Origin of the sequence: Streptosporangium sp. NPDC020072, from assembly GCF_040631445.1 — a bacterium.
Lineage (GTDB): Bacteria > Actinomycetota > Actinomycetes > Streptosporangiales > Streptosporangiaceae > Streptosporangium.
Map to the genome: position 1 here is coordinate 282,698 of NZ_JBEYAB010000006.1, position 56,473 is coordinate 339,170.

51 protein-coding genes and 1 pseudogene (1 of these 52 only partly in view) are annotated in these 56,473 nt (G+C 71.3%); 25 read left to right on the plus strand and 27 right to left on the minus strand.

The features are described from left to right. The 5 genes from ABZ470_RS16375 to ABZ470_RS16395 all read left to right on the plus strand — a co-directional run. Positions 1-2,349, plus strand: the 3' portion of a protein-coding gene (locus tag ABZ470_RS16375; RefSeq protein WP_362911871.1) for an efflux RND transporter permease subunit. 915 nt of this gene lie to the left of the window's left edge; only the last 2,349 of its 3,264 coding nucleotides appear in the window; its start codon lies off the left edge, out of view; the stop codon is at positions 2,347-2,349. 112 nt (positions 2,350-2,461) lie between these two features. Continuing rightward, on the plus strand, positions 2,462-3,892 hold the full coding sequence (gene purB / locus ABZ470_RS16380) for an adenylosuccinate lyase (RefSeq protein ID WP_362911872.1): 1,431 nt from the start codon (positions 2,462-2,464) through the stop codon (positions 3,890-3,892). A 43-nt stretch (positions 3,893-3,935) separates the two neighbouring features. After that, the gene (locus ABZ470_RS16385) at positions 3,936-4,676 is read left to right on the plus strand and encodes a GNAT family N-acetyltransferase (protein ID WP_352013307.1); all 741 of its coding nucleotides are present in this window, start codon (positions 3,936-3,938) and stop codon (positions 4,674-4,676) included. A gap of 66 nt (positions 4,677-4,742) precedes the next feature. Next, a complete protein-coding gene (locus tag ABZ470_RS16390) occupies positions 4,743-5,402 on the plus strand; it encodes a LysE family translocator (RefSeq protein WP_352013308.1) in 660 nt (219 codons plus the stop codon). Positions 5,403-5,444: 42 nt separating this feature from the next. Then, on the plus strand, positions 5,445-6,074 hold the full coding sequence (locus ABZ470_RS16395) for a LysE family translocator (RefSeq protein ID WP_362911873.1): 630 nt from the start codon (positions 5,445-5,447) through the stop codon (positions 6,072-6,074). A 21-nt stretch (positions 6,075-6,095) separates the two neighbouring features. Here the strand turns inward: ABZ470_RS16395 and ABZ470_RS16400 are convergent, their stop codons facing one another. Further along, positions 6,096-6,563 (minus strand): MarR family transcriptional regulator, encoded by a 468-nt coding sequence (locus ABZ470_RS16400; RefSeq protein ID WP_362911874.1) that lies wholly within the window; start codon positions 6,561-6,563, stop codon positions 6,096-6,098. 202 nt (positions 6,564-6,765) lie between these two features. Between ABZ470_RS16400 and ABZ470_RS16405 the strand changes: the two genes are divergently transcribed. Further along, entirely contained in the window at positions 6,766-7,038 is a 273-nt protein-coding gene (locus ABZ470_RS16405; RefSeq protein WP_352013311.1) for a GlsB/YeaQ/YmgE family stress response membrane protein, read from the plus strand. A 94-nt stretch (positions 7,039-7,132) separates the two neighbouring features. On the opposite strand, the gene ABZ470_RS16410 is transcribed toward ABZ470_RS16405, so the two are convergent. The 5 genes from ABZ470_RS16410 to ABZ470_RS16430 form a co-directional block, all read right to left on the minus strand. Continuing rightward, complete coding sequence (locus ABZ470_RS16410) at positions 7,133-7,972, minus strand: LLM class F420-dependent oxidoreductase (RefSeq protein ID WP_362911875.1); 840 nt, start codon at positions 7,970-7,972, stop codon at positions 7,133-7,135. A 71-nt stretch (positions 7,973-8,043) separates the two neighbouring features. Further along, positions 8,044-10,308 (minus strand): heavy metal translocating P-type ATPase, encoded by a 2,265-nt coding sequence (locus ABZ470_RS16415; protein WP_352013313.1) that lies wholly within the window; start codon positions 10,306-10,308, stop codon positions 8,044-8,046. A gap of 36 nt (positions 10,309-10,344) precedes the next feature. Continuing rightward, complete coding sequence (locus ABZ470_RS16420) at positions 10,345-11,277, minus strand: hypothetical protein (RefSeq protein ID WP_362911876.1); 933 nt, start codon at positions 11,275-11,277, stop codon at positions 10,345-10,347. Then, positions 11,274-11,486: a heavy-metal-associated domain-containing protein gene (locus ABZ470_RS16425; protein ID WP_352013315.1), complete on the minus strand. Its 213-nt coding sequence runs from the start codon at positions 11,484-11,486 to the stop codon at positions 11,274-11,276. The genes ABZ470_RS16420 and ABZ470_RS16425 overlap by 4 nt, the downstream gene beginning before the upstream one ends. Positions 11,487-11,521: 35 nt before the next feature. Next, on the minus strand, positions 11,522-11,803 hold the full coding sequence (locus tag ABZ470_RS16430) for a metal-sensitive transcriptional regulator (protein ID WP_352013316.1): 282 nt from the start codon (positions 11,801-11,803) through the stop codon (positions 11,522-11,524). A 592-nt stretch (positions 11,804-12,395) separates the two neighbouring features. On the opposite strand from ABZ470_RS16430, the gene ABZ470_RS16435 reads away from it, so the two are divergent. The 3 genes from ABZ470_RS16435 to ABZ470_RS16445 all read left to right on the plus strand — a co-directional run bounded on the left by ABZ470_RS16435 (position 12,396) and on the right by ABZ470_RS16445 (position 14,977). Further along, on the plus strand, positions 12,396-12,740 hold the full coding sequence (locus tag ABZ470_RS16435) for a hypothetical protein (protein WP_362911877.1): 345 nt from the start codon (positions 12,396-12,398) through the stop codon (positions 12,738-12,740). A 143-nt stretch (positions 12,741-12,883) separates the two neighbouring features. After that, positions 12,884-14,032 (plus strand): NAD(P)/FAD-dependent oxidoreductase, encoded by a 1,149-nt coding sequence (locus ABZ470_RS16440; RefSeq protein WP_362911878.1) that lies wholly within the window; start codon positions 12,884-12,886, stop codon positions 14,030-14,032. A gap of 87 nt (positions 14,033-14,119) precedes the next feature. Beyond that, positions 14,120-14,977 carry a polysaccharide deacetylase family protein gene (locus ABZ470_RS16445; RefSeq protein ID WP_362911879.1) on the plus strand — a complete coding sequence of 286 codons (858 nt, stop codon included), beginning with the start codon at positions 14,120-14,122 and terminating at the stop codon, positions 14,975-14,977. A gap of 110 nt (positions 14,978-15,087) precedes the next feature. Here the strand turns inward: ABZ470_RS16445 and ABZ470_RS16450 are convergent, their stop codons facing one another. The 3 genes from ABZ470_RS16450 to ABZ470_RS16460 all read right to left on the minus strand — a co-directional run bounded on the left by ABZ470_RS16450 (position 15,088) and on the right by ABZ470_RS16460 (position 18,980). Then, positions 15,088-16,278 (minus strand): MFS transporter, encoded by a 1,191-nt coding sequence (locus ABZ470_RS16450; RefSeq protein WP_362778770.1) that lies wholly within the window; start codon positions 16,276-16,278, stop codon positions 15,088-15,090. 55 nt (positions 16,279-16,333) lie between these two features. After that, entirely contained in the window at positions 16,334-16,927 is a 594-nt protein-coding gene (locus ABZ470_RS16455; RefSeq protein WP_362911880.1) for a helix-turn-helix domain-containing protein, read from the minus strand. Between the two features lie 103 nt (positions 16,928-17,030). Beyond that, positions 17,031-18,980 (minus strand): Xaa-Pro dipeptidyl-peptidase, encoded by a 1,950-nt coding sequence (locus tag ABZ470_RS16460; RefSeq protein WP_362911881.1) that lies wholly within the window; start codon positions 18,978-18,980, stop codon positions 17,031-17,033. 282 nt (positions 18,981-19,262) lie between these two features. Here ABZ470_RS16460 and ABZ470_RS16465 point away from each other — a divergent pair, with 282 nt between their 5' ends. After that, positions 19,263-20,357, plus strand: coding sequence for a hypothetical protein (locus ABZ470_RS16465; RefSeq protein ID WP_362911882.1), 1,095 nt, complete (start codon positions 19,263-19,265; stop codon positions 20,355-20,357). A 140-nt stretch (positions 20,358-20,497) separates the two neighbouring features. Here the strand turns inward: ABZ470_RS16465 and ABZ470_RS16470 are convergent, their stop codons facing one another. Continuing rightward, the gene (locus ABZ470_RS16470; protein ID WP_362911883.1) at positions 20,498-20,929 is read right to left on the minus strand and encodes a helix-turn-helix domain-containing protein; all 432 of its coding nucleotides are present in this window, start codon (positions 20,927-20,929) and stop codon (positions 20,498-20,500) included. A 112-nt stretch (positions 20,930-21,041) separates the two neighbouring features. On the opposite strand from ABZ470_RS16470, the gene ABZ470_RS16475 reads away from it, so the two are divergent. Then, positions 21,042-21,857, plus strand: coding sequence for an alpha/beta hydrolase (locus ABZ470_RS16475; protein WP_352013325.1), 816 nt, complete (start codon positions 21,042-21,044; stop codon positions 21,855-21,857). Between the two features lie 128 nt (positions 21,858-21,985). Here ABZ470_RS16475 and ABZ470_RS16480 read toward each other — a convergent pair whose 3' ends face one another. The 4 genes from ABZ470_RS16480 to ABZ470_RS16495 all read right to left on the minus strand — a co-directional run bounded on the left by ABZ470_RS16480 (position 21,986) and on the right by ABZ470_RS16495 (position 24,729). After that, entirely contained in the window at positions 21,986-22,573 is a 588-nt protein-coding gene (locus ABZ470_RS16480) for a MarR family transcriptional regulator (RefSeq protein WP_352013329.1), read from the minus strand. A 34-nt stretch (positions 22,574-22,607) separates the two neighbouring features. Continuing rightward, positions 22,608-22,754 carry a hypothetical protein gene (locus ABZ470_RS16485; RefSeq protein WP_352013330.1) on the minus strand — a complete coding sequence of 49 codons (147 nt, stop codon included), beginning with the start codon at positions 22,752-22,754 and terminating at the stop codon, positions 22,608-22,610. Continuing rightward, complete coding sequence (locus tag ABZ470_RS16490; protein WP_362911884.1) at positions 22,751-23,101, minus strand: metalloregulator ArsR/SmtB family transcription factor; 351 nt, start codon at positions 23,099-23,101, stop codon at positions 22,751-22,753. Before ABZ470_RS16490 ends, ABZ470_RS16485 begins: the two co-directional genes overlap by 4 nt. 116 nt (positions 23,102-23,217) lie before the next feature. Next, on the minus strand, positions 23,218-24,729 hold the full coding sequence (locus ABZ470_RS16495; protein WP_362911885.1) for an FAD-dependent oxidoreductase: 1,512 nt from the start codon (positions 24,727-24,729) through the stop codon (positions 23,218-23,220). 158 nt (positions 24,730-24,887) lie between these two features. Here ABZ470_RS16495 and ABZ470_RS16500 point away from each other — a divergent pair, with 158 nt between their 5' ends. Next, positions 24,888-25,619 (plus strand): TetR/AcrR family transcriptional regulator, encoded by a 732-nt coding sequence (locus ABZ470_RS16500; protein ID WP_362911886.1) that lies wholly within the window; start codon positions 24,888-24,890, stop codon positions 25,617-25,619. A gap of 125 nt (positions 25,620-25,744) precedes the next feature. Here ABZ470_RS16500 and ABZ470_RS16505 read toward each other — a convergent pair whose 3' ends face one another. The 3 genes from ABZ470_RS16505 to ABZ470_RS16515 form a co-directional block, all read right to left on the minus strand. Further along, on the minus strand, positions 25,745-27,631 hold the full coding sequence (locus tag ABZ470_RS16505; protein ID WP_362911887.1) for a serine/threonine-protein kinase: 1,887 nt from the start codon (positions 27,629-27,631) through the stop codon (positions 25,745-25,747). Positions 27,632-27,771: 140 nt separating this feature from the next. Continuing rightward, a complete protein-coding gene (locus tag ABZ470_RS16510; protein ID WP_362778804.1) occupies positions 27,772-30,402 on the minus strand; it encodes a BTAD domain-containing putative transcriptional regulator in 2,631 nt (876 codons plus the stop codon). Positions 30,403-30,698: 296 nt separating this feature from the next. After that, on the minus strand, positions 30,699-31,427 hold the full coding sequence (locus ABZ470_RS16515; protein ID WP_362911888.1) for a TetR/AcrR family transcriptional regulator: 729 nt from the start codon (positions 31,425-31,427) through the stop codon (positions 30,699-30,701). Positions 31,428-31,513: 86 nt separating this feature from the next. Here ABZ470_RS16515 and ABZ470_RS16520 point away from each other — a divergent pair, with 86 nt between their 5' ends. Next, complete coding sequence (locus ABZ470_RS16520) at positions 31,514-32,347, plus strand: alpha/beta hydrolase (protein WP_362911889.1); 834 nt, start codon at positions 31,514-31,516, stop codon at positions 32,345-32,347. Positions 32,348-32,378: 31 nt separating this feature from the next. Here the strand turns inward: ABZ470_RS16520 and ABZ470_RS16525 are convergent, their stop codons facing one another. Both ABZ470_RS16525 and ABZ470_RS16530 read right to left on the minus strand, forming a co-directional pair. Next, positions 32,379-33,494 (minus strand): HAMP domain-containing sensor histidine kinase, encoded by a 1,116-nt coding sequence (locus tag ABZ470_RS16525; protein ID WP_362911890.1) that lies wholly within the window; start codon positions 33,492-33,494, stop codon positions 32,379-32,381. Then, a complete protein-coding gene (locus ABZ470_RS16530; RefSeq protein ID WP_362911891.1) occupies positions 33,491-34,153 on the minus strand; it encodes a response regulator transcription factor in 663 nt (220 codons plus the stop codon). The genes ABZ470_RS16525 and ABZ470_RS16530 overlap by 4 nt, the downstream gene beginning before the upstream one ends. Before the next feature lie 148 nt (positions 34,154-34,301). Between ABZ470_RS16530 and ABZ470_RS16535 the strand changes: the two genes are divergently transcribed. Next, positions 34,302-35,822, plus strand: a complete 1,521-nt coding sequence (locus ABZ470_RS16535) for a hypothetical protein (protein ID WP_362911892.1) — start codon at positions 34,302-34,304, stop codon at positions 35,820-35,822. 57 nt (positions 35,823-35,879) lie between these two features. Here the strand turns inward: ABZ470_RS16535 and ABZ470_RS16540 are convergent, their stop codons facing one another. The 3 genes from ABZ470_RS16540 to ABZ470_RS16550 form a co-directional block, all read right to left on the minus strand. Further along, positions 35,880-37,595, minus strand: a complete 1,716-nt coding sequence (locus ABZ470_RS16540; RefSeq protein WP_362911893.1) for an ABC transporter ATP-binding protein — start codon at positions 37,593-37,595, stop codon at positions 35,880-35,882. Then, a complete protein-coding gene (locus ABZ470_RS16545) occupies positions 37,592-39,379 on the minus strand; it encodes an ABC transporter ATP-binding protein (RefSeq protein ID WP_362911894.1) in 1,788 nt (595 codons plus the stop codon). The genes ABZ470_RS16540 and ABZ470_RS16545 overlap by 4 nt, the downstream gene beginning before the upstream one ends. Before the next feature lie 204 nt (positions 39,380-39,583). Beyond that, the gene (locus tag ABZ470_RS16550; RefSeq protein WP_362911895.1) at positions 39,584-40,702 is read right to left on the minus strand and encodes a serine hydrolase domain-containing protein; all 1,119 of its coding nucleotides are present in this window, start codon (positions 40,700-40,702) and stop codon (positions 39,584-39,586) included. A gap of 502 nt (positions 40,703-41,204) precedes the next feature. Between ABZ470_RS16550 and ABZ470_RS16555 the strand changes: the two genes are divergently transcribed. The 3 genes from ABZ470_RS16555 to ABZ470_RS16565 are packed head-to-tail and all read left to right on the plus strand — an operon-like array spanning position 41,205 to position 43,056. After that, complete coding sequence (locus tag ABZ470_RS16555) at positions 41,205-41,783, plus strand: PadR family transcriptional regulator (RefSeq protein WP_352013344.1); 579 nt, start codon at positions 41,205-41,207, stop codon at positions 41,781-41,783. Further along, a complete protein-coding gene (locus ABZ470_RS16560; RefSeq protein ID WP_362911896.1) occupies positions 41,780-42,580 on the plus strand; it encodes an NAD(P)H-binding protein in 801 nt (266 codons plus the stop codon). Before ABZ470_RS16555 ends, ABZ470_RS16560 begins: the two co-directional genes overlap by 4 nt. Before the next feature lie 8 nt (positions 42,581-42,588). Beyond that, positions 42,589-43,056, plus strand: a complete 468-nt coding sequence (locus tag ABZ470_RS16565; RefSeq protein ID WP_352013346.1) for a hemerythrin domain-containing protein — start codon at positions 42,589-42,591, stop codon at positions 43,054-43,056. Between the two features lie 307 nt (positions 43,057-43,363). Here ABZ470_RS16565 and ABZ470_RS16570 read toward each other — a convergent pair whose 3' ends face one another. Further along, positions 43,364-43,684: a hypothetical protein gene (locus tag ABZ470_RS16570; protein ID WP_352013347.1), complete on the minus strand. Its 321-nt coding sequence runs from the start codon at positions 43,682-43,684 to the stop codon at positions 43,364-43,366. A 440-nt stretch (positions 43,685-44,124) separates the two neighbouring features. On the opposite strand from ABZ470_RS16570, the pseudogene ABZ470_RS16575 reads away from it, so the two are divergent. The 4 genes and pseudogenes from ABZ470_RS16575 to ABZ470_RS16590 all read left to right on the plus strand — a co-directional run. After that, a pseudogene (locus ABZ470_RS16575) lies at positions 44,125-46,372 on the plus strand (DUF4158 domain-containing protein); the annotation flags it as partial. 686 nt (positions 46,373-47,058) lie between these two features. After that, the gene (locus ABZ470_RS16580; RefSeq protein ID WP_362911897.1) at positions 47,059-47,442 is read left to right on the plus strand and encodes a hypothetical protein; all 384 of its coding nucleotides are present in this window, start codon (positions 47,059-47,061) and stop codon (positions 47,440-47,442) included. Between the two features lie 135 nt (positions 47,443-47,577). Next, complete coding sequence (locus tag ABZ470_RS16585) at positions 47,578-47,772, plus strand: hypothetical protein (RefSeq protein ID WP_362911898.1); 195 nt, start codon at positions 47,578-47,580, stop codon at positions 47,770-47,772. 182 nt (positions 47,773-47,954) lie between these two features. Next, the gene (locus ABZ470_RS16590; RefSeq protein ID WP_362911900.1) at positions 47,955-48,854 is read left to right on the plus strand and encodes an aminoglycoside phosphotransferase family protein; all 900 of its coding nucleotides are present in this window, start codon (positions 47,955-47,957) and stop codon (positions 48,852-48,854) included. A 60-nt stretch (positions 48,855-48,914) separates the two neighbouring features. Here ABZ470_RS16590 and ABZ470_RS16595 read toward each other — a convergent pair whose 3' ends face one another. Continuing rightward, complete coding sequence (locus ABZ470_RS16595) at positions 48,915-49,175, minus strand: hypothetical protein (protein ID WP_362911901.1); 261 nt, start codon at positions 49,173-49,175, stop codon at positions 48,915-48,917. Positions 49,176-49,418: 243 nt separating this feature from the next. On the opposite strand from ABZ470_RS16595, the gene ABZ470_RS16600 reads away from it, so the two are divergent. After that, entirely contained in the window at positions 49,419-49,961 is a 543-nt protein-coding gene (locus tag ABZ470_RS16600; protein WP_362911903.1) for a hypothetical protein, read from the plus strand. A 232-nt stretch (positions 49,962-50,193) separates the two neighbouring features. Here ABZ470_RS16600 and ABZ470_RS16605 read toward each other — a convergent pair whose 3' ends face one another. Genes ABZ470_RS16605 through ABZ470_RS16615 form a run of 3 tightly spaced genes read right to left on the minus strand, consistent with a single transcriptional unit; the run spans position 50,194 to position 53,092 of the window. Then, entirely contained in the window at positions 50,194-50,982 is a 789-nt protein-coding gene (locus ABZ470_RS16605; protein WP_362911904.1) for a TetR/AcrR family transcriptional regulator, read from the minus strand. A gap of 50 nt (positions 50,983-51,032) precedes the next feature. Continuing rightward, a complete protein-coding gene (locus ABZ470_RS16610; protein WP_352013352.1) occupies positions 51,033-51,617 on the minus strand; it encodes a TetR family transcriptional regulator in 585 nt (194 codons plus the stop codon). Next, positions 51,614-53,092, minus strand: a complete 1,479-nt coding sequence (locus tag ABZ470_RS16615; protein ID WP_362911905.1) for an MFS transporter — start codon at positions 53,090-53,092, stop codon at positions 51,614-51,616. The genes ABZ470_RS16610 and ABZ470_RS16615 overlap by 4 nt, the downstream gene beginning before the upstream one ends. Before the next feature lie 1,646 nt (positions 53,093-54,738). On the opposite strand from ABZ470_RS16615, the gene ABZ470_RS16620 reads away from it, so the two are divergent. From ABZ470_RS16620 to ABZ470_RS16630, 3 genes are all read left to right on the plus strand, one after another. Beyond that, positions 54,739-54,993, plus strand: coding sequence for a MerR family transcriptional regulator (locus ABZ470_RS16620; protein ID WP_362912143.1), 255 nt, complete (start codon positions 54,739-54,741; stop codon positions 54,991-54,993). Positions 54,994-55,517: 524 nt separating this feature from the next. Further along, the gene (locus tag ABZ470_RS16625; protein ID WP_362911906.1) at positions 55,518-56,072 is read left to right on the plus strand and encodes a DUF4158 domain-containing protein; all 555 of its coding nucleotides are present in this window, start codon (positions 55,518-55,520) and stop codon (positions 56,070-56,072) included. A 78-nt stretch (positions 56,073-56,150) separates the two neighbouring features. Further along, the gene (locus tag ABZ470_RS16630) at positions 56,151-56,342 is read left to right on the plus strand and encodes a hypothetical protein (RefSeq protein ID WP_362911907.1); all 192 of its coding nucleotides are present in this window, start codon (positions 56,151-56,153) and stop codon (positions 56,340-56,342) included. The last annotated feature ends 131 nt before the right edge of the window (positions 56,343-56,473 follow it).

Here is a 56,473-nt window from a genome sequence, read left to right on the forward strand (position 1 = left end):
CAGGCCGACAGCACCTCGCTGACCCGCACCGACGGCGAGCCGAGCCTGGGCGTCTCGGTCACCATGAAGCCGGACGGCAACGCGGTGGCCATCTCCCACGCGGTGAGTGAGAAGCTGCCGGAGCTGAAGAAGGAGATCGGCGACTCCGCCAAGGTGAGCGTGATCTTCGACCAGGCGCCGTACGTGGAGCGTTCGATCGAGGACCTCACCACCGAGGGCCTGCTCGGTCTGGCCTTCGCGGTGCTGGTCATCCTGATCTTCCTGCTGTCGGTGCGCTCGACGCTGGTGACGGCGATGTCCATCCCGCTGTCGGTCGTCATCGCCCTGATCGCGCTGTGGCTCGGCGACTACTCGCTGAACATGCTGACCCTGGGCGCCCTGACCATCGCCGTCGGCCGCGTGGTCGACGACTCGATCGTGGTCCTGGAGAACATCAAGCGTCACCTGGGGTACGGCGAGGCCAAGCGGGACGCCGTGCTGGCGGGTGTGCGCGAGGTGAGCGGCGCGGTCACGGCCTCGACCCTGACGACCGTCGCGGTCTTCCTGCCGATCGCGGTGGTCGGCGGCATGGTCGGGCAGCTGTTCGCCCCGTTCGCCGTCACCGTGACGGTCGCGCTGCTGGCCTCGCTGCTGGTGTCGCTGACGGTCATCCCGGTCCTGGCGTACTGGTTCCTCAAGGCCCCCGTGCTCAGCCCCGAGCAGGCGCGCGCGATGCGCGAGGAGGCCGAGGCCAAGGAACTGCGCAGCCCGCTGCAGCGGATCTACCTGCCGGTTCTGCGCTTCGCCACCAAGCGCAGGCTGATCACCGTCCTGGTCGGCGTCGTGATCTTCGTGGGCACGATGGGCCTGGCGGGGCAGCTGCAGACCAACTTCCTGGACTCCTCCGGCCAGAACACCGTCTCCCTGACCCAGAAGATGCCTCCCGGCACCGACCTGGCCACCACCGACGCGGCGGCCAAGAAGGTCGAGCAGGTGCTCTCCTCCGTCAAGGAGGTGGAGACCTACCAGGTCAACGTGGGCGGCGGTGGCGGCTTCATGGGCGCCGCCTCCGGTGGCGGCGGCGGGGACCGCGCCTCCTACTCGATCACGGTGGCCGACGGCACCGACACCGCGGCGCTGGAGAACACGCTGCGCGACCGGTTCAAGGGGCTCACGGACGCCGGTGAGATCACCGTCGGCGGCTCCCAGGGCGGTCCGGGCGGCGGCTCGACCAACCAGCTCCAGGTGCTCGTGCAGGCGCCGGACATCGACACGCTGCGCGGCGCGGCCGAGACGGTGCGCGGCGCGATGGCGGACATGGGCGGCCTGCGGGACGTCTCCTCCAACCTGGAGGCCAGCGCCAAGCGCATCGAGGTCCGGGTCGACCGGAGGAAGGCCGCGGAGAAGGGCCTGACCGAAGGCCAGATCGGGCAGCTCGTCGCACAGTCCTTCCGGGGCGCGACGCTGGGCCAGGTCACCCTGGACGGCCGGGCGAGCGATCTGATCCTGCGCAGCGGCGACGCCCCCGAGGACATGGCCGAGATCGGCAGGCTGAAGCTGCCGACCGCGACCGGCACGGTCAAGCTGTCCGAGGTCGCCAGGGTGTCCAGGGTCGACGGCCCCACCCAGGTGACCCGGGTCGACGGGGAGCGCAGCGCGACGGTCTCGGGCACCTCGACCGCCAGCGACCTGGGCGCCCTGACCACGACGCTGACCGCCAAGCTGAAGGACCTGAAGCTGCCCGACGGCGCGCGCTACACCATCGGCGGCGTGAGCGCCGACCAGAGCGAGGCGTTCGGACAGCTCGGCCTGGCGATGCTGGCCGCCATCGCGATCGTCTTCATGATCATGGTGGCGACGTTCCGCAGCCTCGCCCAGCCGCTGGTGCTGCTGGTCTCCGTGCCGTTCGCCGCCACCGGCGCCATCGGCCTGCTGCTGGCCACCGGCACCCCGCTCGGCGTGCCGGCCCTGATCGGCATGCTGATGCTGATCGGCATCGTCGTGACCAACGCCATCGTGCTCATCGACCTGATCAACCAGTACCGTGAGAGCGGCCTGGGCGTGGTCGAGGCGGTGATCGAGGGCGGCCGCAGGAGGCTGCGGCCGATCCTGATGACCGCGGTCGCCACGATCTTCGCGCTGATCCCGATGGCGCTCGGCCTGACCGGCTCCGGCGGGTTCATCTCCCAGCCGCTGGCCATCGTGGTCATCGGCGGCCTGGTGTCCTCGACGCTGCTGACGCTGGTGCTGGTGCCGACGCTGTACGTGATCCTCGAACGGACCAAGGAGCGGCTGAGCCGCGGGTCCAGGGCGGGCAGGCACGAGGCCGACGCCAAGGTCGACGACGACAGGCTGACCCCGGTCGGCTGACCTCCGCCTCACCACCCGCCGCCCGCCGTACCCCGAAGGAGGGGGACGGCGGGCGGCGGCGCGCCTACCCCCTGGCGGGTCCGGAACGCGGGCGGCAATAGACTGAGGCAACGTGACTGCCAAGCCTCGCATCCCCAACGTTCTGGCCGCCCGCTACGCCTCGGCGGAGCTGGCCCGCCTGTGGTCCCCCGAGTACAAGGTGGTGGCCGAGCGCCGCCTGTGGCTGGCGGTGCTCGCCGCGCAGGCCCGGCTGGGGATCGCGGTGCCCGAGGAGGCCGTCGCCGACTACGACAAGGTCGTCGAGCAGGTCGACCTGGCCTCCATCGCGGAGCGCGAACGGGTCACCCGCCACGACGTCAAGGCCCGCATCGAGGAGTTCAACGCGCTGGCCGGGCACGAGCACGTGCACAAGGGCATGACCTCGCGCGACCTCACCGAGAACGTCGAACAGCTGCAGATCCGCGACAGCCTCCTGCTGGTGCGCGACCGGTGCGTGGCGCTGCTGGCCCGTCTGGGCACGCTGGCCGCCGAGCACTCCGGCACCGTGATGGCCGGGCGCTCGCACAACGTGGCCGCGCAGTCCACCACCCTGGGCAAGCGGTTCGCCTCGGCCGCCGACGAGCTGCTGGTCGCCCTGGCCCGGCTTGAGGAGCTCATCGCCCGTTACCCGCTGCGCGGCGTCAAGGGGCCGGTCGGCACCGCGCAGGACATGCTCGACCTGCTCGGCGGCGACCGGGCGAAGCTGACCGCCCTTGAGGACCACGTCGCCGGGCACCTGGGCTTCGCGAACCGGCTGACCAGCGTCGGGCAGGTCTACCCCCGGTCGCTGGACTACGAGGTCGTCACGGCGCTGGTGCAGCTGGCCGCCGCCCCCTCCTCCCTGGCCAAGACCATCCGGCTGATGGCCGGTCACGAGCTCGTCACCGAGGGCTTCGCCGAGGGGCAGGTCGGCTCCTCGGCCATGCCGCACAAGATGAACACCCGCTCCTGCGAGCGGGTCAACGGGCTGACCGTGGTGCTGCGGGGCTACGCCTCCATGACGGGCGAGCTGGCCGGCGACCAGTGGAACGAGGGCGACGTCTCCTGCTCGGTGGTACGGCGGGTCGCCCTGCCCGACGCCTTCTTCGCCTTCGACGGGCTGGTCGAGACGATGCTGACCGTGCTCGGGGAGTTCGGGGCCTTCCCCGCGGTCATCGCCGCCGAGCTGGACCGCTACCTGCCGTTCCTGGCCACGACCAAGATGCTGATGGCCGCGGTGCGCGCAGGGATGGGCAGGGAGAGCGCCCACGAGGTGATCAAGGAGCACGCGGTCGCCTCCGCGCTGGCGATGCGCGAGCGCGGCGTGGGCAACGAGCTGCTTGAGCGCCTGGCCGCCGACGAGCGCTTCCCCCTCGGCCAGGCCGAGCTGCGGGAGCTGCTCCAGGAGCGGCTGTCCTTCACCGGCGCCGCCGCCGACCAGGTCGCGACGGTCGTGGCCAGGATCGAGGAGGTCGTCGCCCGCCACCCGGCCGCGGCCGCCTACACCCCGGGCGCGATCCTGTAGCTCTACCCTTTCCGGATTTTTCTGGACCCTTCTGGAGCCCCCCATGGAGTTGACCTCCGCCGAGGACGTGGCCGCCGCCTGCCAGGACGACACCATCGTCATGTGGGCGGCGCAGGGAATGCGCCCCGGGATCCGGGCGTGGGCGCACGGGGAGGCGGTCGCGGTCGCCAGCCCCGACCTCAACCGCCGCGACCGGCTCACCGTCCGGGGCCCCGCCGGTCAGGTCGCCGTTCTCGTACGGCGGGTGCTGCCGGAACTGGCCCCCTCCTACCGGGTCATGGCGGAACGGGACCTGGCCGGGGAGCTGGTGGGCCTGCTGCCCGGCTCGGGCCCGGTCCGGCCGTTCGAGTGGATGGAGACCGCGACCCCGCCCTCACCGCAGGACTCCGGGGAGGAGGAGACCGGATGGCTTGAGGAGAGGGACGCGGAGGTCGCCGCCCTGCTGGCCGAGGCGGCCCCCGCGGCGTGGGCCGTACCGGGGCTGCCGGGGATCCGCCGCTGGGCGGGGGTGCGCGCGGCGGACGGGAGCCTGGTCGCCACGGCCGCCGACGCCTGGTCCTGCCCGGAGGTGGGGTTCGTCGCCGGGGTGGCGACCGTCTCCGCGCTGCGCGGCAGGGGATACGGGCGGCGGGTGTGCGCCTTCGTCTTCCGGTCGCTGATCGCCGCGCACGGCAGGGTCGCGCTGGTCGTGGACACCGACAACCGCGCCGCGATCGGCGTCTACGAGCGGCTCGGCATGCGCCTGCGCCCGGTCGCGGCCCTGGCGCCGTTCTCGGCCGGCTGAGGCGACCGGGCCACTTCGTGGAATTGGCCGTTCTCCGCGGGGAGGGGCGCAGGACAGGATGCGGTCATGACATTGACGGTATCGCTCAGCTCCCTCGCCGCCGTCGCGGTGATCGCCCTCGGAATGGTCCTCACCCCCGGCCCCAACATGCTCTACCTGATCTCACGGTCGGTGACGCAGGGCCGGGGGGCGGGCATGATCTCCCTGGCGGGTGTCGCCGCCGGTTTCCTGGTCTACCTGGCCGCCACCGCGGCGGGGATCGCGGTGCTCTTCGCGGTCGTGCCCGCCGTCTACACCGCGATCAAGCTCGCGGGTGCGGCCTATCTGCTGTGGCTGGCCTGGAAGGCGGTGCGCCCCGGGGGCGGCTCCGTCTTCACCCCCGGCGAGACGCGTTTCGACCCGCCGGGCAGGCTGTTCTCGATGGGGCTGGTCACCAGCCTGCTCAACCCCAAGATCGCGGTGATGTACGTGTCGCTGCTTCCGCAGTTCCTCGATCCCGCGCACGGCGACGTCGCGGCCCAGGGCCTGACCCTCGGTCTCGTGCAGGTCGTCGTCTCCCTGTCGGTCAACGCCCTGATCGTCCTGGGCGCCGGGTCCGTCGCCTCCTTCCTGACGGGCAGGCCGCTGTGGTCGCGGGTGCAGCGCTATCTGATGGCCACCGCCCTGGTGGGGATCGCCCTGCGGGTCGCGACCGACCGCTCGCGTGTCCTGGTCGCCGTACCGTAGCGACGATCTTGGGCGAAGCGGGGAATATGGGACACTGCTGTCGTGCTCACCGCCGTGCTCGCCTTCATCGCCGTCGCACTGGTTCTCACCGTCTCCCCGGGCCCGGACACCGTGATCGTGCTGCGCACGACGATCGCCTCGGGCCGCGGGGCCGGGTCGCTCGCGGGGGCGGGGGTGATCCTCGGCTGCTACGTGTGGGGGATCGCGACCGCGCTCGGCCTGACGGCGCTGCTGGCCGCCTCGGACCTCGCCTACACCGCCGTCAGGATCGCGGGCGCCGTCTACCTGACCTGGCTCGGCGCGCGGGCGCTGTGGAAGAGCCGTTCCGGCTCCGCGACGCGCCGGGAACAACCCGAGGGGGAACCCGTGACCGGCGCGTGGAAGGTCATGCGGACCGGGTTCGTGACCAACCTCCTCAACCCCAAGGTCGGGGTCATCTACATGACGCTGCTGCCGCAGTTCGTCCCCCACGACGCGGCCGTGCTTCCGACGACCCTGCTGCTGGTCACGGTGCACGGCCTGCTGGGCGCGGCGTGGTTCGTGCTCGTGGTCTGGGCCGCGCACGCCCTGCGCGGCGGGCTCTCCCGGCCGTCGGTGCGCCGCCTCACCGAGCGGCTGACCGGCCTGGTGTTCATCGGCTTCGGCATCCGCCTGGCCGCGGAGGCGCGCTGAGGACCGGCCGCGGGGACGGGGTCAGTCGCCGAACCAGCCGGGCACGTCGAGCCGGAACACCTGGCCCGCGGTGAGCGCGCGCAGATCCGCCTCGAACGCCCCCATGCGTTCCCGTCCCAGCGCTCGCGCCCAGCGCTCGCGCAGGTCGTCGAAGATGCGGGCCGAGAGCGCCAGGCTCTCCAGGCCGTGGGGCGTGAGCCGTACGATCTTGCGCCTGGCGTCGCCGGGGTCGCAGGCGCGCTCGACGTAGCCCAGCCGCTCCAGGGTGGCGACGGTCTTGCCCGCGGCCTGCTTGGTGATCCCCAGGCGTCTGCCGAGCTCGACGGCGGTGGTGCCCTCGACGCCGATCGCCTGCATGACGAAGCCGTGCATCGGCCGCATGCCCGGGTGCCCCCGGCGGGCCAGCTCGGCGTGGAGGTCGTCGATGAGCATCCGGAAGCCGATCAGGAGCCTGAGCGGAAGCTCGAAGCCGGGAGGATCACTGGGCACGGTCGGTAACCTGGTTCGCCGATTCGACAACTACGTTTACGTTGTCCACCTTAGGAGCTGCCTCCGGCCCTGTCACCCGAGGCCCGCCCCGGTGCCCGTTCCGCCGGACAGGACGATCGCCACCGTAGGTCGTGATTTTTCATGTGTTGTCCTCACTTTCAAGGGCATACGGATGGCAGCCAAGCAAGAGGGAGTGTGGACCATGACAGTCACCGGCATCATCACCGCCATCGTCATCGGAGCGATCATCGGCGCGCTGGGCCGGCTGGTCGTCCCGGGGCGGCAGGGCATCCCCATCTGGCTGACCATCGTGATCGGCATCGTCGCGGCCCTCATCGGCACCGCGATCGCCGGTGCGCTGGGCGTGGCGAGCACCCGGGGGGTCGACTGGATCGAGCTGCTCATCCAGATCGCCCTGGCGGCCGTCGGCGTCATCGCGGCCGCGGGCCTGTACGGCAGGCGCGGCGTGCGGTGACCGGTCCCGCGCGGACCTGTGAGCGAACGCGGAACGGCCCCGGCCGGGGAGAACCCGGCCGGGGCCGTCCGGCGTGTTCAGGAGGTCCGGCGCGTCACTCTCCGCGCGCCTTGGCCAGCGCCGCCTCGAAGGCGTCCATCTCCCGCTGGAGGCGGTCAAGGCCCGCGGACGGCAGCCAGGCCATCACCCGGGCGACCCCCGCACGCTCGCACGCCTCCAGCACGGCGGGGTCGGCCGGCGCGGCCATGACCACCGTCACGACCGTCCGTCCCGCGTCCTCGGCCCTGCGCCGGAGCTCACCCACCCGGTCCAGGACGTCCGGCGCGTAGTTCGGCAGCCAGCCGTCGCCGTAGGAGAGCACCCGGTCGAGCACCCGGGGGCCGGTGCCGCCGACCAGCACGGGGGGATGAGGGCGCTGCGCGGGCTTCGGCCAGGAGAGGATCGGGTCGAAGGAGACGAACTCCCCGTGGTACTCGGCCTCGTCCTGGGTCCAGATGCGGCGCATCGCCTCGATGTTCTCCTTCATCACCGCGAAACGCCGCGCCGGGTCGACCCCGTGGTTGCGGATCTCGGGTTCGTTCCAGCCCGCCCCCACGCCGAGCTCGAACCGGCCGCCGGTGAGGTGGTCCACGCTCGCCACGGTCTTCGCCAGGCTGATCGGGTGGTGCTGTGGCACCAGGCAGACGCCCGTCCCGACCCGCAGCCGGGTCGTGACCACGCCCGCGGCCGTGCAGGCGGTCAGGGCGTCGTAGGTGTGCGCGTACTTGCGCGGCAGCGTCCCGCCCTCCGGCGGCACGGGAGGCTCCCCCCAGGCCTGGATGTGGGTGTGCTCGGTGAAGAGAAGGGCGTCGTGACCCCGTTGCTCGACCAACTGGGCCAGCACGCCCGGGCGGACCGCGTCATGCGTAGCGAAATATCCGAAACCAGATTCCATGGCGTCCCCGTCTCCCACGGAGGGCGGGTGCGGCACCGCTGTGCCGCACCCGCCCCGATGTCATCGGAACTTCATCTGAAGCGGCGGAGCCGGAGGCTGTTGCTCACCACGAACACCGAGGAGAACGCCATCGCGGCTCCGGCGATCATCGGGTTGAGCAGTCCGAGCGCGGCCAGTGGCAGCGCGGCCACGTTGTAGGCGAACGCCCAGAACAGGTTCCCCTTGATCGTCGCCAGTGTACGGCGCGACAGCCGGATCGCCTCGGCCGCGGCCCGGAGATCCCCCCTGACCAGGGTCAGGTCGGCGGCCTCGATCGCCGCGTCGGTCCCGGTGCCCATCGCCAGGCCCAGGTCGGCCTGGGCGAGCGCGGCGGCGTCGTTGACCCCGTCGCCGACCATGGCCACCGAGCGGCCCTCGGCCTGCAGCCGCCTGACCACCTCGACCTTGCCCTCGGGCAGCACCTCGGCGATCACCTCGTCGATGCCGACCTCGGCGGCGACCGCGCGGGCCGCGGCCTCGTTGTCTCCGGTCAGCAGCACCGGGGTCAGGCCGAGGCCGCGCAGCCGCTCGATCGCCTCGGCGCTGGTCGGCTTGACGGTGTCGGCCACGACGAGGACCGCGCGGGCCCTGCCGTCCCAGCCGACCGCGACGGCCGTACGGCCCGCGGCGTGCGCCGCCTCCACCGCCCGCTCCAGCTCGGCGGGCAGGTGCTGAGCCCAGTCGGCCAGCAGCCTGGGCCTGCCGACGACCACGGCGTGGCCGTCCACGACGCCCTGGACACCGAGTCCCTCGACGTTGGCGAAGTCCTCAGGCGTGGGCAGCTCGCCCACCCGTTCGGCGGCGGCGCGGGCGACGGCCCTGGCGATGGGGTGCTCGGAGGCGTGTTCGAGGGCTCCGGCCAGGCGCAGCACCTCGTCACGGTCCTCGCCCTCGGCCGGGTGCACGTCGGTGAGGGTCATCCGGCCCTCGGTGACGGTGCCGGTCTTGTCGAGCACCACGGTGTCGACCGTACGGGTCGACTCCAGGACCTCGGGGCCCCTGATCAGGATGCCGAGCTGGGCGCCGCGTCCCGTGCCGACCAGCAGGGCGGTCGGGGTCGCCAGGCCGAGCGCGCAGGGGCAGGCGATGATCAGCACCGCGACCGCCGCGGTGAAGGCGGCCGAGGCGCCGCCCCCGGTGCCGAGCCAGAAGCCGAGCGTGGCCACGGCCAGCGCGATCACGATCGGCACGAAGATCCCGGAGACGCGGTCGGCCAGGCGCTGCACCTGCGCCTTGCCGGTCTGGGCCTCCTCGACGAGCTTGGCCATCCGGGCCAGCTGGGTGTCGGCGCCGACACGGGTGGCGCGGACCAGCAGCCGGCCGCCCGCGTTGACGGTCGCGCCGGTCACCGCGTCGCCGGGCCGCACCTCGACCGGGACGGACTCGCCGGTCAGCATCGAGGCGTCGACCGCGGAGGAGCCGTCCTCGACCACGCCGTCGGTGGCGATCTTCTCGCCGGGCCGTACGACGAACAGGTCGCCGACGGCGAGCTGGTCGGCGGGGACACGGACCTCGCGTCCCTCACGCAGCACGGCCACGTCCTTGGCGCCGAGTTCGAGCAGGGCCCGGAGCGCGGCGCCGGCGCGGCGCTTGGAACGGGCCTCGAAGTAGCGGCCCGCGAGGATGAACGCCGTCACCCCCGCCGCGGCCTCCAGGTAGATGTTGCCCGACCCGTCGGTGCGCTCGATGGTGAACGCGAACGGGTGGGTCATGCCGGTGGTGCCCGCGCTGCCGAAGAACAGCGCCCACAACGACCAGCCGAAGGCCGCCAGGGTGCCGATGGAGACCAGGGTGTCCATGGTCGCCGTGCCGTGGCGCAGGTTGGTCCAGGCGGCCCGGTGGAAGGGCCAGCCCGCGTAGACCACGACCGGCGCGGTCAGCGTGAGCGAGAGCCACTGCCAGTTCGGGAACTGCAGCGCGGGGACCATCGCCATCGCGATCACCGGTACGGCGAGCGCCACGGAGGTGATCAGGCGGTCACGCAGCGGCCGAAGCTCCTCGGCCGCCTCCGCCTCCTCGTCCCGGCTCTCGCCCGCCGACGGCGCGGCGGGCGGGTCGGGCAGCTTGGCGGTGTAGCCCGCCTTGGCCACTTCGGCGACCAGGTCCTCGGGACTGATGTCCCCGGAGTAGGTCACCTTGGCCTTCTCGGTCGCGTAGTTGACCGTCGCGGTCACGCCGTCGAGCTTGTTCAGCTTGCGTTCGATGCGGTTGGCGCAGGAAGCGCACGTCATGCCGCCGATCGAGAGTTCGACCGCGCCGCCGGAAGCCGGGGCCCTGTCATCGGTGAGGGGGGACATCGTCTCTCCTTTCTCGGTTCTCGGTTCGCGCCCTCGTCAGTGGGCGTGTCCTCCGTGGCCGCCGTGTCCGGCCTGCTCGCCGGTCCCCGAGGCCGGGGCGGCGGCCTGGCCGGTGCGCACGGTGAAGCTCGCGGTGCGCACGACCCCTCCGTGCTGGAAGTCTAGGAAGAGCCGGTAGGCGCCACGGCTGGGCACCTCGGTGTAGAAGGTGATCCCGGGGCCCGCGGCGGTCCTGCCGTCGCCGGGCTCCCCGTCGGGGTGAACGTGCAGGTAGGCCAGGTCCCCGTCGCGCAGCGCGACCAGGTGGCCGTAGGCGCCCAGGTAGGGCTGCAGGTCGGTGACGGGCCTGCCGTCCTTGGCGACGCTCAGGGTGAGCTTGCTCAACGCGCCGGGGGTCAGGTCGCCGTCGAGGGTGACGGTGTAGCCGTCCACGGTGGTCGTACGGCTCGCCGCGGGCAGCGCCGCGGGCCTGTAGTCACCGGGGGCCAGCAGGTCGACGCCCAGGGTCAGCGCGTCGCCGCCCTCGGGGGAGAAGTCGGCGAACGCCCGGTAGGCGCCCGCAGCGGGCAGCGTCAGCGGCACCGACCACTCGCCGCCCCCGGCCTCCCGGGGGTGCAGGTGCCAGAAACCGCCGAGGTCGCGTGAGACGACGATGAAGTGCAGCTTCTTCTCGTGCTGGACCTGGTATCCGGTGACGGGCCTGCCGTCGGGGCCGGTGACGGTGAAACGGAAGTCCGTCTCCTGGCCGGGCTCGACGGTGGTGGTCCGCGGGGTCAGGGTGTAGCCGTTGTTCGACACTTGAAGTCCTTCCGGTACGGACGTCTCGCCGGGGGCGGGTGAGGCGGTCGTGTGGGGTGTGGCCTGGGGGGTGAGGCCGGCGGTGTCCGCCGCCCTGCCCGCGCCGAGGGCTCCGCCGAAGAGAACGGCGAGGCCGAGAAGGTAGGCCCCCAGCCTGGCTGGGGTGTTCATGCCGGATCGACCACTTCGTATCCGGCGGTCCGCACCGCGGCCCTGACCGCGTCGTCGCTGACCGGGCCCTGTCCGCTCACCGTCACCAGGCCGGTCGCCAGGTCCACCTCGACGCCGGTGACGCCGGGAACCTCGCCGACCTCCTCCTTGACGGAGCTGACGCAGTGGCCGCAGGTCATGCCCTTGACGGTGTATGTGGTGGTGCTCATCGTCTTCTCTTTCCGTTCTTCTCTCGTGTGCCCGGTCAGGACCTGACCAGGCGCGCGATGGCGTCGGTGGCTTCCTTGACCTTGCTGTCGGCCTCGGCCCCGCCCTTGGCGGCCGCGTCGGCCACGCAGTGGGCCATGTGCTCCTCCAGCAGGGACAGGGCGAAGGATCTCAGCGCGTGGTCGGCCGCGGACACCTGGGTGAGGATGTCGATGCAGTACTTGTCCTCGTCGACCATCCGCTGCAGGCCGCGGACCTGGCCCTCGATCCTGCGCAGCCGCCGGAGGTGGTCCTCCCTGTTCGCGGTGTAGCCGCTCATCTCCCTCTCCTCTCCGGTGGTCGCTTCACCCTTCACAACACGGTACCCCCCTACCGTATTCCCGACTCTCGGGACTCCGGTTCCCGGTTGATACCCTGGGGGGGTACTTGAATGACCATAACATACCCCCACGGGGTTGTCCCCCTCAAGGTGCGCGCCCCCTCGTCGTGTCGATCGCGGAGAGTGGCGGATTCATTACCCATTGTTATTACATTGTTTGGAGTAATGGCACGGAATCGATGCCTTTGCCTCTCTGGGGTGACCCTTTCAAGGTCTTTCTCATTAGCGTGGTCTTTAAGTCCACGCCGTGTCGGCGTCTTTTTGAGATGCCTGAACGGTGTTCCCGGCGACCTGGGACCACCAGGGCGCATCCATCACGACATGGAGTGATCACTCATGGTCAAGCAGATTCTCGCGGCCGGTGCGATGGTGGCTTCCGCTCTCGCCGCCCCCGTGACGATGCCGGCTGAGATCGCCAACGCCTCGACGGCGCCTCAGGCCCTGTCGGCCGGTTCCGTGCACCTCACCCAGAGCAGTCTCGTCCTGCGGCCCTGCCGTCACGGCCGATGCCACCGCGGCGGTGGAGGCGGCGGTGGAGGCGGCGGTGGCGGTGGAGGCGGCGGAGGTGGCGGCGGCGGTAACCACAGCGGCGGTGGAGGCGGCGGCGGCGGAGGTGGTGGCGGCGGCGGAGGCGGCGGCGGAGGCGGTGGTGGCGGCGGTGGTGGAGGTGGCGGAGGTGGCGGCGGCTGATCCCGCCCGAACTCTCCGCACATCCCGGATGCCCCTCCGGCCGGTTGAGGCCACACGGCCGTCCGCCGGGCAGGGGGAGACGGCCTCCAGGCCGTACGCCATCCGTTCTCCGGGGGGCGTCTCCGGCGTCAAGGAGAATTCCCTCTTGACGCCGGAGACGGTCTTCGCCGCCTTTCCGATGCTGTGAGACACCGATGAGGTGAAAGGCCGATTCCAACCGAAACAATGGAATTCCGATGACCGGCCGCGGGTTTCCCGGCGGCCGGTTTCCGGGCCGGGAGGGAGGCGCCGAGGGGTTTCGCCGGGCCGTACGGTGGGAGGCTCATCGGCGTGGACGACATATGGGATCTTGTGGTCGTCGGCGGTGGTCCCGCCGGATCCGCCGCCGCCCTGCGGGCCAGGCAACTCCGTCCTGACGCCCGGGTGCTGCTGCTCGACAAGGCCGACTTCCCCCGCGACAAGGCGTGCGGTGACGGCATCGCCGCCCACGGGCACGACGAACTCGCCCTGCTGGGCCTGCCGGACCTGATCGCCGACCATCGGCCGACGCGACGCCTGTCGATCGTCTCGCCCGGGGGAGCGCGGGTCGACGCCACGGTCGCCAGACCGAACCACGTCGTCCCCCGCGCGGTCTTCGACGCCCGCCTGGTGGAGGCCGCCAGGGAACGGGGCGTGGAGGTCCGGCGCCACCGGGTCCGCGCCCTGGCCGTACGGCACGGGCACGTCGTCCTCGACGGCACCGTGACGGCCCGTGCCGTCGTCGGCGCCGACGGGGCCAACTCCGTCGTACGGCGCCTCATCGGCATGCCGGCCTCCCCGGGCAGGCACACCGCGATCGCCGTGCGCGGTTACGCGGACGTGCCCCTGGACGACGACGTCCAGCGCATCGTCATGCAGGGGGAGGGATGGCCCGCCTACGCCTGGTCGTTCCCCGTCGGGGACGGCAGCGCCAACGTCGGCTTCGGGATGCTGCTTCCCCGGCTGCGGGCGACCGGCCTGCCCGGACGCCGGGTCCTGCACGACAGGCTCGCCGAACTGCTGCCCCACCTGCCCGCCCGCGACCTGCGGGCCCACCACCTCCCCCTGTCCCCGGGCAGGCCGGGGGCCGGGGCGGGCAGGGTGATGCTCGCCGGCGACGCGGCCGGGCTGATCAACCCGCTGACCGGGGAGGGCATCTACTACGCCCTGCTGTCGGGCAGGCTCGCGGGCGAGGCCGCGACGCAGGCGCCGGACGACCCGCTGCCCCGGTACCGGGGAGAACTGGGCAGGGCGCTCGGGCGGCATCTGAGGACCACCGACGCGCTCGCCCTGGCCGCTCGTTCCCCCCGGTTCATCGACGCCGCGATCGGTGTCGCCGCCCGGCGGCGGGAGGTGTTCGACCTGCTGGTCGAGGTGGGGCTCGGGGCGGGGACCGTACCGCCCTCCCTGCTCTTCGCCGTGGCCCGCCGCTGGCTCGGCGAAGCCGTACGAGGAGCCTGAACTTCCGGGACTGTTGCCTTGATCACTCTTATGGTAAAGAAGGTTTCCAGTAAGGCGCCTCGACCTCCCCCCATCGAAAGGCCCCCTATGCGACTGCGTTCGCGTGTCCTGAGCATGATCGTGGCGTTAACGGCGGCGATGGCCACCGCCACCCCCGCCCTGGCGGACGGGCCGACCGGCGACATCGTCTACGCCACCCGTAACGGCGGCAAGGTCGTCGCCCTCACCTTCGACGACGGCCCCTCTCCCGACTGGACCCCCAAGGTCCTCGACCTGCTGCGGAGCAGGCAGATCCGCGCCACCTTCTGCCTGCTCGGAAACCAGGTCAAGGCGCACCCCGAGCTGGTGCGCCGCATCGTCGCCGACGGTCACGCCGTCTGCAACCACACCGTCAACCACGACTCGCTCGCCGGCTGGACCCCCGAGGCGATCCGCGCCGACCTGACCGCGACCAACGACGCGATCCGCACGGCGGCGGGCGACCCCAACCTGCCCATCAGGTACTTCAGGGCCCCCTACGCCGCCTGGGGTGCCTCGCCGCAGGTCGCGGCCTCCCTCGGCATGTCGGCCCTGGCCTGGACGATGGACCCCTCCGACTGGGACGGTTCCCCGGCGGACGTGCTCGTCCAGCGGCTGAGCTCGCAGATCTACCCGACGGCCGTCTCGCTCTCCCACGACGGCGGTGGCGACCGCTCGGCGACCGTGGCCGCCTACGGGCAGCTGATCCCGCAGTGGCAGCAGGCCGGCTGGGGGTTCGAGCTGCCCGCGACGACCGGCGGGCCGTACCCGCCCGCGTGCACCTCGCCCGTCTGGCGTGGCCGTGACAGCTACAGCCAGGGCGACAGGGTCTCCCGCAAGGGGCACATCTACCAGGCCCGGTGGTGGACCCAGCTTGAGGACCCGGCCAACGCCTGGTGGGTGTGGGCCGACCTCGGCGCCTGCTGATCCCGGACGGCCCCCGGAAGGCCGGGCGAACCGTGCGGCGCCGTGCTGGCGACGTCCGTGGCGCCCGGGTCTGAAGGGGGCCGTTCTCCCGGTCCGGCCTGGACGGCGTGTCAGCAGGTGGCGGCGGCTCCGGCGCGCTCCTGGGCGAGGCTCTCCGCCGGCGACCGCCCCCTGGTACGGCCGAGCTCGGGCAGGAGGGACACCACCCCGAGCACGGCCAGCCCGGCGCCCAGCCAGAGGGGGGCGCGCAGCCCGAAGCCGTCGATGACCAGCCCACCGGCCGAGGAGCCGATGATCACCCCGAGGGTGATGAAGGAGGCGTGGACGGTGTTGACCAGCGGCCCAGGGTTGCCCACCCGCTGGACGCGTACGGCCATCGCCGGGTTCATGGTCACTCCGACCAGCCCGACGCCCAGCATGGCGATCACCGCGGGAACGCTGAGGTGGGCGAACGCCGCGAACCCGGCCAGGAAGACCGTGTTGAGAACCAGCCCGGACAGCAGGACGCCGACGGTGTGCCTGTCGGCCAGGCGCCCGACGACGTGATTGCCGGCCACGGTGGCCGCGCCGTACGCGACGAGCAGGAGGGGAACGGTCTCCGAGGCGAACCCGGTGACCTGGGTGAGGATCGGGCTGAGATAGCTGAAGGCGGCGAAGGTCGCGCCGATGATGAGGGTGCTGGTCGACAGCGCCAGCCACAGCCGGCCGTTCCTGAAGACCGCCATCTCCCGCCTGAGGCCGCCACCGTCGGCACGCCCGAGCCGGGGGACGCCCGCCGTCGTGGCGAGTGCGGCGACGACGGTCAGGGCGCCGACGGCCCAGAAGGCGGCGCGCCAGCCGAGCCGGCCGCCGATCAGCGTGGACAGCGGCAGCCCGAGCAGGGTGCCGAGCATCAACCCGTTCAGGACGACGGCGAGGGCACGGCCGCGCACCTCCGGGCGGCTCAGCCGGACCGCGACCGAGATGGCGACCCCGAAGAAGGCCTGGGAGGCGACACCGGTGACGACGCGCGCGACGATCATGATCGGGTAGGAGGGCGCGACGGCCGCGAGCACGTTGCCCGCCAGAAAGACGGCGAACAGCAGTATGAGCGCGGGTTTCGGGCGTATCCGTACCAGTGCGACGGTCATCAGCGGTCCGCCGACCGACATGGCCACCGCGAAGGCGGTGATCAGATAGCCGATCTGGGAGATGGTCACGCCGAGTCCGCCCGCCATCTCGGGCATCAGGCCTCCGACGGCGAACTCGCTGGTCACCATGGCGAAGATGCCGATGGCCAGGACGTAGACGGCTCTGGGCAAGGGGAGCTCCTTTTTGCACCGATCGGTGTAGAACTTGGGCGTGAAAAGGCGGGGGTCAGGCCAGGGCGTCCATGGCCGTGGCCGCGATGGCCGCGACGGTGGCGTCGTCGGCGCCCCCCTGGGCGGCCACCCGGATCCCGGCGATCACGGCGTTGACGAACCTGGCGAGTTCGGTGGGATCGCGGGTGGAGCCGATGTCGCCCGCGCGCTGCCCGCTCTCGATGACGGCGCTCAGGTCGGCGATCCGCCGCTCGGTGTCGCGGCCGAGCATCAGGGCGATCTCCGGGTCGCGGCCTGCGAGCTCCATCGTGGTGTTGACGGTCAGGCAGCCGAGGCCGTGGCCGTCGCGCCGGTTCTCCGCCTCCGTCCTGAGGATCCCGGCGAACAGTGCGCGGATCCGCTCGATCGCCGGCAGTTCGTGACTGTCGAGGATCCGCAGCTGGTCGGCGGTGGTGGCGTCCATGTAACGGGTCAGCGCGCGCTTGAACAGCTCACGCTTGTTGACGAAGGCGTTGTACACGCTGCTGCGGTCCAGGCCGAGCGCTTCGCACAGGTCTCTGGTCGAGGTCGACTCGTAGCCGTTCGCCCAGAACGTGCGCATCGCGGTGTCCAGGACCCGGTCCTCGTCGAATGATCTCGGCCTCGCCATGAGAGCACGCTACCCGTTTTGCATCGGTCGGTGCAATATGGGGTGGGGTGTTCCCGTTCGTGCCGGTCAGGGGAGGGGCGGCGAGCGCCCCTCCCCGGGAGGGTCAGGAGAAGTTCGGCTCGGGAACCGGCAGGGTCACCCTGCCGGGGCCGCGCCAGGGGCCCAGTTCCTTGGGCACGTCACCGATGTGCAGCGCGCCGACCGCCAGCGGGAGCACCACCTTGCTCCTGGCCAGGTCGACGGTGACAACCGCCCCGGTCGGGCTCTCCGAGCTGTAGGTGGCGTCCGTGCCCGCGATCACGAAGCCCAGCCGGTGGCCCTTCTTGAAGGTGTACTCCTGCGGCAGGGTCTCCCAGCGGACCCTGCCGTACGTGCCGGGCGGCAGGGGAGTGGGCGCGCTGAGGGAGTCGCGGTTCTGCACGTCGATCCAGCCGCGGGCGACGATCTCCAGCGGGCGGGTGGCCAGGTTGGTGGCGACCTTCCGGTAGCAGGCGTCGTCGGCGGCCGTGCTCTCGCCGTGGCAGCTCTCCTCGGGAAGGGTGGAGATGCCCTGGCCACGGCGCCAGTCGACCCGGGTGTCCTCCCCGAAGTCGACCAGGAGCGCGGTCAGGTTCGAGGTCGGCCGGTCGAGCGCTACCCGCAGGTCGACGACGGGCGTCCCGGACAGGCGCAGGTCCAGGGGCAGGCTCCCGGTGGTGAAGGCCACTCTGCCCGGTGCCCCGGTGCCGACGTCGGCGACCATCGTCTCCTCGGACTGGCGCAGGTCGGTGAAGGAGGCCGTCTGCCCCCTGCGCGCGGGGACGAGGCCGAGCGAGCCGTCGGCCGCCGGATGGAAGGGGACCTTGAGGGACAACGGCTCCGGCCAGTCACGCTGGGTGATCCAGCGATCGACGCCGACCTGCACGTCGGCGCGGGGACGGCGCATGACGCCGTTGTCCACGCCGAGCAGCCAGTGGTCGAACCACTGGTGCAGGGTGTCGACCCAGACGTCACGGCGTCCGGCGAAGTCGAAGGGGTCGACGTGTTGGTACTGCCCGACCCAGATCTTGCGGGGCACGTTCCGCGCCGCGAGGGCCCGCCACCAGGTGGAGAAGTTGTCCGGCCTGACGTTGAGGTCGTTGACGGTGTGCACGGCGAAGACGCTGGCGCGCACCTTGGAGACGTCGGCGAGGGAGCCCGCGAGATAGTCGCGCTCGGCCCAGAAGGGGTTGTAGTCGCCGGTCGCGTCGCCGTCCTCGGCGTCCATCCGCGCCCGAGCCGCGGCGCACTTGGCGTCCGGGTCGGTGTCGACGTAGGAGGCCAGCCAGGACATGTAGTCGTAGTTGTAGACCACCCCGTTGGATCGCTGGTACCTGTACCAGGAGCTGATCGCCGAGATCGGGACGATGGTCTCCAGCCCCCGGACCCCGGTCGCCGCGACGGCGTTGGCCAGTGTGCCGTCGTAGGACTTGCCGATCATCCCGGACTTGCCGGTGGTCCAGTCCGCGGCGACGGGGGTGCCGTCCTCCCGGCGGGCGACGGCGCGGCCGTTCAGCCAGTCCACCACGGCCTTGCCGCCCAGCACGTCGGCCCGGCCGCCGCCGTCGGGGCAGCCGTCGGACCTGGTGGTTCCGTTCATGTCGACGTTGAGGACGGCGTAGCCACGTGGGACGAAGTAGTTGTCATAGAAGAGGGGGAATTTCGTGATATTTCCGGTGGCGTCGTAGACCTTCCGCTCGCCCTCGTTGCCCCGGCCCGCGTTGTCGTAGTACGGGCTCTCGTCGATGATCACCGGGACCTTGAGCCTCGGGCCCGACTCCCTCGGCCTGATGATGTCGACGCGGATGCGGTCGGGGCGGCCGTCGGCGTCGCTGTCGGCACCCGACTCGACGTAGACGTGCTCGCGGACGGCGTCGGCGTAGGAGAAGACCGGCTGGCTCCGCCCCCGCTCGACGGTGATGGCGGGAGAGGTGCCGGTGGGGACGGTCGGGGCCGCGTTGGCGGGCGTGACGCCCGCCGCGACCACCGCCAGGGCGATGAGGACTGCTCGTAACTGTGGCACTGCCTGTGGCACGCGGAGCCTCCGGGGGGTCGAGAGAGACATCCGCAATATCGGTGGCGCCGGGTCGGTTAACAAGATTCCTTTACGGCTTTGACATCACCCTGGTTCTGGTGCGTGACATGTCGTATCCGCCGGCCGTACGACCGTGCACACCGGGTGACACCGGCCCGCCCCGCGGCGGGCCGGGAAGCCCGCATGGAGCCGGTCGTGACGCCGTCGCCGAGGCGTTTCCCGCGGGGGACGCCACGGTCATCGGGCCGGGCGGCGCGTCCCGAGGGAACGTATCCTCGCGGAATGAAGATCGTACGCGGCACGATCGCCTCCCTGGCCGGTGACGCGGTCTCCCACCACGGCCCCGTGACCCGGCCGCGCCGCCTGGTCAGCAGCCCGCGCTCACGGGTGTGGCGCGCCGACATGGGCGGGACCGCCGTGGCGATCAAGCAGATCGTCGGCGGTGCGGACGCCGACGAGCGCTTCCGCCGCGAGGTGACCGCGCTGCGGCTGGCCGCACGGGCCGATCCGCCCCTGGCGCCCGTACTGTTCGGCGCCGACCCCGGCCACCGGATCATGGTCATGGAGTGGCTCGACTCCGGTGAACCGCCCGCCGACTGGGCGGTCGGCTACGCGACCGCGCTGGCCCGGTTGCACGCGACGACGGACGTCGGTGACGCCGGGGCGCTGCCCCGCTGGTCCCCGCCCGGCCCCGACGTCCTGGACGCCTTCCTCCGGCTGGCTGCTCGGCTCGGCGTCGCGGTCGCGCCGACCGTCAGGGCGGAGCTCGACGGCGTGCTCGACCGGCTGGGGCGGGAGACGGGCCACGCCCTGCTGCACGGAGACCCCTGTCCAGGTAACGACCTGTACACCGGCGGCGGAACACGTTTCGTCGACTTCGAGCAGGCCGCCCTGGGGAACGGCCTGGTCGAACTGGCCTATCTGCGCGTCGCCTTCCCGACCTGCTGGTGCGTCACCGCCCTGCCCGGGCCGCTGCTGCGTCGCGCCGAGGAGGCCTATCGCGCCGCCTGGAACACCGCCACGGGCACCGGGCCCCGGGGCGACCTGGCCGACGCGTGCGTCGGGTGGCTGCTGCGGGGAGACGCGCTCGTCGAACGGGCCCGCCGTGACGGGACCGACCACCTGGCCGCGCTCGTCAAGGACGACTGGACCTGGGGTACGGCCACCGCCCGGCAACGGCTGCTCCACCGCCTCGGCGTCGTCGGTGAGGTCACCGCGGACACCGCCCTGGCCGGTGTCGGCGACCTCACGGCGATGATGCGCGACCGCATGCTCGATCGCTGGCCCACGCTGCGGCCGCTCTCTCCTGAGCGCCCGCCGGGGCAGCACGGCCTCCGGAGGCCGAACGTCCTCGACCGCCTCAGAAACCGGTTCTGAGCCGCACCGCTGACGCGGCCGGTGAGGAAGCGGGAGCTCCCCGCCCGGTGAACAACCCCGACGTCCGGCCCGCCGGCACGGCGCGGCACCGAACCGGCTCCGCTCGGCCGTACGGGCGAGACGCGGCTCCTCGCCCAGGGTCACCTGTCAGGGCTCCGGGGGGTGAGATGGCGGGCCAGGGTCTCCAGGGCTGAACACACTTCGGCCAGGGCGGTGTCGTCGGGGAGGACCTCGGCGAGGGTGGCGTCGACGGAGACGGCGCGTACCTCCTGGACGCGCTCCGACACACGTGGGTGGACCAGGGAACGGCGGCGGTCGCGCGGGTCGGGCTCGGTGACGACCGCTCCCGCCTCGCGCAGCCGGGCGACCGCGGCCGAGACGGCGCTCTGCGGCAGGCCGGTGCGGACGGCGATCTCACCCACCGCGCTACCCGGGTGGTCCCGCAGGTCGTTGACCACGATCAGGACCGTACGGGTGCTCGCCGCGTGGTCGCCGACCTCCTCGGCCGGAAGCGCCCGCTCACCGAGCTTCATCAAGGTACGGCCCAGCACGAACAGCTCGATTCCATTCACCCGGTAGACGATACATCAACCTTGATGCATCAATTTTGATGTATCAAGGTTGATGCTTTATGGTCGACTCCTGGCGAACAAGCCATACGAACCATCCGAAAGGACCCCTCACATGAGCGAGCTGCGTGTTCCCGGCGCCACCCTGCACTACCAGGTGCGTGGAACCGGCCCGATGCTGCTGATCTCGCAAAGCGGCGAGGGCGACGCCGACCGCACCGTCGACCTGGTGGAGCACCTCGCCGGCGATTTCACCGTGGTGACCTACGATCGGCGTGGTCTGTCCCGTAGCGCGCTCGACGAACCGGCGCGCGGCGCGACGATGGCCGAGCACGCCGACGACGTGCACCGGCTGCTCGCCGAGCTCACCGACCAGCCCGTCCGGATGCTCGGCTGCAGCCTGGGCGCGGTCATCGGCCTGCACGTGGCGGTCAGGCACCCGGATCAGATCGGCACACTCGTCGCCCACGAGCCGGTCGCGCCCCGTCTGCTCCCAGACGACCGGCGGGCCCGGCACGAGCGCGAACTGGCCGAGGTCCAGGCGCTCTACGAGCGCGAGGGCCTGACCGCCGCGTTCAAGGCCATCGCCGACGTCCTGGGCATCGACCCGGCCAACCCCGACGCCGAGCCCGGCCTCACCCCGCAGCCGATGACGCCGAACCGGATCGCCAACTTCGACTACTTCATCCGGCACGACTTCTCGGCCGTCATCACCGACACCCTCCCGGTCGCCCGCATCGCCCACACCCGGACCCGGATCGTCCCGGCCGTCGGAGCCACCACCCCGCACCACGTCTTCGACTACCGGTGCGCCGAGGCGCTGGCCGCCCTCCTCGGCACCCAGGTCGTCCGCTTCCCCGGCGGGCACAACGGCAACACCGCGCACCCCCGCGGCTACGCCACCCTGCTCCGGCGGATCCTCCAGCCCTGACGCCCTTCTCCGCACGGCGCCGACCCGGCATCACCGGTTCGCGTCCACGGCGGACGGCCTCGCCGCGCGGGACGCTCCGACACGGCGCCACCGGGGGTGACCGTCAGCCCTGGAACGGTTTCACCGTCTCACGTGCGGGGACGGGGCCCGGGACCGGTCTGACGGCTCCTGGCGGCCCGGCCCCGTGCGGCGGACCTGCCGACGCTGCGCAGCAGGACGCGCATGGTCCGGTCGAGGACCCTGCGCTCCTCGGCGGTGAGCCCGGACAGCAGCAGGGTGAGGCTGGCCACGTGCTCGGTGAGCGCGGCGTCCGCGGTCTCACGACCCTTCGGGGTGAGCGTGACCCGCACGCTCCTGCGGTCGTCGGGGGCGAGGGTGCGCTCGATCAGCCCCGCCTGTTCGAGCCGGTCGAGCCGGTTGGTCATACCGGCCCGCGAGATCATCAGCGCCGAGGAGAGCTCGGAGGGGGTCAGTGTGTACGGCGGGCCGGAGCGTCTCAGCGAGGCGAGCACGTCGAACTCCCCGCGGCGCATGCCGTACCGGGCGGAGGCCTCCTCGACCGCGGGGACGATAAGGCGGGAAAGCCGGGTGAGCCTGCCGAAGATGCCCATCGCGGCCAGGTCCAGGTCGGGGCGCTCGTGCCGCCACTGGGCGAGGGCGGCGTCCACGGCGTCCCCGCGGCCGCCGTCGTCCCTGCGTGCGCTGCCTTGACTCATGGGGGAATCATATTCGGCCCGTTACATTTGGATGTCAGATTGTTTGACCTGCGGTGAACCGGCTGCCCTGGTTGCTCCGCCTCGAACACCAGCTCCCGGGGGCGTCGATGACCCGGGAGATCACAATCTCGCGGTCGGCCGTGGCGGACCGCTCCGGCGCTCCCCGCCCCGTCTCGCTCATCGGTTGTCTCCTTCCTGAATTGCCTGCTTGAGGTCCTGCACGTAGGTGTCCAGCCGGTCGAAGCTCTCGTTCCAGAACCGTTCGAACCCGCCGGTCCACTCGTGGACCGGTCGCAGCCCCCGGGCGTCGAGGCCGTACAGGCGCTGTTTGCCCGCCCTGCGATCCCGCACCAGCCCGACCTCCCGGAGCACCCGCAGGTGTTTGGACGCCTGCGGCTGGGTCATCCCCAGCTCCTGGGCCAGCTCGGTCACCGGCCGCTCGCCCGCCCGCAGCAGCGCCAGGATCTCCCGGCGCTGCGGTTCGGCGATCGCGTTGAAGACGTCCGACGTCGTCGCTGCTCGTGCCATGACCATCATCATATGCCTATATCGGAATGCGTAAATCCGGGGAGGAGGCCGGGGCAACGGGACACCAGGCCTCGTCGTGGAGGCGGCGGACCAGTACGGGTGCCGGCGCGTGCCGCTCAGGCGGTGGGGGCGCCGAACCAGCGGGTGGCGGCGCGCCGGAACGCCTCGGGGTCGGGGTCGGGGCCCTCGGCCCAGGCCACGACGCCGTCGGGCCGGATCAGCAGGGCGCCGAGTCCGAGGTCGTCGGCGACCGGGCCGGGGGCGTGGCGGACGCGGCCCTGCCAGCCGGCCGTGGTCTCCCGCAGGCTCTGCGCGGCGGTGAGGTCGACGGCGACGCCCTGGCCTTCACGCAGCAGGTCTCCAAGGTGGGTGCCGTCGCGGAAGCGGAAGTCCGGGGCGGTGAAGCCGACGACCGGCTGGTCGCCGCCCAGGTCGTAGCGGTGGGCGAGCCCGGAGGTGGCGCGGAAGACATGGGTGGTGCCGTCGGCGGTGCGCAGCAGGTCGTGGACGAGCCGGCGCAGGGCCGGGGTGTTGGGGCCGGGGTTCATCGTGGCGACCTGGGCGCGCGACCAGTCGAGGACGGCGGCGCCGACGGGGTGGCGTTCGGCGGTGTAGGTGTCGAGCAGGTTCTCGGGGGCGGTGCCGTGGAGGGTGGCGGCGAGCTTCCAGCCGAGGTTCATGGCGTCGCCGATGCCGAGGTTGAGTCCTTGACCGCCGAGCGGGGAGTGGATGTGGGCGGCGTCACCGGCGAGCAGGACGCGGCCGTTGCGGTAGCCGCTGGTCTGCATGGCGCGGTCGGTGAAACTGGAGGCGAGGTGGACCTCGTCGATCGTCACGTCGGTGCCGGAGACGCGGCGCAGGACCGTCTGGAGGTGGTCGCGGGTCAGCGGCCGGGAGCGGTCGAAGGCGCCGCCGTCGAAGTCCATCATGCCCAGGTGCCCTTCGAAGGGTGTGCGCAGGTACATGCCGGTCGGCGTCGAGTTGAAACCCGGGCGCAGCTTGTCCGGGTCCTCGAAGGTGACGTGGGCGACGTAGCCGGTGAACAGCGGCTCGGTGCCGACGAAGTCGAAGCCTGCCAGGCGGCGCACCGCGCTGCGTCCGCCGTCGCATCCCACGAGCCGGCGCGCCCGGTACTCACGCCCGCCGGCCCGGGCCAGGACGCCGTCACCGTCCTGGTCGACGGCCTCGAACGGGGCGTCGCGCACGATCCGCGCGCCGAGCGCGACCGCCCGCTCCTCCAGGACGCCGGTGACCGCTTCGAGACTGGTCATGATCCCTTCCGACGCGGGGCCGGGCAGCCGGGGCGGGAGGGCACCGGTATCGACGTCGGCGGCGTCCAGGCGCAGGCCCGCGAAATGGCTCACGTCGCGCGGGGCGGACACCTCGCGCGCGCCGACCTGCCGCGCGTCGACGCGTGAGGCGTCCAGGAGGGCGGTGAGCATCCCTCGGCGGTGGAACGCCTCGACGGACCCGGCGTTCAGGCCCCGCATCCCCAGCGGGAGCGCCCAGTACGGCGAGGCGGCCTGTGGGCTCTTCTCCAGTACCAGGACCGAGCAGTCGGCCAGGGCGAGTTCACCGGCGAGGAACAGGCCGACCGGCCCGGCCCCCACGATCACCACGTCGCGCATGTCGGTTCTCCTCCAGTCGCGAGTTTCCGGATCGGCCGGGGCTCGACGGGCCGGGACCGTGCTCCGCGAAGCTCGAAGCCACAAGTTTGGAGCAACGCTCCAATTTTGGAACCGTACTCCATTTTGGAGCGCCGCACCAAAACTGACAGGATGAGGGCATGACCACACCGACACCCCAGTCACGAAGGCGCAGGCAGGTGCTCTCGCGCGAGCGCATCATCGAGGCGGCGGTCGGGCTGCTGGACACGGCGGGGGCCGGGGCTCTGACGGTCCGCGCGCTGTCGGAGCGCCTGTCCACCGGATCCGGGGCCATCTACCACCACGTCGGAAACATGGGCGAGTTGCTGCAGGCCGCGACCGAGAGCGTCGTCGTCGCCGCCCTTCCCGCCCCGCAGGAGTCCGCGACGGATCCCGGGACCGAGGACACCGGCCGCGAGCGGCTCCGCGCCGCCGCCCTCGGCCTGTACGACGCGGTCGCCGAACACCCCTGGCTCGCCGTCCAGCTCGCCGTGCAGGTCACCCGCAACCCCTGGGGAACGGTGACACCCCGGATCTTCGAGAGCATCGGCGGGTGCGTGCGCACGCTGGGCGTTCCACGGAGCGACTGGTTCGCCACGACCTCGACGCTGGTGCACTACATCCTTGGCGCCACCAGCCAGAACGCCCAGCCCTCCGACGCCGCGGACGACGTCGGGGTCCCGCGGGCCGGTGCGCGGCGCGCCGAATTCCTCGACTCCGTGTCCAAGGCGTGGAAGAGCCTCGACGCCGGTGACCACCCGTTCCTCCACGACATCGCCGACCAGATGCGCGGGCACAACGACCGGGAGCAGTTCCTCACGGGCATCGACCTCATCCTCGCCGGCATCACCGCCGTCAGCCGCCCTTCCTGACCCGCGCCCACCGGAGACGCTCACCTCCCGGTTTCCGGGTCACCCGGCATCGTGGACGGCACGAACGGGAACAGGCGGACGTCGAGGCCCTCGACGTCCTGCTCGGTCGGTCACGTCCCAGGAGGTCACCCCGGTATCGCGGTCAGGGCGAAGTCGTCCACCGTCACCGTGACGGAGGTGTCGGTGGCCTTACGAGACAAGAAGGTCAGCAGGCCGGCCCCACCCGGGACCTGGAGCCCGGAGGTCGCGTCCGTGACGGAGAGCAGCCAGTCCGGCTCGGCCGCGCCGACGGCCCAGACCTTGCCGCGGATCGTGGTCGGCGACGTGCCGGTGACCTGGACGCGTACTCGCATCGCGATGCCCGCGCCCGCTGTCAGCCGGGGGACCCACAGCGGCTGTGCGAGGTCGATCTCACCGCGGCCCGCCTCGTAGCGGATCAGCTGGAGCAGGACCTTGCCGTTGGGCCGCAGGCTCACGTGCGCCCGGTAACTCCCCACCGCCGGGACCCTGCGCCCCACGGCGGTCACGTAGATCCCGCCCCCGGTGGGGGGCCTGTCGCCGGCGAAGGTGAAGCCGAGGTCGGTTCCGGTCTCCTTCACCCCGTCCAGGTAGGCGCTGGAGCCGGTTCCGGAGGACGTCGTGATCCGGCCCTTCCCACCGTCCACCGAGTAGTCGCTCTCCGGAACGCCGACCGACCAGTGACGCTTCCCGTCGTCCGTCGTGCCGAATCCGGTGCTGACCGTGCGTCCGAACGTGTCGGACACCCGCAGCCCCCCGCCCGGGGCCACCGACGCACCCGGACTCGCCGACCCGCTGGGCGAGACCCCTCCTGAGCTCGACGGCGAGGCAGACGGGGGCCCAGAGGTGGGAGCGGAGGCGGGCGAGGTGCCCGGCCCGCCGGTGCCTGAGGACGCCTGGGACCCCGCCCCGCCGAACGGCCGTAACCAGGTGAGCGCCCCCACCACGACCGCGACCAGTGCCGCCGCCACGGCGAGCGCCCTACGGCGGCCCCGCCCGGCGGCCCACCCGATGAACACCGGGGCCCGCGCCGAGGGCGGAGCCGTGGGTTCCCCGGTGGGTCCCGCGGTGTCCTCATGACCGGCCGTCCCGGCAGGATCCCGGCCGCCGGCCGGGTCCGGCGTTCCCCGATCGCCGGCCGGTTCTGCGGCGAGGCGGCTGCCCAGGCTGGTGAGTTCCACGATCGACCTGCCGCGGCCGCCGGAGACCGGGTCGATCAGGCGGGACAGCAGCTCGCCCGCCTTCGGCCGGTGCGAAGGGTCCTTCTCCAAGGCGGCGGCGACCGAGTCGCGCAACGGCGGCGGGACCGCTGACAGATCCGGTTCGTGGGTGACGATGCGGTTCAGCACGTCCGCGACGCTCGCGGCGGCGAACGGGGAGGTGCCGGTGGCGGCGAAGATCATGGTGCCCGCCCAGGCGAAGACGTCCGAGGCGGGTGAGGCGGGGGAGCCGCCCAGCTGTTCGGGCGCGAGGTAGGCGGGGGTGCCGATGAGCCCGCTGGTCATAGTGGTGACACCGTCCGCGCGGGCGATGCCGAAGTCGACCACCCGGGGACCGTCCGGGCCGAGCAGCACGTTGCTCGGTTTGAAGTCGCGGTGCACGACGCCGGCCGCGTGGATGGCGGCCAGGGCCGTCGTGGTGCCGACGGCCAGCCGTTCCAGCTCGCCGCCGCGCAGGGGGCCGTGTTCGTGCACCCGTTCCGCCAGCGTCGGCCCGTCCACGAACTCGCTCACCACGTACGGCCGCGGCCCGTCCGGCACGGCAGTGAGCACGCGGGCGGTGCAGAAGGGCGCCACGCTCTCCACCGCCGCCAGCTCGCGGGCCAGACGGGCCCGGGCCTCGGCGTCGGCCCTGATCAGCACCTTCACCGCCACCCGCTGCCCGACCGGGTCGCGGGCCAGGTAGACGATTCCCTGTCCGCCCTCCCCGAGGCGGCCCAGCAGCTCGAACTCACCCAGACGCGGAGGATCCTCAGGGGCAAGAGGGGCAACCATGCTCCATACGGTACTGATCCGCTCAGTCAAGTTCGAGGCGTCCGGGCCGAGCTCCCGCGTCCAACGCGACGAGCGCGTCCTTCCTCTGGACTGACGACAGGAAGCCAACAGGGGCGGTGCTGAGCCGTCAGAGCAGGTCGCTAGATCAGGGCGGCGAGGAGGTCCAGCGCGGTCGCCCTGCCGGGTTCGTCGGCGATGCCGTCGAAGATCTTGAACGCGTCCTCGGCCAGTTTGCGCGCCGCCTCGCGGTCGCCCTCAGCCCGGTTGACCCGGGCCAGCGCCAGCAGCGCGTGCGCGTCCAGCAGCCGGTCGCCGAGCCGTACGGCGATGGACCTGGCCCGCTGCGCGCAGTCCCTGGCGTCGGGCACCCGCCGCTGCGCCAGCCGTGCCTCGGCCAGCTCCAGCAGGGTGTCGGCGTGCCGGTGCCGGTCGCCCCGGTCATCGAAGAGGCCCGCGGCGGCGGTGAGCCGGTCGGCCGCCTCGCCGGGGCGGCCTGCCCGCCGCAGCACCGCGCCAAGCGCCTGCTGCGCCTCGGCGCCGGCCCTCCCGCCGCCGAAGGCGCGCAGAGAGGAGGTCAGCTGGCGTTCCGCCTCGTCCAGGTGGCCCTGTTCCAGGTGAACCTGGCCGATCCTGCGCCGGACCTGCGCGGCTTCCTTGCCGCTGGACGTACCGGGACCCGTGAACACCCCGAGCGCCCGGGTGAGCAGGTCCAGCGCCTCCGCCCACCGGCCCTCGGCCCGGTACAGGTCGCCCTGGTCGCGCAGGAGCAGGGCCTCGGCGCGGGCGTCACCCGTGCGCCGTGCCGCCGCGAGGCCGGTCTCGGCGACCGGCCGCCAGTCGTCCAGGAAGCGCCGCCGTTCCAGGAACGGGCCCAGCAGATGTGCGAGCCGCCACGCGCCCTCGTCGAGGCCGGCCCCGTACAGATCACCGACGAGGGCGGCGAGGAACGCGCGCTCGGCGACGAGCCACTCGACCGACTCCTTGATGTCCCCGGTCACGAAGCCGCGCATGCTCGGCTCACCGGAGACCAGCGGGAACCGGGACGCCTGCACCCGGGCGATCACGACGGCCTGGAGCCGCGCGAGCGCCTCCCGTACCGCATGCACGCCCTCCTCCTCTACCAGCCGTTCGCGGGCGTAGAGCCGGGTCAGGTCGTGCATGCGGTAACGGACCTGGCCCGCCACGTCCACGGTGTGCGCCTCCAGCAGGCCGGCGTCCACGAGCGCGTCGGCCTGGTCGCCGAAGACCTGGACGGCCCAGTCGGCGACGTCGGGGGCCGACAGCGCGCCCAGCAGTCGCGTCATTCGGCGCGCCGGCATGGGCAGGCCCTCGTAGCCGACCGCGTACACGCTGCGGATCGTCTGGTCGCCCGAGTGAAGACGGTCCAGCCGCACGCGCTCGTCCTCCAGCAGGCCCGCGAGGTAACCAGGGGTCCAGCCCGGTCTGGTGGCCAGGCGGGATCCGGCGATGCGCAACGCGATGGGCAGCCCGCCGCAGAACCGCATCAGCTCCCGCACCCCGCCGTCGTCCGCCCGCTCCTCGCCGATGAGCCTGACGAGCAGGTCACGGGCCTCGCCGTCGTCCAGGACGCCCAGCGGCAGCCGTACGGCGCCGGTCAGCCCGCCGAGCGCCGACCGGCTGGTGATCACGGTGGGGCATGAGGTGAGCAGCGGCCGTACCTGGGACTCGTCGGTGGCGTCGTCCAGCACGACGAGCATGCGGCGGTTGGCGGTGTAGGTGCGCAGCAGCCGCTGCCGCCGGCCCTCCGACGCCGGTACCGCCTGGGCCGGGCAGCCGAGCCAGCGCAGGAAGTCCTCCAGGATCGCGCCGGGCCGGGTGGTCTCGCGCAGGTCCGCGTACAGGATCCCGTCGGGGAAACGCTCCCTGTGCCGCCAGGCGGCGTGTACGGCGAGTGCCGACTTGCCCACCCCGGCCGGGCCGTGCACGACGACCAGGCCGGAGAACACCTGATCGAGCAGGTCGGCGCGGCCGGTGAAGTGGGCGACGTCCCGCGGCAACAGCACCGGCGGGCCCGCGGAGACGTGCAGCATGACATCGTCGTGCAGCATGCGGTGGTAGAGAAGCTGCAGCTCGGGGTCGGGCTCGATGGCGTGCCCGCCGTCGAGCTCGTCGCGCAGCGCCGTGTACGCGGCCAGCGCCTCCACGCGCCGCCCGCTGCGATAGAGCGCCAGCATGAACTGGCCGCGGAAACGCTGCCAGAGCGGGTGCTGCGCGACCAGCATCCGCACCTCGGACAACAGCTCGCGGTGCCGGCCCGCGTCCAGGTCGAGCTCGATCCGGCGCTCCAGGGCGAGCAGGCGAAGCTCTTCGAGCTCCTCGCGCAGCCGCCCGGTCTCGGCCCAGCGCCGCGCGTCAGGGTCCACGTCCGCCAGAACCGGTCCGCGCCACAGGTCCAGCGCCTCCCGCAGCTTCCCGCTGTCGCGCCCGGACAGCCCTTCCTGTATGAGCCGACGGAAGCGGCCGACGTCGAGCTGGTCGTCGTCGATGGCCAGCGTGTACGTGCCGGACACGGTGGTGATGACGTCCTGGCCGATCAGCTGCCTGAGCCGGCCGACGTAGCCGCGGATCAGCGAGTCCGACCGGTCACCCTCCTCCAGCGGCCACAGCAGCTGTCGCAGCCGCTCGACGGTGAGCGGTCGGCGGGCGTTGAGCGCGAACATCGCCAGCAGGTCACGGTGCTTCGGAGCGGTGGGAGTGCGATCCTCTGCGCCGTCACGTATCGACAATGCCCCCATAATCCGAAATTCCATGACAAATCCCCGGGTACGGCGGGCAGGATGTGGCGTCAAAGCCCCCACGATCCCACAGCTCCACCGCGTCTCGCGCCGGGATTCCCCACCATTCCTGACCAATGAGCAGGTGTCGGTTTCCGAAGCCGAGCTGGTCCCGCAGCCCCGGTCCGCTCGGCCGAGCCTGGGCGGCGACGGCGTGTCGTGCAACCTCAGGACGGCGGCGCCCGCCGCGGCCCACGCCGCCGGGGACGCGGCCGACGGCTCGCCCAGGCGCCCTCGCGCGCGAGCCGTCGCGGTGCCGTACGTCGCCGGCGCTATGACGGGGACGGGGCCGCGCACCGGGTGGCGAGGCCGTCCAGGAGGCAGCCGAGGCCGAACGCGAAGCGCCGCTCGCTCTCATGCTCGACGTCGATCTCACCCGTGGTGGCCATCCGGCCGGCCAGCGTCGGGTGGCGTTCGGCGACCTGGCGTAGATACTCGGCCGCCCGTTCGTCCCATTCGGACCCGGTCCCGCTCATGCGGGCCAGCGTGTCGCGCCAGGCGACCTCCGCGATGACCGCGCCGACCACGTGGTCGTTGACGGCGGCCATGGCGGCGTCGAGGTCGGAGCCGGTGAACCCGGCGTGCTCCAGCAGGCGCAGCCCGGTCTCGGCCAGGGCGAGCGCGTTCGGGCCGAGGTTGGGCCTGACGGTCAGTTCGGACAGGGCCCACCGGTGGCGCAGCAGCATGGCGCGGTTGCTGCGGGCCAGCGTCGCCAGGCCGTCCCGCCAGCCGGACGTGCCGGGGCCGGCGCTCACCTCGGCCAGTACGCGGTCGAGGGCCAGTTCCAGCAGGTCGTCCTTGGTGTGGACATACCAGTACAGCGACCCGGCGGTCACTCCGAGGGCGGTGGCGACGCGACGCATCGACAGGCCGCGGTGGCCTTCGGCGTCGAGGACGGCGACCGCCACGTCGACGATCCGCTCGCGGGTGAGCTGGCGGTCGCGCGGCGGCCGCTCGGGACGCAGCCACACGGACCCGCCGGAGGACTCTGACGACGGCACGCGATCACCCTACCCGCCTTGACGTCGCCTTCCGATTCCCTTATACAACGTTCAATACTGTTAAACGATGTTTAAGGAGGAGTCGGATGTCCGCTCCCACCCCGCTGTTCCGCGCGAACGGCCCGCTGACGGGTGAGGTGCACATGAGCGTGCTCGGCCCTGAGTCCGGGCCGCCTGCGGTCCTCGTGCACGGCTCCACGAGCTGGGGCGACGACCCGGTGTACGGTTTCGCGGCGCAACGCCCGCTGGCCGGCCGGTTCCGGCTGCTCCTGATGGACCGCCGGGGTTACGGCGGCAGCCCGGACGCCGGGGACAGGTTCCCCGGCGACTACCTGGCCGACGCCGACGACGTCGCCGAACTCCTCGGCGCGGGCGCGCACCTGGTCGGCCACTCCTACGGCGCCGTCGGAGCCATGATCGCGGCGGCGCGCAGGCCGGAGGCGGTGCGCTCGCTCACCCTGGTCGAGCCAGGCTGCTACCAGGCGGCCGCCGACCACCCCGCCGTGGCCGAGGCGCTGCGCGCCAACCGCGCCGCCTACGCCGACCTTCCCGACCTCACGCCCGAGGAGTGGCTGCGGACCGCCGCCGACTCGGCCGGCACGCCGGAGCCGGAGACAGGCGATCGGCGGTTGCGCGCGGCCGCCACGGCGCTGCGCGAACGCGTCTGCTGGGAGGCGGGTCTCCCGCTGCCGGCGCTGCGGGCGGCGGCCTTCCCCAAGCTGGTCGTCTCGGGCACCTGGGAGGAGGCCCTCGGGCCGTACCGGGAGCGCGGCGGTGTCCCTCTCATGGCCTGCGCGCGCGTCACCGCCGAGCGGATCGGAGCACGGCACGAGCAGGTGCCGGGCAGCGCCCACTACCCGCACGTCGAGGCGCCGGAGCGGCTCAACGCGCTGCTCACCGCCTTCTGGTCCGGCGCATGAACGGCCGCCCTCGCGTGGTCGTTCCCCGACGTCAGGGATGGTTCGGATGGGCTTCGGAGGCGAACCAGACGGTGATGGACAAGCCGCCTTCGGGGCGTGCGCCGGCGATGAGGGTGGCGCGGTGCGCCTGGGCGACGGCGTTGACAATGGCGAGGCCAAGGCCGTGGCCGTCGTGGTGGCCGTGACGATCGGGTGCCAGTCTCTGGAAGGGTTGAAAGAGGCGCTGGACCTGGTCGCCGGGTATGACCGGTCCGCTGTTGGTGACCGTAAGGGCCACCTGGGTGCCGGAGGACTGAGTGGCGACCCTCACGTGCCCGTCCGGGAGGTTGTGGCGGATGGCGTTGTCGATGAGGTTGGCGACGAGGCTTTCGATCAGTCCCGGGTCCCCGGCCGTCACCGCGGGCGACAGGTGTTCGGTGAGGTCGACGCCCTTCTCCGCGACCTGGTGACGGCGGGAGGCGAGCACTCCTTCGACGATGTGGGCAAGATCGAGGGCGTCCCGGCGGGTGACGCCGCGCTCGCCGGTGGCCAGGGCGAGCAGTGCCTGGACGAGCCGCTCCTGGTGTCCGCCGAGGGCGAGGGCCTCCTGGCAGGCCGAGCGCAGGGTGTCGGTGTCGGCGTCGGTGTCGGCGAGGGCGACTTCAAGGAGGGTGCGCAGGCCGGCGAGCGGGGTGCGCAGCTCGTGGGAGGCGTTGGCGACGAAGTGGCGCTGGGCGTCGAAGGAGGCCTGAAGGCGGGCGAACAGGTCGTCGAGGGTGTGGCCGAGTTCGGTCAGCTCGTCCATGGGCTCGCCGAGGTCAAGGCGCCGGTGGAGGTCGCCGGCGGAGATGATTTTGGCGGTGGCGGTGATGGCGCGCAGCGGACGCAGGAACCGGCCGGAGACGAACCAGCCGAGGACCAGGGCGACGGGAATCAGAAGGGCCAGGGCGACGGCGGATCCCGTGAGAAGTCGGGGAGGGCCGATCCATGGCCCGGCTTCGGCGATCGCACCCGGCGAAGGACGGCCTGCGGACGTGGCCGCGTCGACGCTGGCGAGCGGGACGGCGACGAACAGGAGCACGAGGACTCCGGCGGCGTAGACGCCCGCCGCGTAGGCGAGCGCGAGCCGCGTCTGCAAGGACCTTCCGGCGAGCCGCAGGCGGGTCATGACGGTCCGATGCGGTAGCCGCCTTCGCGGACGGTCTCGATCACGGGCGGGTCGCCGAGCTTGGCCCGTAGCCGGTGCACGGTGTGCTTGACGGCGCTGCTGAAGGGATCGGCGGCCTCGTCCCAGACGCGCTCAAGGAGTTCCTCGGCGGAGACGACCAGGCCGGGTACGGCGAGCAGGCATTCGAGCAGGGCGAACTCTCTGGGGCTCAGCTCAAGGCGCCGACCGGCCCGGAACACGGCACGGCGGGCCGGATCGAGGGTGATGTCCCCACATGCCAGGGTCGGCGGCAGCGGCGGGGTGGCACGGCGGGCCAGGGCACGGACGCGGGCGACCAGTTCGGTGAACGCGAACGGTTTGGGCAGGTAGTCGTCGGCGCCGAGACCCAGCCCGTCGACACGGTCCTCGACCGTGCCGGAGGCGGTGAGCATCAGTACACGGGTCGCACAGCGGCTGTGGGCGAGTCGCCTGCAGATCTCGTCCCCGTGGACGCCGGGCAGGTCGCGGTCGAGGAGCACCACGTCGTAGCGGGTGGCGGCCAGGCGCTCAAGGGCGGTGGTTCCGTCCAGGACGACGTCGACGGCCATGCCCTCGCGGCGCAGCCCGGTTCCGATGGAGCGGGCGAGGATCTCGAAGTCCTCGACGACGAGGACTCTCACCGCTCACCGCCGCTCGTCGCGCGGGCAGGACGGCCGGTCCGGCCGCCGGGTCGGGAAGGCATGGGTCAACGATGCCAGATCCCCGGTCGCAGCCAGGTCGCAGCGGCTGCGACCTGGCTGGAACCGGGTGCCGCGTACAACCGTCGGCATGAGTTCATTCACGCCCCACCGATCCGTCCGGCGGGCCGGTTTCCTTCGGACGCTGCGCGCGGAGTGGACGAGGTTCCGCTCCGCGCGAGGCCGGGTGCTCGCCATGGTGGCCTCCGTGCTGGTCACCGTTTCGCTCGGGCTGCTGATCGCCGCAGGCGCCCGCAGCACCTGCGTGACCGGGAAGGGCGAGGGCCCCTGCCCCGCGCCCCTGGTGGGACCCGACGGCACGGCGGTGATGGACAAGTACTACTTCGTGCACCAGACGCTCAAGGGGAACGGCGGCGTCACCGCCCGGGTATCGGACATGACCGGGCTGATCCGGCTGCCGGACGCCGTACCCGGGGCGCGCAACGTCAAGGAGGGGGTGGTGCCGTGGGCGAAGGCCGGCCTCCTGGTCAGGCAGAGCCTCGAACAGGGCACGCCGTATGCCGCCGTCATGCTCACCGGAGATCACGGCGTGCGGATGCAGTACAACTACGTCCACGACGTGCCCGGCGGTCCTCACAACGGCCCGCAGTGGCTACGGCTGACCAGGTCGGGCGACACCGTCACCGGCTACGAGTCGGACGACGGCAGGACGTGGACCGAGGTCGGCACGGTCACGCTGACCGGGCTGCCGGAGGCGGTCGAGATCGGGCTGTTCGCCGCCTCGCCAGGCGCCCTGTGGGATATGGCGCAGGCCTTCGCCCAGGCCACCGCGACCTTCGACCGGATCACGCTGCAGGGCGCGAACGGTTCGTGGCGTCACGACGACGTCGGCGTCGTCATGGAGTCCGACGGCAGGACCCCCCATCACCCGGGCGGGGTCGTCGAGTCCGGCGACAAGCTCATCGTGACCGGGGGCGGTGACATCGGGCCCGCCACGATGGAGGGCGGTCTGCGCGCCGACCTCATGCTGATCGGCGGGGCCGTGGGACTGGTCCCGATGCTCGTGGCGGCGGTCATGTTCCTCCCGGCGGGACACCGGAGCGGACCGATCGGGAACGGCCCGCCGGTCGAGCCGTATCCGGCGCGGCCGCTGGCGGCCAGGGCCGCGGTGGTCGGCGTGGCCGCGTTCGTGACGGGGCTGGCGGCCTCGGGAGTCGTGGTCCCTGCCGGTCTGGCGATGTTGCGCGCCAACCAGAACCCGGTCCAGCCGATCACCCTGGGTACCGAACTACGGGTGATCGTCGGCTACGCGGCGCTGACCGCGGCCGCCTGCGTGCTGGCTCTGGGCCTGGCCGCGCTGGTCAGGCGGGCTGTCGTCGCCGTCGGGCTGGCCGTCGCGCTTGTCGTCGTGCCCCACCTGCTGGCGGCCGCTGGTGTGGCGCCGTGGCTGCTGACGATCACCCCTGCCGCCGGGTTCGCGATCACACAGAGCGTCCCCACGTTCGCGCATGTGGACGTGGACCCGTCACCGCTGGGGGGCCACTACCCACTCCCGCCATGGGCAGGTTTGGCCGTGACCTGTGGATACGCCGCCTTCACCCTGGGGGCGGCGATCGCCGCACGCCGGCCCTCGCGCGCGGCTCGGCTCTGACGCGTGGGTGGTTCCGGGCGGTCGTCGGTCCAGCCGACCGCCCGGAACGGGCCCGGCTCAGTCGTGGTCCGCCGGTGTCAGGGAGGCACCCCAGAAGTCGGCGTAGCGGCCGGCGCGGCGGAGCAGTTCGTCGTGGCCTCCCTCCTCCACGATCCGGCCTCCGTCGAGGAAGGCGATGCGGTCGGCACGCCGGACGGTTCGCATCCGATGAGCGACCATCACGACCGTCCGGCCGGCCATCAGGCGTTCGATGCCCTCGTGGACGGCCGCCTCGTTCACCGGGTCCAGGGCGGAGGTCACCTCGTCCAGGAGCACGATGGGCGCGTCCTTCAGCAGCGCGCGAGCGATCGAGACACGCTGACGTTCGCCTCCCGACAGCAGCGCGCCGCCTTCGCCGACCTTCGCCGCCCATCCGCCGGGCAGCCGGTTGATCACCTCGTCCAGCCGCGCGGCGCTCGCCGCCGTCCGCAGCTCGGCCTCTGTGGCCTCGGGGCGGCCCAGCCGTACGTTGTCCTCAATCGTGCCGTCGAAGAGGTGGACGTCCTGGAAGACGATGGCGATCCGCGCCGTCAACACCTCGGTGTCGATGGCGCGCACGTCCACCCCTCCTACGCGCACCGCGCCCGCGTCCACGTCGTGGAACCGTGCGAGCAACTGCAGCAGCGTGCTCTTGCCCGCGCCTGAGGGGCCGACCACGGCGAGCCGCTGCCCCTCGGGCACCGTCAACGACAGGTCGTCGAACACCGTGCGGTCACCATGCTGGAAGGCGACGGACTCCACCTCCAAACCGTGACCCACCGGCTGGATCGGCTGCGGTGCCTCCGGCAGCGGCTCGGTGCGCAGGACCGCGTCGAGTCTGGCCAGTTCGGAGCGTGCGGCGCGGAGCTTGCCACCGATGTCGGCCAGCGACAGGACCGGATCGGCGCAGCGGGCGGCCAGCACCAGGATCGTCAGCACCTCCGCGACACCGATGCTCCCGCCGAGCGCGAGGTAGGCGCCCAGAACAAGCAACACGGTGAACATCGCCTGCACCACGAGCGTCAAGCCGATCATGCCGGGCAGTACCGACAACACGGTACGGCGGGAAGCGCGCTGAAGTTCCCGCAGCGCGTCGTCGAGCAACGCGAAGCGTTGGACGCTCCGCCCGCCGGCGCGCAGCACCGGCTGAGCCTGAAGGAACTCGACGACCCGCCCGGTGGCCTCGGCGTCACGTTCGTGGCGGCCTGCGTCGTCCGCGGCCATCGAGCGGCCGGTCCAGATCTGGATCGCCGCCACGAACGGCACGGCGGCCAGCGCGGCCAGCCCCAGCTGCCAGTTGAAGGCGAGCATCACGCCGACGATCGTCACGGGGGTGACGAGGGCGGAGATGTAGGGCGCCAGCAGGTGCGCGATCGCGCCCATCGTCTCCAGCACGCCCTGGCCGGCCAGGACGGACACCTCCCCGACCCGGCCGGCGTTGTACCAGCCGAGGGGCAGCCGGGCCAGGTGATCGCCGAGGCGGTGATACATCCCGCGCAACAGCGTGATTCCGGCGCGGAAACCCAGCAGATCGCTGACATAGCGCAGCACCGCGTAGATCACGACCGCGCCGCCGAACGCGATCAGCCACGGCAGCGCGTCCGCGGGGGCGCCGCCGAACAGGGCCCGCAGCACGGGAACCAGCAGGGCGTAGGACAAACCCTCGACGATCGCGGTCGTCGTCATCAAGGCCACGGTGCGACGCACCGGCCGGGCGTGATCATGGCCCAGGACGTGCAGCAGCATGCGGATCATCGGTACTCCCTGGATCGCCAGAAGGCGGCGAATCTCCCGTTCGCCGCCAGGAGGTCGGCGGGCCTGCCCTGCTCGACGATCGACCCGTTGTCCAGCATCACGACGGTGTCGGCGTCGGCGACCGTCTCAAGGCGGTGGGCGATGACCAGGATCGTGCGATCGCCCTCCAGCGCCCTCAGCGCCTGCCGTACCGCCTGCTCGGTCTGCGGGTCGGCGAACGCGGTCGCCTCGTCCAGCACCAGGACGGGCGTGTCGGCGAGCAGCGCGCGGGCGAGCGCGATCCGCTGCGCCTCGCCACCCGACAGCCCGGCCTCCTGCCCGATCACCGTGTCGTAGCCGTGCGGCAGCTCAAGGATCCGATCATGGATGTTCGCCGTCCGGGCGGCGCGCACCACCTCGTCGAGATCGGCGTGCGGTACGGCGAGCATGATGTTGTCGGCGACCGACGCGCGCAGCAGGCGCACGTCCTGGAAGACGAAGGAGACCGTCCGGTAGAGGTCATGGCTGCTGAGCCGGCGCAGATCGACGCCGCCCAGGGTGATCGAACCGTGGGCCGGGTCGAAGAAGCGCGGCAGCAACCGGACCAGCGTGGACTTGCCGCCGCCCGAGGGCCCGACGATCGCGGTGACCGTGCCCGGTTCGAGGACCAGGTCGATCCCGCGCAGCACCTCGCGATCGTCTTCGTAGCCGAAGCGGACGCTCCGCAGTTCCACCCGGTGGCCCTGTGGCGCGATCGGGCGCGCGGGCTCGGGCAGCGGCGCAACCTCAAGCACGTCCCGAATCCGGCCGACCGCGCGCCTGGCGGCCTGCAGGTCGTCGAAGCTGTGGGCGATGAGGGCCGCAACCGGAGCGGTCAGCCCCAGTCCCAGCAGCAGGAAGGGCAGCAGGTCGGCCGGGGGCAGGCCACCGGTCGTGATCAGGACGGTGCCGCCGATCAGGACGACCAGCAGTACGAACGGCGGTGACAGCACCAGCTGCATTCCGGCGGCGATCACCGAGAGGCCGCGCACGAAGCGGTGGTAGACGTCGACGAAATCGTCGGTGGCCGTGCGGAACCTGCGGTGGGCGCGCCCGGAACCGCCGAACGCCTTGACCACGGAGATGCCCTGGACGAACTCGACGACGGAATCGGCGATCCGTCCCATGGCCGCGTCGAACCGCCTCTCCTCGCGCAGCCGGGCCGGGGTCATCATCAGCGGGACGTGCGCCAGGGCCAGCACCACCGGGATCAGCGTGATCAACGTGAGCCGCCAGTCGACGGTGAACAGGTAGACCAGCGAGAGCAGCGGCACCACGAACGCGGCGACGAGTTCGCCGGGGGAGTGGGCGATGAACGGGTGCACGGCACTGACGTCCTGGCCCACCACCTTGGTCAGCTCGCCGGTCCGGCGCCGGGAGAACCAGCCGATCGGCACACGTCCCAGCCGCTCCGCCAGGTGCCGGCGCAGGGCCAGTTGCACCTGACCGTCGAGCAGGTGCCCGATTCCGGACGACGCGGCCGTGAACAGCAGCCGGACAAGCAAGCCGGCCGCACCGGCGATCACGACGAACCAGACACGATCGTGATCGATCGGGCCAGACGCCAGCAGGGCGCGCCCCAGTTCGACGACCGCCAGCAGCGGTGCCAGCCCCGCGACGGCGCCGATCACCTGCAGGATGACAACGGCGGTGAAGCTCCATCGGTAGGGGCGCAGCAGTCCCGCAACGGACTGTTCCCCCGTGTCGTCGGCGTCCGGTGAGGGTGGGTGCTGCTCCCTCGTCGGCGCGAGGTCGGTCGTGGTCATCGTTCTCCTGTCTTCTCTGCGGGCCCCTGTCGGCCGAAGAGGGCCCTTCCGCCTGCGCGGCCGTTCGTCTCGCGGAGCAGTGCGGGCGTGCCGACCGCCGTCTCCACGGCTCGGTGCGGGCCGGGGCGGGCGAGGCAGCGGCATGCCTTCGTCGGTGTCACCGTGTGGGACGTGCCGCGGTGAAAGCGGCGTTCTCCGGCCCGGTCAGCCGTTCATCGCCAGGCCGTACAGGGCCGTGAGCGCGTCGTCGATGGCGTGGGGCCGCGGCTTGCCCGAGGAGTCGAGCCTGCTCCACCTCTGCAGGTTGATCGCGACGGACATCTGCCGCTTGGAGTCGGGGCTGGTCATGGAGATCGTTCCGGCGCCCCAGACCGTGCCGCCGCCGCCCCAGAAGGTGGTGCCGCCGGGGGCCTTCATCGGATACATCCCGAGGCCGTACTCGATCGTCTTGCCCTCCTGGGAGATGACCGTGACGGTGCGTCGCATCTGCACCAGCGACGACCGGCTGACGATCTCGCCGTCGAACAGCAGGCCGAAGAAGCGGTTGAGATCCGCCACGGTCGACACCAGCGAACCCGCCACACCCGCATATGACATGTCAAAGACGCTGAAGTCCCGCGGTGGGTCGATCAGGCCGAACCACGCCTCGTACATCTGCGAGTGCGGCCCGCCGAGGTGCGGTCCGTCGGGAAACCCGGTGTCCTGGAGTCCGGCGCGTTCGACGACGTTCTGAGTGATGTACTTCTCGGCCGTGGTGCCGGTCACCTGTTCCAGGAGTTGGCCGAGGAGCAGGTAGTTGGTGTTGGAGTACAGCCCCGGCGTGCCGCCCGGGGCGCTGAAGGCGGGCGCGGCGACCCCCATCTCGATCAGTTCGACGGGATCGAACCGGGTGAACCGGTGGTCGTCCAGGCTCTGGGGCCTGGTGTCCGCGAGGGCGGGAAACGGCCCGAGGGAGGGATAGGCGTAGGGGAGGTATTCGGCGAGGCCGCTGGTGTGGTTGATCAGCATCCGGACCGTGATCGCATCACCTCGTGAGCCCGGGACCAGTTTCGGAAGGTAGCGCCTGATCGGTGCGTCGAGTCCTATCCGACCGCTCTCGACCTGCTGCAGGACCGCGGCGGCGGTGAAGGTCTTGGTGACGCTGCCGACACGGTGCCGCATGTCGGCGGTGACAGGGCGGCCGACGGCGAGGTCGGCGACCCCGGCGGCGCCGCGCCAGACCTGGTCCTCGGCGCGCACCTCGGCGAACACGCCCGGAACCCCGGCCCGGTGGACGTTCTCGATGGCGGTGTTCAGCTTTGCGGGATCCAGCAGGTTCGTCATGACATGTGACCTTTCGTCTTCCTCGGATGAGCTCCGCACCGACCTGGCGGGACACGGCACGTCGGCCGGTACACTCGTGCACTCATTATGCACGCGGTGCGTGCAACAGCAAGTGCATAGATTGGGCCGAGATCGGTGGGAAGGGTGAAACGGCAGGTCGGGGAGGTCCTGGAGATGGCCTGTGGCAGGCGCGGGCCACCCTCGGGGCTCGTCGCCCGTTCCGGGTGAACGCGACGACGGGGACGGACTTGGCCCTGGCTCCAGCCGCCGGTGTACCGGTCGGGCGGGCGCCGTCCGGCGGGCCGGGCCGCCGGTGCGGGTATGGCCCGACGGCTTGGCGGACTCCGGCCGCACCTCGACGCGGGTGCCGGCCTTCTCGGCGAAGGTCGGTTCGCGGTCCGTCTCCGCTGTGCCGTCCCGGCTTTGCGGCCGGTGCCGGGGCCTGAGCGGGCACGACTACTCGCGTTTGACTAGTTGAGACTACTCGTGTTTGAGTAGTCGGGTGAGCGACACGCGCATGTTCGTGCTCGGCGCCCTGCTGCGCGGTCCGATGCACGGGCATCAGATCCGCAGGCAGGCGCAACTGGACCGCACCGAACTGTGGACCGACGTCAAGGTGGGGTCCCTGTACGGGGCGTTGCACCGGCTGGTCGCCGAGGGCGCGATCGAGGTGGTCCGCACCGAGCAGGCGGCGGGCCCGGCGCGGACGGTGTACGCGCTCACCGCGGCCGGGCGCGAGGAGTTCATCGCACTGCGCGACCGGACACTGCGTGAGGTACGGCTGCGGCCCGACCCGGTGGATCTCGCGTTGCACTACGCCGACGACCTCACCGAGGAGAAGCTGCGGGCACTGATCGGCGACCGGCGTGAGGCGCTGGTCGCCCGGCTGACGGCCTGGCGGCACCAGCGAGAGCAGGCCGAGCCGTACCTGCGCGGGCTGGAGCCGATGACCTTCGACCACACCACGGCACGCCTGCGGGCCGAGATCGCCTGGCACGAGAGCCTGCTGGAGCAGCTGCCGAAACTGCTCGCCGCGAACGACCGCGGCCAAGCGCCGACGACGGAAGGACGGCAGGAATGATTCTGGTGACCGGAGCGACCGGTCCGGTGGGGCGGCACCTCCTCACCACGCTGCGCGGGGACGGCGCGGAGGTGCGCGCCCTCAGCCGCCGTCCCGAGACCGCGAACCTGCCGCACGGCGTTCAGGTGGTCGGCGGTGAGCTGGGCGAGCCGGCGTCGCTGGCGCGGGCGTTGACCGGCGTGGAAGCGGTGTACCTGTTCTCCGCCGGGCGGGCGGCCGGCGGGTTCGCCGCGTCCGCCGTACGCGCCGGGGTCAGGCGGGTCGTGGTGGTCTCCGGGCTCGACGACGACCCCGCCGACGTCGAGCGGCCGTTCACCGACGCCGGGCTGGAATGGACCCATCTGCGGCCCAACGCGTACGCCTCCAACGCGCTGCGGCACTGGGGCGACATGATCCGGTACCAGGGCGCGGTCCGTGTCCCGTACCCGGACGCGGCGACCGCTCCCGTCCACGAGGCCGACCTCGCCGCCGTCGCCGCGATCGTGCTCAGGGGTGGACACGCGGGCCGGCGGTATTCGCTCACCGGGCCGCAGTGGCTGACCTTCCGCGAGCAGGTCGGCGTCCTCGCCCGCGCGCTGGGCCGTGAGCTCGCCCTCGTCGAGGAGACACCGGACCAGGCCCGCGAGCGGATGTCCCGCTACGGCATGCCGGGCTCTGTCGTCGACGAACTCCTGACCATGTGGGCTGCCACCGTCGGAACGCCCGCCACCGTGTCGCCCGTCGTCGAGCAACTCACCGGGCTGCCCGCCCGGAGTTTCGCGCGGTGGGCCGACGAGCACGCCGACGACTTCCGCTGAGGGCCGTCATGCTGCGCAACCGCGTCTTCGCCTGGCATCGGGAGTTACAGGACGTCCACCACCGCCTGGAAAAGGCGCTGGAGGACGCCCGCAGGGCCATCCGCTCCGGCGAACGCGCCCAGAGCCTCAAACCCGAGCTCCGCGACTTCTGCTACACCTTCTGCTCCGCCCTGGGCAGCCATCACCGCAGCGAGGACAGCGACTTCTTCCCGGCCTTGCTGCAGCAGATGCCCGAGCTGGAGCCCACGATCGCCCGCCTGGGGCGTGAGCATGAGGTCCTCGCACGCCTGCTCGCCGACTTCCAGGCGAGCCTCGACGATTCACAGTCGTCACCACAGCGGCTCTTCCGGCAGATCAACGACATCAAGGCCGCGATGAAGGCTCATTTCGGTTTTGAGGAAGGCTCCCTGAACCGGGCACTTCGTGCTCTTGATGTTCCGAAGAGCGACAGGAACCGCATGTTCGGGGACGTCTGACCGCAGCCGGGGCTCCGCGGCCGCCGTCTCATCACGGCGTGTTCGCCCACCGCTGGAGGGGGTTGCCGTGGTACTCGGGAAAGACCGGTTCCGGCCTGGCAGGAGCCGGCGGTGTACGTGACAGCGGCGCGCACTTCGTCGGGCGCGCCGCCTCGGTCGTCGGCGGAACCGGGACACCGGCCGATACCGCTCCTGACGGCTGATCACGGACGTGTTCGGTCACCTGGCGGAGGCGCCGGTGCCACGGCGATGACACTTGATCCACACGCGAGCCCCGTCCGCCTCCTTGGAGATCGGTGGGGCCTGTTCAGCTTTCTGACTTCAAGACGGTCACGCCTCTGATCGCCCCGCCGCCGGGAGGCCTGACGGTGGAGGTGGCGCCGACGGGGGCTTTCTGCCCCGAGTCCGAGCCACAGTAGTTGACCCACGGGTTGACGAAGCAGTAAGACACAACGATCTGGTGGTAGCCGGTACCGGTGGAACAGTAGGAGCTGATGGACCCGTCGCTCCCGTAGGAGATCGAACAGGAGTCGGGCAGGGCATGGGCGGGCGTGGCAACGCCGGTGACGACGGCAGCGGCGATGAGAGCGCCGCCGGAGAGGGTGGCGGCGGCACGTCTTACTTTCACGCGCTGGCTCCTTCCGCGAGGTCGATACCTCGTACTGTTAGGAAAGTTTCCTTATCGGGGAACTTAGCTGGCGTGATCGGCATGTCAAGGTGCCTGTCCGGTCCGTCGTTCTCTCCGCGGTGCCCGGCATGCGGTGACACTCACGGATGTCAGGTGCCAAGATCCTTAAGCTGATGACCGGCCCCGGACGATCGGCAAGCAGCCGGCCGCCGACGGCTTCCCCGTCACCGACGGAGAGCCGACGAGGATGCCGCCCTTCGCCACCGCTGCGGCGGCGAAAGGCGGGCTCGGGGGCATTGGGCTGGAACGGCCTCGGGGATCAATCAGGACGTGGTTAGCGGTAAGGAACGATCTTGCTCACTAGCACAGTGATCCTCCGGACCGCTCGACTTCGGCCGAAGATCGCATGAGGTGATCGGCTGGCGGATACCGTCCGCCCCGTGCCGATGGAGTTCCTGACGGATGAGCAGGCCGGGGCGTACGGACGGTTCGTTGAAGAGCCGACGCGCCCGGAGATGGAGAGGTTCTTCTACCTCGATGACGTGGACCGGCGGCTGATCGGGAAACGGCGGGGTGATCACAACCGTCTGGGCTTCGCGCTGCAGATGTGCACGGTCCGGTACCTGGGGCTCTTCCTGGAGGACCCGCTGGACATGCCGTGGTCGGTGGTCGCGTACGTGGCCGAGCACCTGGGCGTGGAGGACCCCTCGGTGGTGAAGCGGTACACCGAACGGCAGATGACGGCGTACGAGCACGCCTGGGAGATCCGGGACGCCTACGGCTACCACCAGTTCGAGGACGCGGCGTGGGGCAGGCGGTTCCGCACCTTCCTGCACGGGCGGGCCTGGACGCACGCCGAGGGGCCGGTGGCGCTGTTCAACCAGGCGGTGGGGTGGCTGCGGCGCAACCGGGTGCTGCTGCCCGGGGTGTCGGCGCTGGTGCGGCAGGTCGCGGAGGTCCGCACGGTCGCGGAGCGGCGGCTGCACGCCACGGTGGCCAACGCCGCCCGGCGGGCGGACCGCTCGCTGCCCGCGGAACTGGTGGCGCTGCTGCAGGTGCCGGAGGGCAAGCGGATCTCGGAGCTGGAGCGGCTGCGCCGGCCGCCGACACGAACGACCGGCACGAGCATGGCGAAGGCGCTGGAGCGGGTGGACGAGATCTCCGCCTTCCATCTGGGCCGGGTGAAGTTGGACAAGGTGCCGCCGAACCGGCTGGCGACGCTGGCCCGGGTCGGGCTGGGCTCGAAGGCGCCGATCCTGGAACGAGCCCGGGAGCCGCGGCGCACCGCGCTGCTGACCTCTGTGGTGCGGCACTTGGAGGCGTCGGCGATCGACGACGCGCTGGACGTGTTCGCGCTGCTGATGCAGGTGAAGCTGCTGAACGTGGCGAAGCGGGCCACGGACAAGGAGTGGCTGGCGTTCCGGCCCCGGCTGGCGAAGGCGTCGCGCACGGTGCAGGCGGTGTACCGGCTGTGGTCCGAGCAGCTGGACCTGGTCGCCGAGGCTGGCGCCGACCTGGACGCGGCGGCGCTCTTCCTGGCACTGGAGACCGAGGTCGGGCCGCGCGCCGAGGTCGAGGCGGCGGTGCGGCTGCTGGACGAGCTGCTGCCGCCGGGCGACGACGAGTCCGAGGCGGAGATGCGCCGCCAGCTGGCCGGCCGCTACAGCACGGTGCGCCCGTTCCTGTCGCTGCTCGGCGAGTCGAGCGCGCTCGGGGCGGCCTCCGGCGGCAAGCGGGTGCTGGAGGCCGTGAAGCGCCTCCCGGCGCTGGCGCGGCGCAAGGTGAAGGCCAAGCCGCTGCTGCCCCGGGAGATCGACCAGAAGCTGGTGCCGCCGGCCTGGAAAAAGGCGGTGTTCTCCAACCCCGACCTGCCGCCGGGGGCGGTGGACCGGGACGCCTACGCGGTGTGCGTGCTGGAACAGCTGCACAAGGCGCTCGGGCGCCGGGACGTGTTCGCCTCCCCGTCCAACCGCTGGGCCGATCCGCGGGCGCGCCTACTGGACGGCGCGCAGTGGGAGGCGGTCCAGGCGGACGTGCTGCACGGGCTGAGCCTTGAGGAGCCGGTGGCCGAGCACCTGGCCGGACGGGTACGGGCCGCTGGAGCCGCTGGCCCGCAACAAGGTCAACCTGGGCAAGGTGGCCACGCACTGACCGGACATGCTGCGGGTGGCCGGCTCCCTGGTGACCGGCCAGGTCCGCGCCTACGACCTGCTGCGGATGTTCGGCCGCGAAGGCCGCCCGACCCCGCTCGGGCAGGCGTTCATGGAGTACGGGCGGATCGCCAAGACGCTGCACCTGCTGCGGGTGGTCGACCCGGTGGACGACACCTACCGGCGCCAGATGAACCGCCAGCTCACCGTCCAGGAGTCCCGCCACAAGCTCGCCCGCGACATCTGCCACGGCAAGCGCGGCCAGATCATGCAGGCGTACCGCGACGGCCAGGAGGACCAGCTCGGCGCGCTCGGCCTGGTCCTCAACGCCGCGGTGCTGTGGACCACCCGCTACCTGGACGCCGCCGTCGAGCAGCTGCGCTCCCTGCCCGCCGACCAGCGCGAGCACGACGTCCTGGACGAGGACCTCGCCCGGCTCTCCCCGCTCAAGCACGCCAACTTGAATGTGCTGGGCCGCTACAGCTTCCGGCACTCCGGCCCGGCCGGCGGCGGCCTGCGGCCGCTGCGCGACCCGGCCGACGCCCGGGAACCACGAAGACGACGAGGGATAGGGGAAGCCCATTGTCCAGCCCGGTTGCACAGTGTCCTCCGGCTACGCCATCGCGGAGAACGACGTGCTGCAGCACGAAGTCGATGCCAGCGGCAGCTTCGACGACTGGTACGAGGCCCTGACCGAGATGCGCGACCCCACGTCGAGCGCGCCCACCCCGGCCCCGCCACGGACGTGTTACCCGCCCGCGTGGCGGCGCGGAGAAGATCGGCACCGCCATGCGGGAACGCATTCCCTGCAGCAGCGCAGAGCGGCGCACGGCCACGGACTTGTTCGGGTGGTACGGTCCTGGACCGTAGTCGGCGGTATGCCTCGGCACGGTCCTCGGCGCTGCCCAACCGGGGGATGGCGACGGGCTGGTACCGGCCGATCGCAGCGCTGGTGTCCTCTTGCAGCGAGATGGCAGTAGTGGGAGAATAAATAAGAGGCTTGAAGCAAGGCCCCAAATGCGGGAGCCGCTCCGCTCGCCAGTAATAGTGCACACACCTGCTGCTGTCCACGGTAAGCAGTGCTCGCGTCAGCGAGGTTCAAAGATGAAATTCGCATATCTCACGGCGGCTGCGGTTCTGCTGACTCCCATCCCGTTCGCGGGTATGACGCAGCCCGCTGCGGCAGTCCCCACTCACACTGTCTGGGTCAGAGGAACCCTACACGTGTACGACCACGGTGGACTCTTCGGGAGCAGTACGAGCAGCACTCTGAGAATCAAGGCAAACCGCATCCTTACACACAACGGTCGTACAGCGCATGTGTTTGTCTGGACGTGCGCAGGTGGTGAAACCAGGGGCCAGCTAAGCATCACGCTGCGGCTGCTTGGCACCGAAGTGGTTTCCGCCCGGCCATGGCTGCAACTTTACGAAGGGGCGAGCTGCAACAACGACGACCTCGACGATGAGGAACTGTCTCCGAGCCGCACCGTCCCTCGTAATGTTTCGCGGGGCTTCAATCTTTCTGTGACTAATAACGAGTTTGGCTCGTATTACGATTACGCAACAGCGGCCTTTGACGTGACTCATTGGGAAGGAGCCGGGCCGTGAGACTGGCGAGGTCGCACAGCCTCGCAGAAATCAGAGCCCAGCTCGGTGGGCGGCCACGGGCAAGGCCGCCGCAGCGGCGTGCTGACCATCCCGACCACTCCGAAGGCTGCCGGGTTCCCGCCCGGTGGCCTTTCGTTGTGTCGACGCAGCGCGCTCTCCTCCGGCCGGACCATCCGCCGCGGCCAGGGCCACTCCCTCCGGATCACCGCGCCGCTCGAACTCCACCGCACCGCGCTGCAGCAGGCCGCCGCCCTCGCCACCGAATCCGCCAGCTCCGCCGAGCGCAAGGCCCGCCGGGTCTACGCCACCCGCATCACGGCCGCGACCTGATCATCAGGGGCTTATCGCTAACCACGTCCTGATTGATCCCCGAAGCCGTGGAAGGCGCGACCCCCTTGAGTCGGTGCGTGCCCGGGACCACCGGGCACCACGAGAACCTGGGGGATCGAACCGGGAGCCGGATCCTCCCAAGGCAGGGCTGGCTCCGCCTACCTCAAGTACTGTGACTTCGCATGATCGAATCCGAGATTGAGATCAGCGAAGATCTGGTCCGTGACCTACTGCGGGAACAGCACCCGGATCTGGCCGAGCTGCCTATCCGCGAGGTGGCGGGCGGCTGGGGCAACCAGATGTGGCGCCTGGGAGACGAGTTGGTCGTCCGGATGCAGCGGATGGACAACGGCCCCGATCCGCAGCTCAAGGAGCGGCGCTGGCTGCCGGTGCTGGCCTCGCGGCTGCCGCTTCCGATCCCGACCCCGGTGCGGAGCGGTGCACCGTCCGAACGCTTCCCCAAGATCTGGACCGTCATGACATGGGTTGAAGGCACACCGCTGGACCACGGCTCAATCACCCGCGGGGACCACGCGGCCGACATGCTGGCGGCCTTCCTCAAGGCGCTGCATGTGGAGGCGCCCGCCGACGCGCCGGACGCCTCGGACCGTGGTGGCCATCCCAAGGAGTGCACGGACGGCTTCGAGTACTTCCTGCGGACCGTGGATCTCGGGCGTTTTGCCGAGGACGACATCCGGGCCGTGTGGGACGACGCGGTCGCGGCTCCCGAGTGGGAGGGCCCGCGGGTGTGGGTGCACGGTGACCTGCATCCCGCGAACGTCGTCGTGGCGGACGGCACACTGGCGGGCGTCGTCGACTTTGGCGACGTGTTCGCCGGCGACCCGGCGTGGGACCTTGCGGCCGCCTGGGTGCTGCTCCCCACAGGGGGTGCCTCACGGTTCTTCAACGGCTACGCACAGGCGGATGAGGCGACGATCCGACGGGCGCGGGGGCTGGCCGCGATGAAGGGCCTGTTTTTGATGCTGATGGGCCAGAACGGGGACCGTGGCCTGCCCGGCGGCAAGCCGAACTGGGGGCCCGCAGGCCGGTCGGCACTTGAGCGTGTCTTGAAGGGCCTTTGACCGGGGCGTCTGGATCAATCGGATAGCCGTTGGCGGTAAGCCGGTGCAGGACGTTGTCGATCACGGCACCGCCGGGTGAGCCGAAGCCCGCCCGGCGGTCTCCACGGCGAAACGGTCCTGGTGCCGGGCCTTCCTGCGGTGGTTTCGGATGCCGGCCGGAGTGCCGAGGTAGTTGCGGTCCGCCCCGGGGCACGCCTCCCGGTAGCCGCTTTCGACCGCGGCCTCGCGGATGCCGTTGTCGGGGCCGAAGCCGCGGTGAGCGATGAGCGGATCGACACCGGCCGGCCACCGCTCACGCACCTCGGCGGGCCGGTCGTCCACCGAGAACTCGCTCGGCGGCCCGGGCGGCACCAGCCAGCCGGGCAGGGAGCCGAGGACAGCGAACAGGTCGGGGCCGGTCAGCCCGATGCGCAGGCTCTTCAGGGCTTCCCTCGAAACGCGCTCACCTCCGGCGAACGACCGGAGGGCCCGGAAGGAACGGTGCCGGGAGCCCAGCGTGGCCGTTCGAGCGCGCTACAAGCGCGTTGCAGCCGAGCCACAAGCGGGCTTCCCTAGCCTTGGATCATGTTGACGACCCTGGTTGTGACCGCCTCTCTCCTGTTCACCGGCGCGCCCGCGCAGAGCGCGGCGACCAAGCCGCTGACCTTCCGCGGCATGACGCTCCAGATTCCCAAGACCTGGAAAGTCGGAAAAGAAGACATGTGGGGCATCCACGTCAAGACCGGCGGCTGCGACCGGCTCGCCGTCGAGTGCCGCGGGTTCTACCTCGTCGGGCCGGAGGGCATCTCCCTGGGCCGCCACGGCAACCCCTACGATCCCAAGGAGCAATACCACCCGGGTAACGGGCTCTCGGCCTGCGCACCCGACAAGCGCTACGTGGAGGACTTCCCCGGAAAGCTCGTCGCACGTGCCCTCCGCCCGGTGGGCGCGGGACACCAGGCCACCTACCGCGTCTGGCGCGTCGGCTGCACGACGCAGTCGGCCAAGAGGACCGGCGTCTCCTACCAGGAGCGGATCTGGTACCTGCCCACGTCGAAGATCCTCATCTTCGACCGGTGGAGCGACAGCCGGCTCGGCACGATTCTCAAGCGGGCGACCTGGAACTGAGCCCGCCGGTCGCGCCGCTTGCCACCACGGCGAAACAGAGCAGGTGCGAGAACGGCCGTGGCGGCAGTGGTGATCAGCACGAACCGCCGTCGCGCCAGGACGTGAGCGACCGGCTGCCGCCTGACCGGCATCCCGGCGGCCGGCGCCCTCCTGCGGCTCTCCAGGAACAGGCGCTTGGCGACGTCCAGCGGTACCTCGCCATAGGGCTGGACGTGCTGCCGGAACAGCGGTGTCAGCCCGCGACGGTCGCCTCGATGCCGTCGAGGAGTACGGCCAGGCCGGTCTCGAAGCTCTTCCTGGCCTCACGTTCGAGGTAGGGCAGACCGTCGTCCTGCGAGGAGGTGGCGGCCGTCGCGCCTTCGAGCCAGGCCACGGCGGGGAACCGTTCGGTCAGGCCGGGGGCGATCTCCAGCAGCGTGGCCGAACGGACGAGCCACCACTCCTCGTCGGAGACGCCGGTGGCGGCGGGGGCCTGCCGTACCTCGGAGACCGTCCCCGCCGAACCGCGCAGGAAGTGGAACAGCGTGCCGACGATCCCCCGGATCCGGGGGGCGTCGAGGCCGGTCTCACGCAGAATGCGCACCAGCGTCTCAAGGCTGAGGTACTCGTTGGGACCGAGCACGGGCCTGGCCTGCGACACCTGGAGCACCCAGGGATGGCGCAGGTAGAACTCCCAGGTGTCGCGGGCCCACACCGTCAGGGCCGCCCGCCAGCCCTCCTCGTGCCCGTAGCCGGTCGGCAGCTCGCCCAGGACCCGGTCGTACATCAGGTCGACGAGCTCGCCCTTGCTGGGGACGTAGGTGTAGAGGGCCATTCCCGAACGTCCGAGCCGTTCGCCGACCGCCCGCATGGACAGCGCCGCCATGCCTTCGGCGTCGGCGAGGGCGATCGCCGTGTCCACGATCAGATCGACGCTGAGTCCCGGTTTCGGACCGGGCCGGGACTCCTCGGCGGAACCGGCGGAACGCCACAGCAGAGCCATGGAACGGCGCGCGTCGCCCTGGCCCGCGAAGACGACCACCTGTGGCTCCCTCCCGTCTCCTTACGCCCTAAAGCTATCAGCGGGCCGGATCAGCCGGTGATCAGGCGTTGCAGCGCGGGTGCGTAGAGGTCGGCGATGCCTTCGGCGTCGGCCTGCGCTGCTGCGCCCGAGGGGTGCAGCGCGAGGGTGGCTCCGAGCCCGAGCAACTGGCCCGCGACCAGTTCCGCCCGCAGGGCGTTGTCCTGGCCGGGGAGCAGCGTGGTCAGCCGCGCGGTGACCTGCTCGTGGAAGCGGTCCCGCAGCAGGGAACGCTCATCGGTGTTGCCCAGGGAGAACACGACACGCAGCATCGGATCCCGCTGGAATTCGCGGCGGCTGCGCACCAGTGTCAGCACCATGTGCCTGCCGAGCGCCTCAAGGGGGGCCGCGAAGAGCTCGTCGGTGTCGGGACCGAAGTCGGCGACGGTGTTGAAGAGCTGTTCCTTGCTGCCGAAGTGCTTGACGATGAGCGAGGCGCTCACCCCCGCGTCCGTGGCGATGCCGCGTAAGGTCACCTCGGCGTACGGGCGCAGGGTGAAGGCCCGCCGGGCGGCGCGCAGGATCGCGTCCCGGCCGCTGCGGGTTCCGGTGTCCCGGGATTCCTCGGTCTGCCTTCCGGTGGTGTGCACGCTCATGGGCTGCTCTCCTGGGCGAGCGCCGCCGGTGGGCGCTCGGCTGCGCCCGCCGTACGGTCCTGCCCGACGGTATACGGGGCCGGAGCCTGTCCGCCCGGTAGACACAGAGTGACGGCCAGAGCGAGGAGCGCGGCGGCCCCGGCGATGACGAAGACCGTCAGGTAGGCGCCCAGGGTCGGCACGGTACGGCCCGCGACCTGGAAGGTGACGTGGGCGAGGACCGCGGCGACGACCGCGCTGCACGCCGCCTGGCCGATCGACCTCATCAGTGTGTTGAGGCCGTTGGCCGCGCCGGTCTCGCTCACCGGCACCGCGCGCATCACGAGCGCGGGCAGGGCGGAGTAGGCGATGGCGGTGCCTGCGGACACCACGGTCGCGCCGAGGACGATCGTCCACAGCTGGTGGCTGGTGAAGAAACGCACCATGTATCCGGCGGCCATGCATGCGGAGGCGACCGCCAGGGTGACCTTGGGGCCGTAGGCGGCCGAAATCCTGGCGGAGACGGGGGACAGGAACACCATCGCGACACCGCCGGGCAGCAGGCACAGGCCGCTGACGACGATGGAGGCGCCCAGGCCGTACCCGGTGTTCGTGGGCTCCTGCACCAGTTGCGCGGTGGCCAGCGAGTTGGCGTAGAAGGCGAAGCCGATCAGCAGGGCGGCGAGGTTCGTCAGCAGCACCGCGGGCCGCGCGGAGACCCGCAGGTCGACCATGGGGGAGGGGGCGCGCAGTTCGTGGGCTCCCCAGAGCAGCCCGATCAGTACGGCGGCGGCCAGCAGGGCGAGGGTGGGAGTGGAGGTCCAGCCCCAGTCGCCGCCCTGGGTCACCGCCAGCAGCAGGCTGACCAGGGAGGTGGAGAGGCCGAGCACGCCCAGGACGTCGGGCCGGCCGCCGGCGCGCAGCGGTGACTCGGGCACGTAGCGCAGCACCAGTGCGATGTCGAGCAGACCCAGACCCACCGAGACCCAGAACATGGTGTGCCAGTCGGCGTTCTCGACGACCAGTGCGGCGAGGGGGAGCCCGATGGCGGCGCCGATGCCCAGGGTGGAGCTCATCAGGGCCACCGCGGAGAGCAGCCGGCCGGGTGCGAGCTCGTCCCGCATGATGCTGACGCCGAGCGGCATGACGGCGAGCGCGGCTCCCTGCAGGGCGCGGCCCGCGATGAGCACGCCGATCTGGGAGCTGGCGGCGCACAGCACCGATCCCATGGTCAGCAGGCCGAGGGAGGCCAGCAGGACCTTGCGTTTGCCGTACATGTCGCCGATCCGTCCGAGAACGGGGGTGCAGACGGCGCCGCTGAGCAGGGTTATGGTGACCAGCCAGCTCGCGGCGGTCGGGGTGCTCCCAGTGAGCGCGGGGACGTGCGGCAGGAGAGGGATGACGAGTGTCTGCATGACGGCCACGACCACGCCGCAGAAGGCCAGGACGGCGACGAGGAGGCGCGGATGAGGCGCCTCGGCTGGCTGAGGGGGCACTGCGACTCTCCATGGGAAGGGGGACAGGAGGTGCACATTCGTTCACCTCCAGCGTAAACGGGTGTGCACTCCGGCGGGGGCCCATTCTTTGAAGTTAATGATCTACATTGTAAAGGCGCCCGCTTGGGCCTCAAGATCAAAAACAACAAAGGACTAAAGACCCCCCTCAAGGAGACCCAAGCGGCCCTGGGGTGTGGTTCGGCGTTTCGCAGGTAACTGCTCGAATCGGCTGTCCGGGCTGCCGGAACCGTGCGCCGGCCCCTGCCTCGGGGCGCGAAGTTCTCGCCGATGTGGTGGTGTCCGGCGGGGTCGGCGTGGTCCGTTCGCCATATAGGTCGCGGCCGTAGTGCAGGTTTGGGTCGTCGGCCGTGCGTTGTTCGAGGATTTGGTGATTGGGTCGCGGATGATGTTGGGCGTGAGTCGGTCGGCGGCGTGTTCGGCTGGATCGCCGGTGGTCTTGAATCGCAGGTCTCGCTGTCGAAGTCGGGTGCGAGGGGGCCTGGGGTGTCCTCCTGGATTGGGTACAGGGTGGTGTTTGTGGGTGTCTCTCGCGGATGGCCTCGAGGAGGCCGTGTGCGGCGGGTCTTGGCGCTGATCATGTCCGTGGGAGTGCCCTGCATGGCGTGGGCGGTGAACGGGTCCGGCAGTGCGCTGCCGCTGAAGCCGAGGTTGGCCACACCTTCGCTGAGCCGCGCCCCATGTTCACCGCCTTCTGCTGAGGCGGTGTCAGTTCGATTGAGTCAGGGCGGTTGGGTGGTGTCGGTTGCCTGGGCTCCTGATGATGGCTCTTCTGCGACTCCACCGCGTGGGGTTCCTGGCTCGCCTGCGGCGACGCGTCGAGGGCATGGCCACCGGTCGTCCGTCGCTTGTGGGTCTGCTTCATGGGCTGTGGTATCTGCTGGACCAAACCGGCCTGCTGGTGTGCGTTGAGCTGTGCGACAGCATCGACCGGGCTGTTGCCGACCTGTCCCTTTCGATGTGGGAGCTCGTCCTGGCTTCGCCACTACCGAAAATCTGTAGTGGCCAGAATAGACATCTGCCGTAAGGGGGGCTAGGATTTCTGGCATCGCAAGGAACGGATCCACGAGGGCAGAGCAGTGGGTAGGCATCACGACGAACTGCCCGGACGGACGTGGATAGCAGGAGATGACGTAGGTGGACGGGCAGAAGGTCGGACGTGCCGGGGCCAGCAGGATCGAAGGGTCCTTGCCGTGGACGCGCTGCCGAAGTAGTGACAGATGAAGTCGAAGTAGAGATACCGAAGGGAGTGTTGAACGCCATCAGGATCGCCCGTCGTCGGCTGAAGTTCGCCGCACGGGTACCGCACCTCCACGGATTGGACGGTGGTTTACGGTTACGCTTACGCGATCCCCGCACCCCTGCCTTTGCGGGCGGTCAGTGCGGAAGCAGTGAATCGGCCATAAGGCCGGTAGATGGTGTTGAACCTCTGGGCCCCGGCGCATCATGGCGCCGGGGCCCTCGTCCGCGTTAGGGAAGGTTGTATGGATCAAGCAGTCACATCCCCGGGCTCTCACCCCCGGGACACCGCCGAGAAGGCGGAGACGGAGGCGGCTCAGACGCTCCCCGATGAGGCCGGTGACAGGCCCGGCCGGAAACTCGACGATGAGGATTACCCCGCCTACAGCATGGGGCGGGCCGCGGAGGTCCTCGGCGTCACCCCGGCGTTCCTGCGCAGTCTGGGCGCCGCCAGGCTGATCGAGCCGCAGCGCTCCGAGGGCGGTCACCGCCGTTACTCGCGCTACCAGCTGCGCCTGGCCGCCCGCGCCCGGGAATTGGTCGACCAGGGCACCGCTCTGGAGGCCGCCTGCCGCATCATCATCTTGGAAGATCAGCTCGCCGAGGCCCTGCGCATCAACGCCGAACTGCGCCGACGCGGCTGACCGGGCCTCCGCCTACGCGGCCCGCGTCCTGCTGCCCGTCCTGTGGCGCGGCCGGGTGAGCGGCAAGGAGCCGGCCCGGTGCTCGGCCGGAGTTGTCGGGGTGCGTCAACTCTCGGCGGGTTCGACAGTGGGCAGGTCTGGCAAGCGGTGCACCGGTGCCGCACCTGCCCGCTGTCATCGAACCGGGCGGTGTGCTGAGGATTTCGGAGTGCCGCCCGCCGTCACCTCCGCCAGCAGCCTGGTGCGGATGGTCGGGCAGGGTGCCCCGATCGGTTAGTTGGTGGGCTTCCGCTTCTCGCCCTCGGTGGCCCCCGCTCGGGTCTGTGTCACCAGCCGCAAAGTAACTGGCGTTATGGGATTTGGCCATGGATTCCTTCGTGGGTCTGGCCGCAAAGTGGCAAAGCGTTATATCTCTGGCGCGTTGTGTCGCCATCACGGGTACGACATATCAGTCGGTAGTCGGGTGGTTACAAACCATGTTTCTCCTGGTCTTCGTTGGAGGTTCGGGAGAAGGGGTGCGGGACATGCGACGCGAATGGGAGGTCGAGGACCTGATCGAGTGCTGGACGCTGGATATGGAGGAGTTCGCGCTACTGGCGAACGAGTCCGGGGCGACTCGGTTCGGCTTCGGCCTGATGCTGAAGTTCTTCGAGCTTGAGGCAAGGTTCCCGCGCCGGGAGGGCCTGCCTCGCCCGGCGGTGGAGTTCATGGCGGGACAGGTCAAGGTGGACGCGGCGTTGTTCGCCGCCTACGACTGGTCCGGGCGCACGATCGAGTGTCACCGGGCGCAGATCAGGAAGTTTCACGACTTCCGCGAGCCGACCGTCGGCGGTGAGGACAAGCTCGCCGACTGGCTGGCCGCCAAGATCTGCCCGGCGGAGGTGTCGCGGGATCGGCTGCGCGGCGCGCTGCTGGCGCGCTGCCGCGAAGACCGGATCGAGTCGCTGAAGACATTCCGGATCGAACGCGTGCTGGGCGCGGCCGAGGCGATGTTCGAGCGGAACTTCACCATCGCCGAGGCCAAGGCGAACGAGGAGGAGCTGCGCACCCGGGTGTGGACCAAGCTGCGTGGCTCCTAGTCCCACCACTACCGGCGCGGCCTGCCCAAGCTGCTCAAGGCAGTGCGGTTCCGCTCCGGTAACGACACCTTCAAGCCGGTGATGGACGCTCTGGGCCTGCTGCGGCGTTACGACGGCTCTGACGCCGACTTCTACGCGGCCGTCGAGGTGGTGCCGTTGGAGCACGTGGTGCCCGAGGGCTGGCGCGATGCGGTCCTCGACCCTGACGGTGCTTCGTCTCGGGGTAGGTGCTGTCCGCCGGGGCGTTCCTTACGGGGAGAGGGGTCCTGACCGTGCGGAGGGGCAGGGTGAGGCGGAAGCGGGCGCCTTCGCCGGGGCTCGACGTCGCCGCCGTGCGTGCGTGCGGGCGAGGGAGCGGGCGATGGCGAGCCTGAGCCCCGCGTTTGCCCCGCTCGACCGGT

Excerpts from the sequence above, each read along its gene's own strand:
- ABZ470_RS16385 (WP_352013307.1), top strand. The coding sequence starts at position 3,936 with ATGGAGTTGACCTCCGCCGAGGACGTGGCCGCCGCCTGCCAGGACGAC.
- ABZ470_RS16390 (WP_352013308.1), top strand. The coding sequence starts at position 4,743 with ATGACATTGACGGTATCGCTCAGCTCCCTCGCCGCCGTCGCGGTGATC.
- ABZ470_RS16405 (WP_352013311.1), top strand. The coding sequence starts at position 6,766 with ATGACAGTCACCGGCATCATCACCGCCATCGTCATCGGAGCGATCATC.
- ABZ470_RS16410 (WP_362911875.1), bottom strand. The coding sequence starts at position 7,972 with ATGGAATCTGGTTTCGGATATTTCGCTACGCATGACGCGGTCCGCCCG.
- ABZ470_RS16415 (WP_352013313.1), bottom strand. The coding sequence starts at position 10,308 with ATGTCCCCCCTCACCGATGACAGGGCCCCGGCTTCCGGCGGCGCGGTC.
- ABZ470_RS16420 (WP_362911876.1), bottom strand. The coding sequence starts at position 11,277 with ATGAACACCCCAGCCAGGCTGGGGGCCTACCTTCTCGGCCTCGCCGTT.
- ABZ470_RS16425 (WP_352013315.1), bottom strand. The coding sequence starts at position 11,486 with ATGAGCACCACCACATACACCGTCAAGGGCATGACCTGCGGCCACTGC.
- ABZ470_RS16430 (WP_352013316.1), bottom strand. The coding sequence starts at position 11,803 with ATGAGCGGCTACACCGCGAACAGGGAGGACCACCTCCGGCGGCTGCGC.
- ABZ470_RS16445 (WP_362911879.1), top strand. The coding sequence starts at position 14,120 with ATGCGACTGCGTTCGCGTGTCCTGAGCATGATCGTGGCGTTAACGGCG.
- ABZ470_RS16455 (WP_362911880.1), bottom strand. The coding sequence starts at position 16,927 with ATGGCGAGGCCGAGATCATTCGACGAGGACCGGGTCCTGGACACCGCG.
- ABZ470_RS16465 (WP_362911882.1), top strand. The coding sequence starts at position 19,263 with ATGAAGATCGTACGCGGCACGATCGCCTCCCTGGCCGGTGACGCGGTC.
- ABZ470_RS16475 (WP_352013325.1), top strand. The coding sequence starts at position 21,042 with ATGAGCGAGCTGCGTGTTCCCGGCGCCACCCTGCACTACCAGGTGCGT.
- ABZ470_RS16480 (WP_352013329.1), bottom strand. The coding sequence starts at position 22,573 with ATGAGTCAAGGCAGCGCACGCAGGGACGACGGCGGCCGCGGGGACGCC.
- ABZ470_RS16485 (WP_352013330.1), bottom strand. The coding sequence starts at position 22,754 with ATGAGCGAGACGGGGCGGGGAGCGCCGGAGCGGTCCGCCACGGCCGAC.
- ABZ470_RS16490 (WP_362911884.1), bottom strand. The coding sequence starts at position 23,101 with ATGGCACGAGCAGCGACGACGTCGGACGTCTTCAACGCGATCGCCGAA.
- ABZ470_RS16495 (WP_362911885.1), bottom strand. The coding sequence starts at position 24,729 with ATGCGCGACGTGGTGATCGTGGGGGCCGGGCCGGTCGGCCTGTTCCTC.
- ABZ470_RS16500 (WP_362911886.1), top strand. The coding sequence starts at position 24,888 with ATGACCACACCGACACCCCAGTCACGAAGGCGCAGGCAGGTGCTCTCG.
- ABZ470_RS16505 (WP_362911887.1), bottom strand. The coding sequence starts at position 27,631 with ATGGTTGCCCCTCTTGCCCCTGAGGATCCTCCGCGTCTGGGTGAGTTC.
- ABZ470_RS16510 (WP_362778804.1), bottom strand. The coding sequence starts at position 30,402 with ATGGAATTTCGGATTATGGGGGCATTGTCGATACGTGACGGCGCAGAG.
- ABZ470_RS16520 (WP_362911889.1), top strand. The coding sequence starts at position 31,514 with ATGTCCGCTCCCACCCCGCTGTTCCGCGCGAACGGCCCGCTGACGGGT.
- ABZ470_RS16525 (WP_362911890.1), bottom strand. The coding sequence starts at position 33,494 with ATGACCCGCCTGCGGCTCGCCGGAAGGTCCTTGCAGACGCGGCTCGCG.
- ABZ470_RS16535 (WP_362911892.1), top strand. The coding sequence starts at position 34,302 with ATGAGTTCATTCACGCCCCACCGATCCGTCCGGCGGGCCGGTTTCCTT.
- ABZ470_RS16540 (WP_362911893.1), bottom strand. The coding sequence starts at position 37,595 with ATGATCCGCATGCTGCTGCACGTCCTGGGCCATGATCACGCCCGGCCG.
- ABZ470_RS16545 (WP_362911894.1), bottom strand. The coding sequence starts at position 39,379 with ATGACCACGACCGACCTCGCGCCGACGAGGGAGCAGCACCCACCCTCA.
- ABZ470_RS16550 (WP_362911895.1), bottom strand. The coding sequence starts at position 40,702 with ATGACGAACCTGCTGGATCCCGCAAAGCTGAACACCGCCATCGAGAAC.
- ABZ470_RS16560 (WP_362911896.1), top strand. The coding sequence starts at position 41,780 with ATGATTCTGGTGACCGGAGCGACCGGTCCGGTGGGGCGGCACCTCCTC.
- ABZ470_RS16565 (WP_352013346.1), top strand. The coding sequence starts at position 42,589 with ATGCTGCGCAACCGCGTCTTCGCCTGGCATCGGGAGTTACAGGACGTC.
- ABZ470_RS16590 (WP_362911900.1), top strand. The coding sequence starts at position 47,955 with ATGATCGAATCCGAGATTGAGATCAGCGAAGATCTGGTCCGTGACCTA.
- ABZ470_RS16600 (WP_362911903.1), top strand. The coding sequence starts at position 49,419 with ATGTTGACGACCCTGGTTGTGACCGCCTCTCTCCTGTTCACCGGCGCG.
- ABZ470_RS16610 (WP_352013352.1), bottom strand. The coding sequence starts at position 51,617 with ATGAGCGTGCACACCACCGGAAGGCAGACCGAGGAATCCCGGGACACC.
- ABZ470_RS16620 (WP_362912143.1), top strand. The coding sequence starts at position 54,739 with ATGGGGCGGGCCGCGGAGGTCCTCGGCGTCACCCCGGCGTTCCTGCGC.
- ABZ470_RS16625 (WP_362911906.1), top strand. The coding sequence starts at position 55,518 with ATGCGACGCGAATGGGAGGTCGAGGACCTGATCGAGTGCTGGACGCTG.